The organism is Halorubrum tebenquichense DSM 14210 (assembly GCF_000337415.1).
Classification (GTDB): Archaea; Halobacteriota; Halobacteria; order Halobacteriales; family Haloferacaceae; genus Halorubrum; species Halorubrum tebenquichense.
Map to the genome: position 1 here is coordinate 113,872 of NZ_AOJD01000077.1, position 49,485 is coordinate 163,356.

Below are 49,485 nucleotides of genomic sequence, written 5' to 3' on the forward strand. Positions count from 1 at the left end.
ATGGGTTGGAACGGCGCACTCGACGACTGGTTACGCCCACTCGTTCGGGTCCTTCGCCCGATCCCGCCGCTTGCGTGGATCGTCTTCGCGATTGTCTGGTTCGGCATTCATCACACCGGTGCGGCGTTCATCGTCTTCATCGGGGCGTTCTGGATAAACTTTTACGCCGCCTACGGTGGCGTCGAAGGCGTCGCAGGCGACTTGACCGATGCCGCATCGACGCTCGGCGTGGAACGCGATCTCTCGATGCTGAAACTCGTCGCCCTCCCGAGCGCAGCGCCCCAAGTGTTGACTGGGTTCCGGACGAGCATCGGTCGGTGCTGGATGATCGTCGTCGGTGCCGAGCTGTTCGGCGCGCCCGGCGTCGGGTACGAGATCATCAACGCCTCGAACAACCTCGCGATGGCGACGAGCGTCGCCTACATGTTTCTGATCAGCCTAGCGTTCCTGTGTATGGACATCGGTTTTCGCCTTTTCGAAGGGAGGGTTCTCGCATGGCGCTGAGTTCCGAGTCGCCAGTCAATCGAGAGTCACGCGAGAAGATTACTGTCCAGAACGTCAGCAGGGCGTACGACTCCACCCAAGCGCTCGAGGGTGTCTCGCTCTCGGTCGGGGAGGGTGAGTTCTGCTGTATCGTCGGCCCGTCGGGATGCGGAAAGACGACGCTGTTGCGGGCGATAGCGGGCCTCGATGACCCCGATACCGGGTCGATACTGGTCGGCGGGGACCCGGTTACCGGCCCCGGACTGGACCGGGGGATGGTCTTTCAGGAATACGCGCTGTTCCCGTGGCGAACGGTCCGTGGCAACATCCGGTTCGGCCTCGACCGACCCGCGTGTGGCTGTCCCGACTGCGAGGCGCGGGCTCGAGAGCTGATCGAGTTAGTGGGACTCGACGGATTCGAGGACGCGTATCCCAAAGAGCTGTCCGGCGGGATGAAACAGCGCGTCGGGATCGCTCGCGCGCTCACGCCCGATCCAGAGATACTCTTGATGGACGAGCCGTTCGGCAGCGTCGACGCCCGGACGCGCGACCGACTACACACCGAACTGCTCGATATCTGGGCGCAGACGGAACAGACGGTCGTCTTCGTCACACACGACATCGACGAGGCAGTAAAGCTCGCCGACCGTGTGGTTGTTATGGATGCCGAGCCGGGAATGGTCCAGTCGACCGTCTCGATCGACGTAGAGCGCCCACGCGAACGGACAGCACACGACTTCGTCGAGTACGTTGCACAGATTCGGGCCGAACTCGGGGAGCCTGAGCCGCGTTAGTCGAGGATCTCCCGCTGAGATATAGTTATTAACAATATTTTTTATATCGTTATATCTATTATCTCTGAGTTATTATTTAATATATGCCCATTGTGAGCTCTTCGATGACGGAGCAACTCCGCGAGGACCTCGACAGTTTCGCGGAAGAACATGGCTATAGCGGGCGCAGCGAGGTCATACGCGAAGCGTGTCAGGGACTGCTTGAAGAATATCAAAAGAGCGATTACGAGAACCGACGTGTCTTAGCGACAGTTACTGCCGGATTTGAATATGATGCACCGGATATCGAACACAAAATGATGGATATTCGGCATGAATTTGAATCGCTGATCCGGTCGAATTCGCACAACTGCTTGGAAAGTAATGCCGGATGTGTCGAGACGTTCGTCATCGAAGCGACTGGTGACGATGTGTTGAGATTCATCGGGACCATTCGGGGAACGGACGAGTCGATTTCAGTCGAATACACAGTCATACCCGTCGATGAGTTACACGCGGAACCCAGTGAAGACTGAGTCCGGTATATATCAATAGAAACGAAAGCATCGCTTCTACTTATCAATACTTGAGCCTACTCTGTACTACTATTGTTATTTGGATCTATTTATTGCGACAAGTTTATTATAACAGGTCTTAGAATTGTGAAACAGACATGCCACACATCCACCTTGGAGAAGGTTCGTTCCCCCTCTGGGCGCTAGTGCTTTGGACGCTGATCGGGACCGCGTTGATCAGCACTGTGGTCTACCGGGTCCGGAAAGGCGGTATCAAAACACATCAGATTGCGCTCGCGGGTATTGGAGCGGCCGCGAGTTTCGCAATTTTTCAACTGAATATCCCCGTCTGGGGTGGGATTCATATGAATCTCACCGGTTTAGTGGGTATCATCGCTGGACCGCTACTCGGCGCAATCGTCGCACTTGTCGTTAACGTGTTCTCGGCTGCTCTCGGCCATGGAGCAGTCGGCCTCATCGGAGCAAACACCCTCATCAACGCCAGTGAGGCGATTGTCGCCTACTACGCATTTAAAACTCTGATTGGAATGGACTGGGACGTCTTTCCTGCTGGCGCGAGTGCAACAACACTCGGTCTTTCGGTGGGTTCCTTCCTGATGGCTGCGATCATCGTCATTAGTGGGGTAAACGGAAGCGCGCTACCGCGTGGTGACCTGACAATTGCCGTGGCCGGACTCGCAGGACTCAACCTCGGTGTCGCCGTTGTTGAGGGAATTCTCACCGGTCTCATCGTTCAATTCCTTGCCTCCGTGCGCCCCGATCTTGTTGGGCTCACGGACCGCGACACCCAAGAGGAAGCCACGGGGGTGACGGCCTGATGCAGCGCTGGAAGCAGTACGGCGCGTTGTCTGCTCTCTTCGCAGCCTTTCTTGCTGCTGGATACTGGGGTTTCACTGCGACCGGCGGCGCCCTTCCATGGGCAAAGCGCTCCTCACAGGCGCTTCAGCGCGGTATTCAAGAGGGTGGTGGAGGACTTGTCAATTTGGGACGTGGTATCCTCGTAGCAGGCCCTATCCGAAAAGGAGGAATGATGCTTGAGTTCGCTGGGCTCTTTCTTTTACTGCTGTTCCTCGGTATCGGGATGTACGTTTATGTCGACCGCTACGGCGGCTTTGGGGGCGGGGAACGCGCGTCCCGGTAATCGTGACAACGCTCTCAAATCACGTCCCGGACCCACGACTTATTACTGCGTTCGCCGAGCGGCGGGACGGGCCGCTACACCAGGTTAACCCTTGGACGAAGGTCGGGATTATCGGCGCGCTTGTCCTCGCAGTTACGGTGTTTGACCGGCTCGCACTCCTCGCGGGACTGTACGGGACCGTCCTCATCGTCTACGGTCTTGCTGAGCTACCGTATCGGCGTCTCGTCGGCTGGTACACACTCCCGATGTTATTCATCGTCTCCGTTGCAGGGCCGCTAGCGTTTTTCGAACCGGGTACGCCGATCGGTGGTGCGCTTTCGACGCCACTCGGAAATATCTCGGTCACGTGGGCTGGGCTCGTCCTCTTCTTCGAGCTCAGCTGTCGGTCACTCACTGTCGTCACGTTCGCACTGACGGCATCAATGACGACGAAGTACACCGACGTGGCGTATATGCTTGGACGGTTACTCCCCAGACCGATCGATCAGGTCGCGTTACTCACGTACCGGTTCACCTTTGTCATGCTTGAGACGCTTGAAGACCTCGTGAAAGCCGCACTCTCCCGTGGAGCGAACTTCTCGGAGTTTTGGTCGAACAAGCGGCTGTACGCGAGAATTCTCGGCATGACGATGCTATCAGCGATCGAGCAGTCCGAACGGCTGGTCAAATCGATGGAGGCTCGCGGTTATGACGGAGATATCGTGCTGTACGGGGACGTTTCGCGACCGCCGATCCACGAACTGTTTGTCGTCGCCGGTTCGTACGTCGCCGTTGTGGGGTACGCGCTGATTGCGGTCTACGAGGTGGGGCTATGAGCCAAGACGATTCACCGTTGGTCGAGCTTCAGTGTGAAGCTCACACCTATCCTGACGGGACAGTCGGCATGCATGACGTCGACTTCTCGGTGTACCCCAACGAAGTCGTCGCGCTTGTCGGTGGCAACGGTGCCGGGAAGTCGACGCTGCTCGAACACCTGAACGCGACGCTCGTTCCCGATGTCGGCGAGCTCGTCGTTGACGACACGCCAATCACCGAAGACAACAAGTCATATGCTCGAAAGGAGGTCGGATTCGTCTTTCAGGACGCCGATACGCAACTGGTCGCCCCCACAGTTCTTGACGATGTCATGTTTGGTCTCCAAAACTACGGCGTACCTAGTGACGAAGCGAAAGAACGCGCCCGTGAAGCGCTCGCGACCGTCGACGCGAGCCACCTCGAAGACCGGATTCCCCACTACCTAAGTGGCGGGGAAAAACGTCTCGTCGGTCTCGCCGGTGTGCTGGTACTTGAACCGAGCGTGGTCGTGCTGGACGAACCACTCGCGGGACTCGATCCCGAGCGGTCACAACTCGTGGCCGACCGAATCGAACAGGTCCATCAGGAGGGTATTAGCGTCGTTCTCTCGACGCACGATCTGGACTTTGCTGCTACGGTCGCAGACCGCGTCTGTGTAATGGCCGACGGCAACGTCATCGGAAACGGAACGCCTAGAGAGGTGTTCTACGACGACGCATTATTAGCAGAAGCCAATCTTCATGCTCCGAGTACAGTTCGTATAGCTCGCGATACAGGGCTGGGAGAGAAAGCACAGCCTGTCACAGAATCTGAGCTTGTCAGGCACCTCACAGCGGCAGTTGAGGATGTGAACTCGAATCAAGTCTCATCTGTCGATACCACCCAAACGAATCAGTAGACCAATGCGGACGAGTTTCAATATATCCGATGATCTCCTCGCTGAGTTCGACGAAACGTGGCAGTCGGAGGGATTAGACTCGCGTTCGCGCGGCGTTCGCGAGGCGATGCAAGAGTACATCGAAGACCACGCGAGACTGGAGGATATCGAAGGCGATGTCGTCGTCATCATCTCCTTCGATTACGAACACGAAGCAGTCATCGAAGACATTCATGACGTACAACACCGATTTCAGGACGTTATCACGACGACGAATCATATCCACGAAGGAGAATGGTGTCTCGAGACGCTCTTTTGTAGCGGGGCTGCATCACGCGTCAGAGACCTCACGTATCGCTTGCGTAACTTCGATACGGTAAGTCAAGTCAAACTGATGCTTCTCGCGGAGCAGTAGCGCGTTCACGACTCGATAGCTTGGTTAAGAGGTACATTATTGAGCGAGGTAATCGAGTACTTGACTGTCTGGACATCTGGCACTGCTCGGACCGCGTTGACAAATCCGGACAGTTCCTTTGTGATTCCTTCCAAGACGTACAACTCCATACAGTACTGGTCCTGTACGTGTACGTGGGTAGTCGCAGAGACGATACCGTCGTACTCGTGACGCACACTCGTGAGACGCTGCTGGACCGCGGGCTGACAGTACTCAAAGAACACTGTCACTGTACACATCTGTTTTTGTCCGTCGACACCTTGCCCTTGGAACTCTTCGAGCAGCGTGCGTGTGCCTTCGCGTACGACCTCGCTCCGCCCACTGTACCCGTGTTTGTCGGCGAACTCGTCGATATGTTCGAGTAACACTTCTGGCATCGAAATGCTAACTACGCTCATATACTATACTAAACTAATATTCTAATATATTATTTCCTGTTATTACTTGATGCCTCACAACGTAATAATTAGTATTTTAACCTTCGGCTTTCATAAGACGGATATGCTGTCTAACAACGATCCGATTCCAGTGACGGTCCTCAGCGGAAGCCTCGGCGCGGGAAAGACGACGACCCTCAATCACATTCTTGAGAGCGAGCAGGAACTGAACGCTGCCGTCCTCGTCAACGACATGGGGGAGGTGAACGTCGACGCCGACCTCGTCGAGCGTGAATCGGACCTCACGCAGAACGACGACGAGATCATCGAGATGTCGAACGGGTGTATCTGCTGTCGGCTTCGCGGCGACATGCTCGACGAAGTGGGGCGGCTAGCAGACGAACGCGACTTTGAGTATCTCCTCGTCGAGTCGTCCGGGATCAGCGAGCCGATTCCGGTCGCCCAGACGTTCGCTCGTGGGTTCGAGGACGCTGACTTCGATCCCACGGGAGTGTACGAGCTCGACACAATGGTTAGCGTCGTCGACGCACACAGCTTCTGGAAAGCGTTCGACTCCGGGCAGGCACTCACCGACGACTCGGTCGACCCACAAGGGAATCGCGTTCCGGAAGAAGCGCTCATGGACCAGATCGAGTTCTGTGACATCCTCCTGTTGAACAAGTGCGACCTCGTCCCGGACGACGAACTCGACGAAATCGAGGCGGTGCTGAAGACGCTACAACCGCGGGCAAAGATCATTCGGACCGAACACGGTGCGGTCGCTCCCGAGGAAATCCTCAACACTGGTCGGTTCGACTTCAACCGTGCCAGTCAGTCGGCCGGGTGGAAGCGCGAACTCCAGGAGGGACATCACCACGAGTCGGCCTCCGACGAACACGGCGTCGCGTCGTTCGTCTTCGACGCTGACCGACCGTTCCACCCCGAACGCCTCTCGGAACTGTTTACGGGCCTCCCAGACGGGATCATCCGCGCGAAGGGCTTCTTCTGGTCGGCGGGTCGCGAAGATGTCGCGATGGGGCTGGATAAGTCCGGGCAGTCGGTCCGAGCCGGTCCGAAGGGGACGTGGGTCGCCACGCTCCCGAAGGCACAACAGGAGCGCTACTTCGCCGCGCGTCCCGGGATCAAAGAGAACTGGGACGAACAGTGGGGCGATCGGGGGTCGGAACTCGTGTTCATCGGTCGCGAGTTCGACCAGGAGTCACTTGTCACAGACCTCGAAGACTGTGTCCTCTCAGACGCGGAAATGGACGAGAACTGGAACGAGTACCCGGATCCGTTCGGTCGTGACGAGCAGCGCGAACTCGTGTTAGCCGACGACTAATGGCCGTCGACGAGCAACCTCCCGTAACGATCCTCAGTGGCGGGCTCGGCGCCGGCAAGACGACCCTGCTGAACCACCTGCTTCGGGTCGCTGGCGAGCAGCGCGATATCGCCGTCCTCGTCAACGACGTCGGAGAAATGAACGTCGACGCCGAACTCATCGAGAACGGTTCCGAGCTTTCGATGGAAGACGGCGGCGTTACTGAACTTTCAAACGGGTGTATCTGCTGTGGGCTCCAGAACGAGCTCGATCAGGAGCTACTGCGTCTCGCCTTCGACGAGGAGTTCGATCACCTCGTCATCGAAGCCTCGGGGATCAGCGATCCGGTCCCCATTGCTCAGCGGTTCGTTTCCCCCGCACGTGCCGCCACACTGTACGAACTCGACACGACCGTTACCGTAGTCGACGCCGCACAGTTTCACCGCGTGTTCGTCGACGGTCACCCGGTCAAGTCGACGGACGACGAGGCTCGACCGCTCTCGGACCTCCTTGCCGAACAGGTTGAGTTCTGCGACGTGCTCGTCCTCAACAAGTGCGATCTCGTCTCGGATGAAGAGTGTGAGGCGGTCGAACGCGTGCTTGAAACGCTTCATCCAGGCGTCGACATCGTCCGCACGACTGAGAGCGCCGTCGAACCCAACGACGTTCTCGGAACCGGACGATTCGACAGAGAGCAAGCAAAACAGTCCGCCCGGTGGAAACAGGTACTCTCAACCGACCACGAGGGTGCCACAGAATCGAGTGAACACGGACACGGTGACGATCACGGCCATGAGGACGGGTCCGGACACGACGACGGCTCTGGACGCGTGGACGATCACGATCATGCCCACAACGAAGACGCCGGTGACGACCATGACCACCTCCACCCGCCCGAAGAGTTCGGCGTCGACTCGTTCGTGTACGAGCGCCACCGGCCGTTGCACCCTGAACGATTCAATGAGTGGCTCAGCTCATTCCCTGAGTCCGTTGTGAGAGCGAAAGGGCATCTGTGGGTCGCCGGACGCGAACGATACGCGCTCGACTTGAGCCAAGCGGGCACGCAGACACACGTCGAAGTCAACGGTCGATGGGCGGCCACAGTCCCCGAGTTTCAACAGGACTCCTACCGGGAGTCGCGACCGGACCTCCACTGGGACGAGCAATGGGGGGACCGCGAAGTGAAACTCGTCTTTATCGGCGCCGGAATGGACGAGTCGGCGATTACTGCCGCCCTCGACGACTGTCTCCTCTCGGAGCCGGAGATGGAGGACAACTGGGACGAACTCAAGAATCCGTTTCCGGGGACGAGAGAGTGGTCTAAACCACCGATGGAACAACGTCTCGTGGTCGGTGACGGACCATGACCGAGAGTCACTCGGAACTCCCGTCCCCGGCGGATCGACGGACGACAGACGCTGATGGTCACGACTGTGTCGATCCGCTCGGCGTCGCCGTCGTAACCGTCTCGTCGTCTCGGGGAACCGCTACGGAAGTAGATCCGTCCGATCCCGGTGGTGACGCTGTCGAGACCATTCTCGTCGATGCGGGTCACGTCGTCACGTCACGCCGAACGATTCCCGACGACTACGTCCAGATCAAGACCACCGTGGGCGAGTGCCTCGAACGTCCGAATGTCGACCTCGTCGTGACTACTGGCGGGACAGGGGTCACCGTCGATGACATCACTCCGGACGCAGTGGGCGAACTCTTCGACCGCGAGCTCCCAGGCTTCGGGGAAGCGTTCAGACGGCTCTCGTGGGAGGAGGTCGGAACACGGGTCGTCGCGACCCGCGCGACGGCGGGTATCGCTCGCGACGTCCCGGTGTTCGTGTTACCGGGAAGCGTGAACGCCGTCGAACTCGCCACGGTGGAGATCATCGCCGAAGAAGCCCCGCATCTCGCCGGACTCGCGACGCGACACACAGTCGGTGAGACCGATGCGTGAATACGTGAGCCGAGTTTCGACCCCACGGAGGCGTTAATCATGACGCTCTACGGAATCGGACTGGGACCGGGTGCGACCGACCTGCTTACAGTTCGCGGCAAGCGACGACTCGAATCGGTCGGCGTCGTCTACTCGCCGGGGCGATTGTCGCGGCGCGTCGCGGCCGAGTACGTTCCCGACTCGAAACTGGGCGACCTCGATTTCCCGATGACGACCGATCCCGACGAACTACAGGCGGCGTGGAAGACAGCGGCCGCCGAAGTCGCACCGAACGTGCGAGACGCTGACGCGGCGTTCGTTACGCTCGGCGATCCCTGTATCTATTCGACGTTTGGACACCTACGTCGGACGCTCCGTGACCAGCACCCGGACGTCGACGTCGAGGTCGTCCCGGGAGTCAGTAGTATGACGGCGTTCGCCTCCGTCCTCGGGGTCGATATCGATGCCGGCGCGGAGTTGACGCTCCGCGAGGCGACCGGCGGTACAGCGCCGATCGGACCGGACCGGTTGATCCTGTTCAAAGTGACCGACGCACCGACGACCCACAAAAAACTGGTCGAGGCAGGGTACGACGTGACGTTCGGTCGGCGACTCTTCATGGATACAGAAGAGACACTCGTTTCGAACGACCCCACCGATGTGACCGACCGGGACTACTACACGCTCGCGTACGCTGAGAAACGGAACGCAACCGACCCCGAGTGACGCGAGCCCTATCGGTCGTTCAGACCGGGCCGAGATGGGGAAATCAGGCAGTAACGCCGAGACTCTCTAGTTCCTCGGTGGAGTATTCGGCGCGGAGTTCTTCGGTAGAGTGTTCGTCAACAATTTCCGCTTGCTCTTCGTCGCTCATTTCGGTCAGTTCGCTGAAGCAGTGGCACATTGCGATCGTATCTGAGGCTCATAGATACAAAATGCCTGTTAGCACGCTTCTTACGCTTATGTAATACAGTATCTGGGATAGCAACTATTAGCAATTCTAGGACCCGCATTATTTAGTAAGACTACTGTCTATCTAGTGATTAATTACTAAATATACTATCTCAAATCATAGCATTTATTATTTAGTCTTACAGTATTAGCAATAGATGCCTCAATACACTCGGCGACGCCTCGTCGCAACCGGAATTGGATTCACCGCTATCAGCGCACTCGCTGGCTGTACGTCGAATGACGCCGACAGCGGTGACTCAACTGGAGATGGACCGGGAGCCCAGTCTTCGTTCTTCGTGTTCGGCGACTTCGCCACACACGTCGCGGGCGACGCCGCGACTGCCGAGACGCTCGTGCCGGTCGGCCAACACGGCCACGGCTGGGAGCCCGGTCCAGATATTCAGGGAACCATCCTCGAATCCGATCTGTTCATCTACGGTACCGACGGGTTCCAGCCGTGGGTCGGCGACCTCATTACGAGCCTCCGTGACGACGAAGCAGACGTCGAAATGGTTTCCGTCGGCGAAGGGGTTGACCTCATCGAGGGGGGTCACGATCACGGGGGCGAAGACGAGCACGACCACGAGAAAGAAGGTGAAACTCCATGGGAGCACGCCGGACTGTACCATCTCGAAGCAGGATCGTACAGCTACACGTTTGGGGAAGGGCCGGATCCGGAGATGTCACTCGCGGTGCTCGCAACCGACGAAGGCGGCGATCACGGGATCGAACACGTCGAAGAGACGGCGAAAGAACTCTATACAAGCGATCACGAGGCACATACCACAGTCGAGGGCGGGGATACACTTACGCCCTCGCAGGAGAGCCTCTACGTGCTAGAGTTTACGGACTCGGGCGAGACGAACTTTAGCCTCGACATCGATACGGAGGGTCATTACGTGCTGTTCAGCCAGCACGTTCCGGCCGAGTTCGATGTAGCGCTCACTGATAGCGGTGGGGCTGTTGTCAAGCCCGAGGCGAGTGAGACGGCTGGTGGACACGACCACGAAAGCGAGGACGAACACGACCACGAAAGCGAGGACGAACACGACCACGAAAGCGAGGACGAACANCGACCACGAAAGCGAGGACGAACACGACCACGAAAGCGAGGACGAACACGACCACGAAAGCGAGGACGAACACGACCACGGAGCGATGGACCCGCATTTCTGGCTCGACCCCCAGCGAGCCGCCCAAGCGGTCGGTAAACTTGAGGCGACGTTCGCCGAGATGGACGGCGAAAACGCCGAGGTGTACGCCGACAACGCGGCCGCCTACCGCGACCAGCTCGAGGAACTCGACGGCGAGATCCAGTCGATCGTCGACGACGCGCCGAAGGAGACGCTGTTCGTCGCCGGTCACGACGCGTTCCAGTACCTCGAAGACCGCTACGGCCTGCGTGTCGAGTCGCTGACGGACCTCTCGCCGGACGACCAGCCCACGCCGCGAGACATCGAGCGCGCCCAAGACATCATCGACGAACACGGGCTCGCGCACGTCTGTGCCGATCCGCTGGAAGATCAGACCGCGGCCGAACAGCTCGTCGAGGAAACCGACGCGACTGGGATGCTACCGCTGACGGCGATCCCGGGGCAGACGAGCGAGTGGGCCGACAACGATTGGGGGTACATCGAGATCATGGAGAACATCAACCTCGACACGCTCGAAACCGCGCTCAACGCATGAATAATACGGACCCCGACAGCACGCGTCCGAGCTGGGACGGAACAGAAACGCCCGGTCCGTCTGACCGCCAGCGACCGGAACTCCTCGCGCTCGTCGTCGGGTCCACAGACGAGCCGACGTGTACGATCTACCCGCCGGATGTGGCGGCTCCATACCGGTCGACGACCTGGATCAGCGCGTCCGGTGACGGCTTCGTACGTCTCGAACAGCACCGATGACAACCGAAACAGCAGGGGCTGAATCGCTCCGAAGGCGTTCGGAAGAACTCGTCGTCAGCGTCGATGATGTCAGCTTCGCGTACGGGGACCTCCCCGTGATCGAATCGGTGTCGATCGATGTCGAGCCGGGGGCGTTTCTCGGGCTCGTCGGGCCGAACGGCAGCGGAAAGAGCACGTTGCTGAACCTGATGCTCGGTCTCCAGAAACCGGACACGGGGACGGTTCAGCTGTTCGGTGAGCCCGCAGGCGAGTTCGACGCCGGCGAGCGGATCGGCTACGTCCCACAGAACGCCACGGCCGCCGCCGATCGAATGCCAGTGACCGTTCGCGAACTCGTCACGATGGGGCGATACCCCCGGCGGCTCGTCGGTCGGTTCTCGGATGAAGACCGCCGCGCGATCGACGATGCGCTCCGCGCGGTCGAGATCACGGACCTGGCCGACCGTCGGGTCGGTCAGCTCTCCGGAGGCCAGCGCCAGCGCGTCTTCATCGCGCGTGCGCTCGCCGCCGAAGCCGACCTGCTCGCGCTCGACGAGCCGACGGTCGGCGTCGATGCCGAGTCCAGAGAGGCCTTCTACGAGCTGTTAGCTGACCTCAACGACTCGGGGCTCACTATCCTGTTGATCGAACACGATATCGGTGTCGTCACGACCTACGCCAGCGAGATCGCCTGTCTCAACCGACGACTGTACTTCGACGGCGATCCCGAGGACTTCGTCGCCACTGACGCTCTCGCAGCCGCGTACGGCACCGATCAACACGTGTTAACTCACGATCACTGAGTATGACTTCCCACCACCTCGCGACGATTCTGTTACAGGGATCGACAGATAGCTTTTCACCGATCGAGAGCTTGTGGCGGCTCTTCGAGTGGTTGCTCGTCGACGTGTACGGAACCGGAATGAACCTCCTGTCCGAGCTGTTGGGCGTGCGGATGCTCGGCTATCCGTATATGCAGCGAGCCTATCTCGCGGCGGTCTGTATCGCGGTGATCGGCCCGCTCGTCGGCACGTTTCTCGTCCACCGCGAACTGTCGATGCTCGCCGACACGCTCGCTCACACCGCCTTCGCGGGCGTGGCGGTCGGGCTGTTTCTCAACGCGGCATTATCGCTGTCGCTGTCGCCGCTGTTGACCGCAATGATCGTCGCCGTCGGAACGGCGCTGCTCGTCGAACTGCTGATCGATTACGCGGACGCCTACAGTGACACGTCGCTGGCGATCGTCCTCACGACCGGGTTCGCACTCGGAAGTGTCCTCATCACCGCGACGGACGGTGGGATCGCCGTCGGAATCGACGCGTACCTCTTCGGCAGTCTCTCGACCGTCTCGAAGGACAACGTCGGGTTGCTCGTCGCGATGAGCCTCCTCATCGGCACGCTCGTCACAGTCGCGTACCGCCCGCTGTTGTACGTCACCGTTGACGCAACCGCGGCACGGGCCGCCCGGATCAACGTTCGGCTCTACAAGCGCCTGATGGTCGTGCTTACGGCGCTCGTCGTCGTCAGCGCGATGCAGATCATGGGGGTCATCTTGGTCGCGGCGATGCTCGTCGTGCCGGTCGCCACGGCGGGATTCGTCGCACAGAGTTTCAAACAGTCGATACTGCTGGCGATCCTTGCCGCCGAGTTCGCCGTGCTGTCGGGCGTGACACTCGCGTATGTATATGGAATCGCGGCTGGGGGCTCAATTGTCCTCTCGGCGGCAGCGGTCTACGCGACGGTTCTCGTGGTGACCAAAGTCGACATCCGGTGGGTGCTTCGGCTGCTCCCGACGCGTTCCGGACCCTCAGTCGAGCATGCGGAGCAGGGGCTCGAAGCCGATGGCGGTGAGCGAGAGTGACGACCAACGACGCTCTCGAAGAACACCCGGCCCCCAACCGTCAGCCGTACGAATATGTGATCGTCGGCGGCGGGATCCACGGCACGTGTCTCGCGAACTACCTCCTCACAGAAGGAGAATACACGCACGACGAGATTCGAATACTCGATCCGCGCGAGGAGTTACTCGCGTCGTTCGGCAAAAAGGCTCGTCAGTGTGGGATTGAGACGCTTCGGTCGACGTTCGTCCATCATATCGATACCGAGTCGTTCTCGCTCGAGTCGTTCGCGGAAGGACACCACCGAGCGCACGAGCTCGTGTCGACGGAGAATCACCCCGATCGACCGACGCTTGACCTCTTTCTCGACCACGCGCGCGACATCATCGACCGCCGTGACCTCGATAAGTGTCACTACCGGTCAAGGGTGATAGGAATTTCCCGATCTACGTCTCAGGAGGCCTATGTCGTGGAAACAGACGCGGAGACGATTGAGGCCCACCGCGTCGTCCTGGCCGTCGGACTCGGCGCGACGCCCACGCTCCCGGAGTGGACGACGTCGCTCTCGGAGGACACGCCGCTCGCACACGTGTGGGACGACGAGTTCGATCCGACAACGACGAGCGAATTCGAGGGGCGGACGTTCGTCGTCGGAGGCGGCATCACGGCCGGGCAGCTCGCCTGTCGCCTGGCAGAACAGACTGACGTGACGCTCCTGTCGCGTCACGAACTCGATATCGAGCTGACCGAGGCCGACCCGTACTGGATCAACTGGCGTCACATCGGCAAGGAAATCCACACGCTGCCACCGGGGTCGGAGGCTCGTCTCGATCGGATTCGGGCCGTCAGAAACGACGCCACCATCCCGCCATACGTCGAACAGCGACTGTCCGAAGCGTGTGACGACGGTGCACTCGAACTCCGGCGAGGCGAAATCACGTCTGCGCACGCGACAGACGAGGGGTTGTCCCTCCGCTTCGACGACGGTACGAGGGCGACAGGCGCACGGGTCGTCCTCGCCACCGGACTCGAACCGGTTCCGGAGCGGCCGGTGGTCAAACGCGTCAGCGAGTCGCTGTCGCTCGCACGTGGGGCGGAGGGGTTTCCCGTCCTCGACGATCGAACACTCGCGTGGAGACGGACCGACGGCGACGAGTCCGCGGTGTACGTTTCGGGCGCGCTCGCGGAGCCCAGCGTCGGCCCCTTCGCTCGCAACATCGTCGGCGCTCGACGCGCCGCGGAACGAATCCTCGATCCCCCAGACCAGGCGCGGGCAGAGTCGCTCCCGATGAGCTCTCGAAGCGGGTCCTGACGTGGCTTCGACCGATCTCACGCTGGCCGTCTCGTTGGGCGCACTCGATCGACTCGCACGGCCCGACCGCGCGCTCGAAGACGCCGCAACGTGGGCAAGTCACGTCGGAATCGTCTCCTCGGAGCCGTCATACATCGAACGACGGCGAGTGCGAGAGGCCGGCTATCATCAGGAGTTTCTGTCCGGGCCGCGTTCCGTAGCAGAGGCGCTCTCGGCCGTTCGAAACAACTTCCAGACGGAGCGGTACGTGTTCGTCGGAACCGATGAGACCAGCGGGGCGGTGGAGGCGGTCTCCGGCTGGACATATCAGCCGATTGTGGACGCCGCGACGGCTGCGGACTGGAAACTGTCGACTCCCTCTAGTGTGAACCGCGACTGGCCGTAGCGGCAACCGCTAAACCAGTTCTGTTTAAATAATTATAAACTGATAATAAAGGCGTGGTGAATAGAGAGCGCATAGTTAGCATCTACGGCCTGAACGTGTTCTCTGAAATAATCGCATTTGACGGAGTGTGGACGATGATCACTTCGAGTTCGTCAGCGTCAGGTCCGTTCGGATCCTCACGGAAATCAGCTCCGTCAGTAACCGGTATCCGGAATATAATACTCTGCCCAGCAGTCCAAGTAGAACTGTCGTCAAACAGGACTCCATCAGTCACACCCCTCCCAGAAACTAGATCCTCGTTACCCTCGTAACTCTCATCATCAAACGTCGTATCGCTAGGTGGGAGATTTACCAACCGAACCTGTGTATCATCCATATTATTACCACTCGCACGAACGATTATCTCCATCTCGTCAAGAGGAACGCCTTCTCCGGCTATGTGTGTGATCCGGACAATTTGCTTGTTACCTGCTCTTTCGCCGGGAGGAGTAACGGTAAACTCACCGGTTGTATCAGCAACGTTTGGCGCAGGCTCGTTAATATCATCAGCGACATAAAAAAAGAACACAGAGACTGTCGCAGCTAAAATAATGACAATTGCGACCATGAGAATAGTCGAAACAACAGGTGTGACAGCACGATTCTGCTGATTCATTGCTATGTTTATCCGCTGTTGAGCAATACAATTACCGGACTTGCTACTGTATCCAACCTCTATATTCAGCACGGCTACTGATACTTATTAATAAATGATAATTTCTACAAAGCCGGCGGATGGTAACCGACAGCGTCCAAATAGTTCCTGAATTAGGGGTCGCACTCGTCAGAGAAACCGTTCGTCGGCCTGTTTCGATCGAATCGCCGACGCCGATGCGTCCATCCACCCCGTCTCCGTTTCGGACGGAACGTCGAACTCCGGAACGAACGGCTTGACGTCCAGCAACGGTGTTCCGTCGACGACGTCGATACCGCCTACCGTCAGTTCGCGTCCCTCGACGGACTCGACCGAGACCACGGAGAGCCCGATCGGGTTCGGACGTTGCGGGGCCCGCGTCGAGAAGACACCGCGTTGCTCGTCGTCGAGAAACGGCTCGACGCTCAGCGGAGCGTCGTCACCAGACGCGTGAAAGTGGTACAACAGGATACAGTGCGAAAACCCGTCGAGGTCTGCCAGTCCGTCCGCAAACGGCGGATCGAGTTCGACGGTTCCCGTTACCGAATCTGCGCCGACAGGCTGAATCGGCATCCCCTCGGGCGATTCAAATGGGGTCCGGATCACTCCGATCGATTCTTAACTGAACGTGTCTGTGGGCACGACCGTGTCTCGGCCTGTGAAGGAAAAGTCAGTATCGTAATCGAGGGTGCGGCTGTACCGTACCGGGGAGTGACTGATTAGTGACTCTCGTGGACGTGCTCGCGCAGTGAGTCGGTCCCTTCGAACTCCTCGTCACACACGGCACATCGGTCGTGGTGCAAGGCGACGTGCTGGGTCACACCGGCAGCGCTCTGGAACTGTGCATCGCAGTTGGTGCATGCGTACGACATTACATTAACAATCTAGACCCATATACACAAGAATGTTATTAAGAACTGGTGTACGACAACTGCTTTAGAATATTAATTAGAGCCACGGGCTAACTAATTCCCGTGCGCACAACGAGAACCGACGAACCAGACGAAGCGTTAGCGCAGTTGGTCCGCCCGCTCTCGGAGCGGTGTCGGTAGGCTCGCGTCGTCGGCCAGCGCCGCGAGTTCTGTTGTCGCTCGGCACCGACCGAGCCCGTTCAACGCCTGCCGGCGGAACGACCCGTTAAAACCGTCTGCGACGACGATAACGCGGAGCTGCGTCGTCGCGGCGATCTCGGCGAGTTCATCGATCGCCGTTGTGCGGGTCTCGCGTGGCGCGTTCTTGTCGACGGCCGTCCGGAAGAGGGAGCGTGGCGAGGACATCGTCAGTCTGCGAGGCCGACCTCCTCGGCGCTGTCGTCGGTCGTCTCAGCCGACTCCTCGGTACCCTCGCCAGGTTCGTTATCATCCTCGACATCCCATGTCGGGAACCGGTCCTCGAAGGCGGTCCAGTCGGCGTTCATCTCCTCGTCGGTCAGCTGGGCCGCGTCGAGGTCGCCACGGAGCGCGTCATGGTCCATATCCGTCCCAATAAGCACGAGTTGTGTCCCCCTGTCACCCCACTCGTCGTCCCATATCTCTTCGAGTTCCGGATTGGCCTCGAAGTAGGTCTCGCGCTCTTCTTCCGGGAGCGTCGCGATCCAGTCGCCGGCCGACCCGACTCGGATCGACTGTCCCGCGACGTTCAGCCCGAGTGCCGTCTGCTCGCGACCCGCCACCCAGAAGTGACCCTTCGAGCGGACGACGTTCGCGGGGAACGCGTCGAGTAGATCGGCGAACCGCTCGGGGTGGAACGGACGGCGCGACGTGTAGACAAACGACGTGACACCGTGTTCCTCCTCGGCGGACTCATGCGGCTGCTGGAGTTCTCGTAACCATCCCGCGGACTGACTCGCTTCCTCGAAGTCGAACCGGCCCGTGTCGAGGATCTTGTCGGGATCGACCGCGCCGTGTTCCGTCCGGATGATCTCCGCACGCGGCTGGAGGACCTCAATCATCTCCTCGATCTCGTCGATTGTCGCCTCGTCTACGAGGTCACACTTGTTCAACAGGAGGACGTCACAGAACTCGATCTGCTCGATGAGCAGGCTCCCGAGGTCCTTTTCGGTGTCCCCGTCCATGAGCGACTCTTTTGAATCGAACGCCGTCCAGAACTGGTGGGCGTCGACGACGGTGACCGTCGTGTCAAGCTCGTAGTAGTCCATCACCTCGATGCCGGTCTCCTCGTAGAACTCCGTCGGGTCGAGGTCGCCCTGATCGAACCCCATCGTGAGCGTCTGTGCGACAGGTAACGGTTCAGCGACGCCCGTCGATTCGATGACGAGGTGGTCGAACTCGCGGACCTGAGCGAGCTTCGCAAGCGCGTCCAGCAGATCGCCGCGCAGCTCACAGCAGATGCAGCCGTTCGACAGTTCGATCAGGTCCTCGTCGTCTTCGGAGATGTCCGAGTGCTCGGCGACGCGTTCCGCGTCGACGTTCACCTCGCCCATGTCGTTGACGAGGACCGCGATATCGAGGTCCGTTCGCGTGTTCAGAAGGTTATTCAACACGGTCGTCTTTCCCGCGCCGAGGTTGCCGCTCAATACCGTGACGGGGATCGTCTCTCGACTCATCTGTTATTAATACTATAGCGTATATTATTTATATTTGGCTATTGAGTTCCAGTTGTTGCTAATAATGGCATTGACAAACCTCCGAAAGTGCGAGTCGCTCGACGCGGTGATCGTCGGCGCGGGTGCTGCCGGCGTCGGAACCGGCGTCGTCCTCGAGGACCTCGGTCTAGATTCCTACGCGATTCTCGACCGAGAGGCGGTCGGCGCGTCGTTCAGACAGTGGCCCGACGAGATGCAATTGATCACGCCCTCATTTCCGAGCAACAGCTTCGGCTGTCGAGACTTGAACGCCGTAACTACTGATACGTCGCCGGCATTCACGCTCGATAGCGAGCATCCAAGCGGTGACGAGTACGCCGAATACCTCGAGGGGGTCGCCGAGTTCTACGACCTCCCCGTCCGGACCGGCGTCGACGTGGAGTCGGTACAGCGTCACAACGATGAGTTCATGATTCATACGTCGAGTGGTCCGATCCACAGCCGGTTCGTCGTCTGGGCGACCGGCCAGTTCGGCCGGCCGAACGACGAGCCGTTCCCGGGTGCGAGCCACTGCGTTCACAACACTCGGGTCGGATCGTGGAGCTCGTTTGCCGACGAGTGTGTCGACGACCCGGTCGTAATCGTCGGCGGGTACGAGAGCGGGATCGACGCGGCGCTCACGCTCGCCGACGTGGGGCAAGAGACGATCGTTCTCGACGAGAAAGGGCCGTGGCGGTTCCGCGGGCCCGACCCGAGCGAAGTGCTCTCGCCGTACACGAGCCAACAGTTGCGCGAAGCGTTCGAACGGGACGCGCCGATTACGCTCGAAGACGGCGTCCGCGTCGAACGGGTCGAGCGCGCAGAGAGTGATAATGAGTCGTTCGAGGTCGTCAGCACGGACGGTGAGACGTTTGCGACGCGGAATCAACCTGTGCTGGCAACTGGGTTCCAAAGCGGACTCGGCCTCGCAGACGAGTACTTCGCGTTCGACGACGGCTGGCCGGAACTGACCGAGCGGGACGAGTCGACGACGACTCCCGGGGCGTTTCTGGTCGGCCCACAGGTTTCACACAACGGCCAGCTGTTCTGCTTTATTTACAAGTTCAGACAGCGCTTCGCCGTGGTCGCCGACGAAATCGCCGCGAGACTCGATATCGACCGTACTCCCCTCGAGGAGTACCGTGAGAAGGACATGTTCCTCGAGGACCTGTCCTGCTGTGAGCCTGACATGTGCGACTGCTGATCATGGCACGAGACACATCGAACGAGGACGGCAGCATCGAGCAATCAACTGAGGCGAGTAACGACGATCGACACGTCTGCCGGATGACCGGCCGCAAACAGGGTCTCGTCGGGAAGTACGACATCTGGCTCTGTCGGCAGTCGTTCCGCGAGCTGGCCCCCACGATCGGGTTCGAGAAGTATGACTGAAAGGCGGGAGCGACCGGCCGACACACCGGCTGCGGAGGATGCCGACAGAGAGACTATCGTAGTCGTCGGGAAGGAAAGCGTCGGGAAGTCCGAACTCGTCTCCTCACTCACGGGCGACCGGCCGACTAGCGGAAACTTCCGCGGTACCACTACCCGCAGTGAGCGGTACACGACCGATAGGTACGAGTTCGTCGATACGCCCGGGATCGTCCTCGATGCCGACACCGAGGGAACGCGGGACGCACTGGCGCAGGTCGACGAAGACGAGACAGTGTTGCTCGTCGTTCCGGCGACGGATATCGACGACGACCTCGACGCGCTACTGCCGCTGGTCGAATCCCATCTCGGAGCCGTCGTCGTCACCTTCTGGGACAAAGTCGAGGAGCGAACCGAAACCCGCCGCGCACTCGAGGAACTGAGCGCCGACATCGGCGTTCCGGTCGTCCCCGTCGACGCTCGCACGGTCGAGCGACCGATGGTCGACGGCGGGACACCGGGGGCGAGGGCCGGAACGTCGACCGACGCCTACGGGAAGATCATGGACGCATTGGCTCAGCCGGGGATCTTCCCTGACACTGCGCGCAAGCGGGTCGGTCGACGGATCGAACCGCCGAAAACGGTGTTCGAGTGGCCGATCGCCGGCCCGCTGGTGAGCCTGTTGCTCCTGTTGGTCCCGGCCGGCGCGGCGGTCTGGTTCGCAAACACACTCGCCAGCGAACTCGATCCGATCGTGGGGGCCGCCTTCGAACCGCTGGTCGCGGCCGCCGAGCGGCTTCCGGAGCCGCTAGCAGTACTGTTGACGAACGAGTACGGTCTGCTATCGATGGGACCCTTTCTGTTCGTCTGGGCCGGCCCAACGATGCTCCTCTTTGCGGTGATTCTCGGCGTGTACAAGAACACGGGCGTCGTCACCCGAATGACTGTCGCACTACATCCGACGATGCGACGGATCGGCCTCTCCGGTCGGGACCTCATCCGGGTCGTGATGGGCTTCGGCTGTAACGTCCCCGCGGTGGTCAACACCCGCTCGTGTTCGGACTGTACGCGATGTACGACCATTTCGGCGATCTCGTTCGGCTCAGCGTGTTCGTACCAGTTTCCCGCGACGCTCGCAGTGTTCGCGGCGGTCGGCATGGGCTGGCTCGTCGGGCCCTACCTGCTCGCGTTGGCGGTCACGACGTTCATTTACGTCGGACTGATCGCGCCCGCTGAAGCCCGAGAGTCGACCACCGTGATCGACCGCCGAACGTTCCTCCAGTGGCCAGACCCGAAGGCGGTCGCCCGTGAGGCCTGGAGCGCGCTCAGGGAGTTCTTTATGAAGGCACTCCCTGTCTTTGTCGTCATCACCTTCGTCGCCGCCGCGCTCGACCGTCTCGGCGTGATCGACGCGCTGGGATCGGTGCTTGGACCGGCGATGAGTCTGTTCAATCTCCCGGCAGATGCCGCGCTCACAGTCGTGCTGGCGTCGATCCGGAAGGACGGGATCGCCCTGCTGACTGCTGACGGCGCATCGACGGCGGCCACGCTCTCGCCGGTACAGGTACTCGTAGTCGTCTATCTCGCAGGGGTCTTGCTGCCGTGTCTGGTGACAGCGTTTACCGTTGCCCGCGAGGTCTCACCACAATGGGCTCTGACAATGATGCTTCGGCAGGCGGTTGCTGCGATCGGCTTTGCGGCCGTGATCGCGTGGGGAGGTGTAGTCGTCTTCGGCTGATCTCTGGCAGATCTAGAGAGCAGAATCCTCGGTCAGACTCATTCCCAAAAATTTTGATAGGAAAACATACATCAGTTCTATCCCCCAAATATTGTCTATATAGGGTGCCGAAACACCAACGATGACCAATGAGATAGACATCCCAAGCGAACCACGGGCTGCGGTCGACGCGCTGGCCAACCATCTAACTGCGACCGCAGAGCGCCCAATTCCGCCGGCGACCAACCGCTGGCTCGGTGAAGCCGAGGCTGTCGCCCGCGATGCTACCAGCGACGACCTCGACACCCCAACTAGACGGAAACGTGTTCGACAGGTTGCCACACTGCTTGAGTCGGCTGACAAAACGGACGACGCGGTCGCCGATCGCCACATCGAAGCGGCGATTGAGTGCTGTCAAGTCGCTCTTGCTGACGGGTGATTTAGATCCTAGTTGTACGGAGTCACTCTCGTCACCAATTAAATTCTAATTTGTGAGGAAACCAAATTAAACTACACCAAGTTATTCTCTTTCGTTAAAGAAACCAATATAAGTTACAAAAGAGTGTTCCAGCGCATCACACTTATGTTCGTAGTCTCTGAAGAATAGTTTGATGAGTTCAAAACAAGACGATCTCAAGGAGACGAACACCGAGGCCCGCTTCGAGTTCAAGAAGGAGGAGAAGTCCGCCTTCCAGACCGAGAAGGGCCTCACCGAGGAGACAGTCCGTGTCATCTCCGAGGACAAGGGCGAGCCGGAGTGGATGTTAGAGCGCCGCCTGCGCGCGCTCGAGCAGTTCCAGGAGATGCCGATGCCGACCGACTGGCCCGGCCAGCCGGACCTCAGTGAGGTCGACGTCGACGAGATTGTCCCGTACATCCGGCCGGACGTCGATGTTCGCGCCGGCGTTGACGACTGGACCGAACTTCCGGACGAGATCCAAGACACCTTCGACAAGCTGGGCATCCCAGAGGCCGAAAAGAACGCGCTCTCGGGCGTCGGCGCCCAGTACGAGTCCGAGGTCGTCTACCAGAACATGCAGGAGCGCTGGGAGGAGAAGGGCGTGGTCTTCTGTAACATGGACGAGGCCGTCCAAGAGCACGAAGAGCTCGTCCGCGAGCACTTCATGACGAAGTGCGTCCCGCCGAGCGACAACAAGTTCGCGGCGCTTCACGGCGCCATCTGGTCCGGCGGCTCGTTCGTCTACGTCCCCGAAAACACCACCGTTGACATGCCTATCCAGGCGTACTTCCGGATGAATAGCGAGGGGATGGGCCAGTTCGAGCACACGCTCATCATCGCTGAGGAAGGCGCCGAGGTCCACTACATCGAGGGCTGTTCCGCCCCGAAGTACTCGAAGTTCAATCTCCACTGTGGCGGCGTCGAGGTGTTCGTCGACGAGGACGCACACGTTCAGTACTCGACCGTTCAAAATTGGTCGAAGAACACGTACAACCTGAACACCAAGCGCGCCATTGCGGAGAAGGGCGGGCGCATGGAGTGGATCTCTGGGTCGATGGGATCGAGGGCGACGATGCTGTACCCGTCGACGATCCTGAAAGGCCGGGGTGCCTCCGACAACCACATCACCATCGCGATGGCCGGCGAGGGCCAAGACATCGACACGGGCGCGAAGGTCTACCACAACGCGCCCGAGACCAAGTCGACGGTCGAGTCGAAGTCGATCGCGAAGGACGGCGGCCGCACGAACTACCGCGGTCTCGTCCACATCGCCGACGGCGCCGAGAACTCTTCGACGGCCGTCGAGTGCGACGCGCTGATGTTCGACAACGAGTCGACGTCGGACACGATGCCATACATGGAGATCAACGAATCGAAGGTCGACGTCGCCCACGAGGCGACCGTCGGCAAGATCGGCGACGAGGACATCTTCTACCTCCAGTCGCGCGGTCTCGACGACGACGACGCGAAACAGATGATCGTCTCTGGCTTCATCGAGCCGATCACGGAGGAGCTGCCGATCGAGTACGCCGTCGAGCTGAACCGGCTTGTCGAACTCGAGATGGAGGGCTCGCTCGGGTGATCTGATGCCGGAGTGTGCACATTGCGGGGGACACGTCTCACAGCGATTCGTGACCGTGTTCGGCCTAGACGGTGGTGACGTAGTCGCCTGCCCAGCGTGTTCCAGTCAAGCGAACATCGCGGAGACGGTCTTAGACCGTCGCTGACAGCGAACGATGGAACACTGCTTCGCGTGCGACACCGACTATGGGTACTTTGGGACGACACCGCACGAAGGGTCCTGTCCAGCCTGCGGCTCGTCAGCTGTCACGCCAGCAGGCGAACTCAGCGTCGTCGACACGACAACGTGGGAGAGTGCTACCGGTCTCTCGACGATCCACGTGACGGCGACCGATAGACGAGCGCGTCGCTTCGAGTTTGTCGTTGCGGCACGTCGCGGGCGAGGGGAACTTGTCTGTCTCGCGATCGACGGGACAGAGGTACCTACCGATACGGTGTGGTCGGTTCCGTCCGCCGTCGCTACGAGAGTTACCGCACACGGGATTAGGATCAGTGACTCGACGCCAGCTCAGAGCCGATGATGAACAGTATAGGCTATATACGCAGCCCGTCGCGTCTGTTCTGTCTCGATTACGAGCGGTAGCACCACGTAATATCTGATATGTTTGAGCGTGTCGTTACAAATATCCGAACAGGAGAGCTGCCGAGCGGTTCGAATCGCCCGACCGATGAGTAGCCGCGCGCTAAACGACACCTCACGTCACCGGACAGTCGAAGTATGAACTCGACAACGACGTGTTACGCCGACAGGAAAAGCTGATCAACTCAGCACTTCATCCCGTCATAGGAGCTGAAACATAGAGTAGTTGCGTGGGCTCGGGCAGGCCATCTATCGGTACTCAACAACTCACTCCGAGACGGGAAATACCGTGAGATCGCTCACCATGACAGTAACGGTTACGCGGTCGCCTTCACGGAGTCCGTCGCGATGTTGCTCGACGACTACTGCCTCGCCGGAGTCAACCTCCACACGTACGTCGTAGCGGCGTCCAACGTCACGTACATGTGTCACCGTCCCCTGTATCTCGATCGCTTCCGATCGGTTATCGAGACTCTCCCGATCAGTCGATGCGTCCGGTCGATCCGATGTGTTCTCGCCTTCGCTCGACTGCCCGTCGGACCCCGATGTAAGCCTGACTACCAAGTCGCCCGGTCGAACGTGAACGACCGCGCGGGATGTATCGGTAAACTCTTTCCCAACGGCGTCGGCTGGCAAAGCGACCCCGCCGACCGCCACCATCGACGGCTCACCACCGTCGACCCTCGCCGAAAGTTCGTTCGAGCGTCCGAGGAATGACGCGACGAACCGGGTCGACGGCGATTCGTAGAGTTGTCGGGGGTCTCCTGTCGCGACGGTCGCCCCGTCGCGGAGGATGACGAGCCGGTCCGCGACCGACATCGCGTCCTCCTGATCGTGGGTAACGAACAGCGTCGTCACGCCGGTTTCCTGCTGGATTCGGACGATCTCGTCGCGGAGCCGCGCACGGAGTCCCCTGTCAAGCGCCGACAGCGGCTCGTCGAGCAGGAGAACATCTGGTTCGGGAGCGAGGGCACGAGCGAGTTCGACGCGGCGGGTCTCGCCCCCACTGAGCGATGTCGGCGACGCGTCACGTCGGTCGGTGAGTTCGACTAGTTTGAGATACCGATCGACACGGTCACTCACCTGATCGGGCGTGAGATCACCGGTTTCCAGTCCATACGCGACGTTCTCGGCGACAGTCATGTGTGGGTACAGCGTCGACCGCTGAAAGACGACCCCGACGTTACGATCCTCCGGCGGGATGCCGGTGACGTCGGTCCCGCGGAGCGATATCCTGCCGGCTGTCGGGTTGAGGTGCCCGGCAATCGCTTGAACGACAGTCGTCTTCCCGCAGCCGCTCGGCCCGAGCAGCGCGACGAGTTCTCCATCCTCGAGGGCGAGCGACACGTCATCGAGCGCGCGCTCGCTCCCGTACCGATGGGTCAATCCGTCGAGTTCGAGGGTCATTTCTCCACCGCGGTGGGAACGCCGGCGAACCGCTGGACTGTGGCGACCACGATGAACGTGACAGCCAACAGCGCGAGCGCGAGCGGAACGATCGCGTCAATACCGCCGGCGATGAAGTCGACCCAGATACGCGTCGGGATCGTCCGGGGGTTGTACGCGACCATCATCGTGGCGCCGAACTCGCCGATGGCTCGTGCAAACGTGAGTACGACCCCGGCGACGATCGCCCGGCTCGTGAGCGGAAGCGACACGCGCCTGAACGTGGCTATCGGTCCGTAGCCGAGCGATCGGGACGCCTGTTCGAGACGCTCGTCGACGGCGCCGAACCCAGCGCGAGCGGTGATCACTACGAACGGCGCAGCGACGAACGTCTGCGCGAGAACGATGCCGATGAGGCTGTCCGTCAGCGGGATCCCGAGACGAGCTGCGGCGGCACCGATCGGCGTGAATCGGCCCACCACGCTGAGCAGCATTGCCCCGCCGACGACCGGCGGGACGACGAGCGGGAGCACGACGAGCGCTTCGATGAGCCGCTTTCCCGGGAACGTCTCGCGTGCGAGGACGTACGCGAGCGGCACGCCGAGAACGGTCGCGATCGCGGTGGCAGCCGGCGCGGTGAGAAGCGAGTTCCGGATCGCCGTCCGGCTCGCCACCTGTGAGAGAGCCTCGACGATAGAAACCGATCCGGTCCGGCTGAGAAACACCGCGAAGGGGAGCGCAAAGTAGATGAGCAGGATCCCCCCGAAGAGACCGAAAATCAGCAGCGGCGGTAGTCGCCGAGACTTCGTTGCCGGGCGGGTCGCGTTGATGAGGCTCATCTACCCGTTACCTCGGCGGGAACGTCGCCGTGCGATCTTGGGAACTGCTCCGTCTCGAATCCGTTTTCACGGAGGAGATCGCCGGCGTTCGCGAGGAACCGGACAAACTTGCGTCCAGCGTCTGGCGAGTCAGCACTCTCGAGCACCGTTGCGTTGTACACAATCGGCCCGCCGGTCGCCGTGTATCCCTCGTCCGTCGTGTACGAGACCTCTGCGTAGCGATCGGTGTACTCCGGGTTCGAGAAGTCGTACACCTCGGGGAACGAGTGGAACGGGAGCTCGTGGTCCGCGGCCATGTTCCGGTAGACGACCGCCGCGGCGCGGTTCCCCGTCTCGACGCCAGCGAGCAACTGGGGTTCCTCCGGCTCCCGATAGGCGGCCTCTGTGATGGCTTTGGCGAAGCCGTCGAGTCCGTGTTCCCGCTCGGCCAGTCGGAACGCATGGATAGCACGGTATCCAAGGGGATCAAGGTCAGGGTCACTTATTGCGAGGGTACCGGGCTCAGCCTCGCGTACGACCTCGTACCACGGCTCGTCCCCCTTTAGTCGCTCCCCGATCCGCGTGTTGGGGGCGTAGGCGATCCCAATGGCGTTCGACGCGAACGAGATGTCCCACGCTGCGTGCGCATCGTACAGCTGGTCACGCAACAGCTCTGCATCTGCGCTCACGACAACATCCGGGTATTTCCGGTCATCTCGCACCATCCGCATTACCGCGTTCGTACCATAGTACTCACCCCGACAGGAAATTCCTGTCTCGGACTCAAACTGCTCTCCGAGGTGATCGTCGATGAGGACCGCGAGGCTCCCGGCGGCGAGGACTGAGACCGAATTGTTGTCGCCGAGACAGCCAGCGACTCCAAGTCCACTCCCAGCGGCCACCGCTGTGAGGACCGACCGTCGGGAACGCGATTGCATATCGAAGGGTTCGGCTGTCGAACACATATAACCTACTCTCGTTACTATTCTACGAGAAGTAACCATTTTAGAATACGGTTCCAGCTGAAGTTACGTTACAAGTAGCCGAGTTCGATTATAACGCCAAATTGAGTGGACATCAATCTCGATCCGAGTTCCAAGGTTACGCCGCGTGACTACGGCTCCGGCTTGAGCCTGGCGGTATCCTACGTTGCCGGGGCAATAATTGCGAGAATTCTATGACACGCAGATGTGATCCACTTTATGACACTGTTCAAATACCAATATCTCGCCGGTGATATCATCGGCGAGCACTCAGCAGCCGCGAGCAATGCGCTCAATCGAGCAAATGGCTACTCTTAGTGGTGAATGGCTAAGATATCCTACTCGACAACAAAGCGCTCGATTGGCGATGCCGTGGGAGCGCTGAGCTGGTATCGCCAGTTCCGTGAAATTGTCCTGATGTTTGCCATCAGTAACATAGAACCGCTGTGTTAGCCGTTTTAATTGTGGCTCAACGTCTATTCAACACAGCAGTGATGTGTAATCTCTACTAGAGGATCCAGCCTACCGTAAGGTAGAGAGCAGAATGTATTCTAAACGACTTTCCGACACGACTAATAGAATAAAACCAAGTCTTGAGGTTGTTCTATCGACAGAGATCTTTCGCAGCAGAGCGAATAAGAGGCACCCAACAGAATGATCTACCCTCTATTTTAGTCAGGGTAACCGCCGCAAGTACAGGTGTAAGCAGTCACGACCGGATCAGTTATTGACGACGGACACTTATTGATCATATCACATTTACGATGGCTGACAATACACCTACTCGTCACAGTGTTTAGCCACGACCCTGACCTCCAATGAGGCTTCAACAGCTCTTCAAGAGTCAATCAGAGCTCGATCTAACTGACGGACCGATTCCACGCGCTCTATTTTTTCTCTCGTTTCCGATCGTCATCACCAATCTGCTCCAAGTCGGATACAACCTCGCCGATACCTTCTGGCTGGGACGTTACAGTACTGAGGCACTCGCCGCGATCAGCCTCGGGTTTCCGCTCGTCTATCTGTTCATCTCACTCGGGCTCGGATTGACCGTCGCTGGCAGCGTTCTCGTCGCTCAACACACCGGCGCCGAACAGCCCGCGAAGGCTGAGTATGCTGCTTCTCAAGCCGTCATCTTCACTCTGTTAGCCGGAATCATACTCGGAGCGCTCGGCTACAGTTTCGTCGCCGAACTGCTCGACGTGTTCGATGCCGAGCCGGTCGTTTTGGGACTGGCGACCGAGTACATGGAAATTATTAGCCTCGGACTGCCGTTCCTGTTCGGCTTCACGATTTTCATCGCACTGATGCGAGGCGCCGGAGACACTGTCACACCGATGCTAGTCATGCTCGGGACGGTCATACTCAACGTCGCACTCGATCCGCTGCTCATCTTCGGAGTCGGACCGCTCCCTGAACTCGGCGTTGAGGGCGCTGCCGTTGCGACCGTCTTCGCGAGGGGGTCTGCGATGGTCGTCGGGATCTGGCTCATGCTTCGGGGAGCGCATGGTATCCAGATTCACCTCCGGCAGATGGTTCCAGACCTGAGCTACAGCCGAAAACTGCTCCGGATCGGTGTGCCGGCGTCGATCGAAAATACTGGCCGCGCCATCTCAATCAATGCGGTCTTAGTGATCGTCACACTGTTCTCGACGTCTGTCGTCGCCGCCTTCGGCGTCGGCATTCGGGTCTTCTCGATGATCTTCATGCCCGCGATCGCCATTGACCGTGGTGTCGAGGCGATGACCGGCCAGAATATCGGCGCGGGACGACACGACCGGGTGGTCGCAACCAATCGCTTCGCCGCGAAGGTGTCGTTTCTACTCTTTTCGGCCGTCGGGCTCGCGACCTTCGTGTTCGCTCCCGAGATCATCGGAATCTTCGACGACTCGCCGGCCGTCGTCGCTGAGGGCGCCTCATTCCTGCGGTGGATCGCACTCACATTCGGGTTTGTGGGCGTCATCAGAGCCTACAGCGGTGGTTTCCGTGGTGCCGGCAAAACACTCACCGCTGCTACTATCGCCGTCGTGTTGTTCGGGTTTATCCGACTCCCGATCGCTTACGTGGCGTCGCAAGGACTGGTCCCGATTGACGGGTGGTTCTTTGCGACGCCGTCGCCGACGGGTATTTGGTTCGCCTTCGCGGTCTCAAGTGTAATCGCTGCTGTCGTCGCGGCGGGCTGGTTCGAGAGTGGCGGTTGGCGTGGTGGCGATCTAACTGACGAAGCGATGGAGACGACAAATACGAATACTGCCGGTGAAGACTCATCAACCGATGGTGGGACTGGCGATGAGAGTAATCAAGACGTGATCTCTGGAACTGATTGACGATACTACTGAAATCCTAATTTTAGAGATATTCTTGCCTGAAACAGCTTGCCGATAGGCATTTCAAATTGACCGCTGCGAGTCCTGCTAGTTTGAGATGACGTTCGGAATACTGTGAAAGGTGTAGATCGCGTCGTAAAGCGGTCTAGAGTTTTGTGGTTGGCTGACCCCACTCTATCCGTTACAGACTTAGAACTACGTACACCCGGTGTACGTTGATTTAATACAATAACAGATTTAGGTGGACGCGCGTGCTTGCTCTATTGAGCAAAGTCTAAACGGCTTTGCGACGCGACCAAAATCTTGAGTACCAGTTCCCGTACTATGGAGGGTGTCATAGAACAGTTCACATACCCGCTGTATAGCGATTTATACCAAGAGTAGTTCCGGTTTCCGACGCTATTCTTCGAACTCAACTAGACAAACGCTCTCTCACAGTACCCATGACAACCGTTCTATGACACCCTCGTACTATGGGTTAATTCTCCTCGCGAATGAGCAGGGGATCGTCGAGCGTGCGTACCCGAGAGGGCCACAAACGGACATTGAACGGCTCGTGAACGATGTCGAACGGGTTGCCACGGCACGAAGTGCCGGCCTCTTCGCGTCTGGAAACGTGCCGAAGATCCTCAATAGCAGGGATGCGCCTGAACCCAGTTATTAATTCCTATTGAGTGGTTCTGAATAGAAGACACGCATCAAAATCATCCTCCGAGGTTGTGTCCAATGCTGTGTGGGTCAATTAGCTCTCGATGTCGTAGCCCCATTCACGGAGCATCGATTCGAGCTCCTCAGGATGACTGAGCCCAACAAGCAGGGCGGCTTCCCGGAGATCAGCTTTCTTGACTGTCTCACCTAACCGATCCTCAACAGAGCGTCGTGCGTCACGCTGGACATCGATAGTCGATTGTTGAAGATGGAGTTGAACCGTCTTATCACGGCCATCAGTAATGCTGTTCCGCGTGAGCACCCAGGGAAGGTCGGTCGAGCGCTGTGCCGAAGTTCCACTTGTCTCCACAGACTGTTCAGGGGATTCTACTCCGGTCTCAATGGTCTCGTCAGCCTGCCGGTCGTCCGAGTTATCTTCACTCTGGTCAACTTCGTCGGCATCGGTATCGTACTCGCTGTCGCCCCAGTCGTCGTCCGCTGCGCCGCTTTTGAACCCACCCATTATGCCGTCACCTCGAGTTCATCTTCGTCGATGGCACCGGGTTCAGGCGGGTTTGGTGCTGTGATCCCGCCTTGCTCCTCGACGAAACGGGCTACACGATCCAGCTGAGCGAGCGTTTCGATCTCATAATCCCGACGGCGGTCACGGTGGCTGCGAACATACTCGAACGCAGAGCACTGCTGTCGCCAACATCCTTCCATCAGTGACGTGCGGTCACCGATCACGGCAGGAACCTCATACGGAATCTCCGCAAGCATCTCTTCCTGATCGCGGGTCCCTTTAACGCCGATCGGGACGGCACCAAGTACTCCCACGTCGATATTCAGCTGGTCCGCGAAGTTTGTCGCGAGATCTTCTAACCCTTCAACGGCCGCCTGTCCCTTCGCAGAGGGCTCAACCGGGAGAAGCAGGTTTCGGGTTGCGTAGATCGCATTATACAGATGGGATCCTTCGGTCGCCGGAGGGTCACAGATGACAATATCGTACGTATCCGGGATACCCGCCTCACCAAGGACACGCCGGAGTTGGGCGTGGATGTTGTATGCGTCACCGAAGTCTTCCGCCTTCTGCTGTTCGCGCTCGAGGTGTTGACTGAGATCTGAGAGTGAATTATGTTCTGGGATGACGTCGATACCCTCCACAGTCCGGATCAGATCCTCAAATGGACCACGGGGGCTGCCCACCATGTGACGGACAAGACTGTCCGCGGATGCGTCCGCGCGATCGTCGTCAACGCCGAGGAGCCGACTCAGGTCGCCATCCTGTGGGTCGAGCGGGACCACGAGGACATCGAGCCCGGCTCGGCGGTGCGCCACGGCGAGGTTGGCAGCGAGCGAGGTTTTGCCGACGCCTCCTGCCTCGCTGTATACTGTGTACGCAAGCATATCCGGGAATACGGTGGCTTACCTAATGAATGTACGTCAGACACTAACCTAAGACTCATATCTAAGACAGATATCTTAGACACTTGTCTAGATATTTTATACATGAAAGATAGATGGATAACAGAGATCAGATGCGTGGACAAATTGGATAGAGGGCTGAGGCATCCTAGAAATCGGAACACAGAGCATCGCCCAAAGGAACTAATATTATTAACCATGTACATTAGCGCGTCATGGTATCACAAGACAGGGTTGAAAATCTATACGCCGACATGGTTACGGCACGGTATTACGAGGAACGATTACAGGAAGAGTAACTAGAAGGCAAACAGCCTGCCTTCGACATTTCAGCGGGCCCTATTCCCGGTGAGCTTCATCTCGCAGCTGGACAGGAGGCGGCAGCTGTTGGTGTCTGTCACCATCTTCGGTCAGACGACACGGTAACAGCCCCACATCGTCCGCATCATATCGCTATCGCGAAAGGGGTCGATCTGAAACGGATGACCGCTGAGATATTCGGCCGAGCAACGGGTCTCAGCAAAGGAAAGGGTGGACATATGCATCTGTTCGACCCAGATGTGAATTTCGCGTGTAGTGGCATCATCGCTGAGGGATGTCCACCAGCAGCCGGGGCAGGGCTTGCGGCCAAAAAGCGCAATACTGACGCAGTGGCAGTCGCGTTCCTCGGTGAGGGAGCGATCGATCAGGGTGCGTTCCTCGAGTCGCTGAATTTCGCGAGTGTCCACAACCTACCAGTTGTATTCGTCGTCGAGGATAATGACTGGGCAATCAGCATGCCCAAAGACCGTCTGACATCCTCCCACGGCTAAAGCCGTGGGGTTCCTCCACTGGGGGTTGAGCCCACAGAAATTGAGAGGTTCGCAGGTTCCTCGTCACGTTCGACGATGACCTGCGTTTTGGGCTGTGCCAGTACAGCCCCCGCCTCGGACAGCGGTTTCGAAAACTTGCCCGAGGCTCGTTTTCCGATGTTTAGCGCACCGTTCTTGTCCGCGTTGTCGTCCAATCCGCACTCGGGACACTCGAACCGCCCCTGCGTCTCCCGGACACCCTCACAGGCACAGCGGTTACACGTCTTCGACGTGTCGTATTCCTCGACCAACACCACGTCGATACCCGCGCCGTGTGCTTTGTACTCGATGTAGTTCAACAGGCGAGCGAACGGCATCTTGTGGATCTTGTCGTTAATGTACCGCCCTTTGTCGTTGTCTCTACAAATTCCACCGAGATCACCCACGACGATGACCGTGTTCCGCTCTTCGGCATCCTCTACAATGTGTCGAGCAATCTTGTGGAGACGGTCGTCGACCTTCCGCGCTTCCGCGTCACCGATGCGCTCAACCACCTGCTGTCCCTGTCGAGGTTTGGCCTTCCCGATAGACTTCCGTAGTTGCTTGTAGTGTTCGCGGAGGCGGCGCACTTCTTCGCCGTAGAACGTGGTGTCACGGTCCGAGAGGAACGCGCAGGTAGCGACCCAGCGTGCGCCCATATCGATAGCCAGTACGTCGTCATACTCGTCTGGGATGGTCACAGACCGTTTAACGACGAGATGGACGTACCAGTCACCATCACGGCGCACTAGTTCGCTATCTCGAATGTCACCCTCTTGGACGAGTGTTTCGTCCTTGTGTGGAACGTGGGCGGGACACCAGATAGAGTTCCCCTGTCCCCGTTCAGGGTCGTATACAGGGACTTTCATCCACCACGACGACAGCACCGTGTCCTTGTCGTGAGCGATATCCAGTACGTCGTTGCGGAGAACGACGGGCTGCTCGGTGTCAGGGTTCGGGTCTTTCTGTTGCTGGACTTTCGACGCTTGCTGTTTCGTCGCGGAGTAGAGGTCGGCATCCCCGCCGTGAACCTCGCGTTGGAACGCCTCGTACTCACGGGCCAGCATATCGGATTTTCTGTTGGTCAGCGAGTGGAGCTTGACCCGCACCGTGGTTGAGACGTTCCGTTGCATCGTTATTCACCCGCTTGTGCGTCGATATACTCCTCGATGACCTCGCTGGAGACGTCACCCCCACTGGAGACGAAGTACGAGCGCGTCCACAGCGAGGGCAAGCCAAAGTCGTACTTCTCACGGAGGTGATGCGAGGAGTAGCCCTTGACCTGTTGCATTATTTTGTTCGGAGCGAGCGTCGGATCGCCCGTGATGAACAAGTGAACGTGGTCGGGACGAATCGCTAACTCCAGAATTTCTACGTCGAGTTCGTTAGCTTTGTCCTCGATGAGTTCTTCGAGTCGATGGCGTACCTCGCCTTTGAGTACCGACTTGCGGTACTTCGGACACCAGACGAAGTGGTACTGGAGTTTGTGGATGTTGGTACGTTCTCGGTCGAACCCGCGAGGCATCGTCGGTATATAGAAGTAACTCATCGAAAGATGTTACGCAAATATCAACCCCAAGCCGTGGCTACGAACGTGGATACATTCCCAGTTGTCGGCTTCATCCCACCCGTGAACGGGTGGGCTTTCGCCTTGCTACCGCTGTAACGGACGTAGAAGACGGGTCAGACAGAGCAGCCGGGTTTGATATGCCAGGTGTTCGCGTCGACCGCGACGACGCCGTTGCCATCTACGAAACTGCCGCTGACGCAATCGGCAGAGCCCGGGACAGGAACGGACCCACACTCCTCGAAGTTCAAGTCCACCGACGGATGGGCCACTTCATGGGCGATCCACAGACGTATCGGCCTGATGAGGACGAGGAGGCGGCACTCGCGCGGGATTCGATCGATCGCCTCGAATCGAGATTACACGACCACGGCGTCGACGACGAAGCACTCGCCGAGATCCGTGACGAGGTCGAAGCGCGCGTTGAAGATGCCATCTCGTGGGCAAAAGAACAGCCCCATCCAGACCCCGAAGACGCGTACGACGACGTCTTCGTCAATCCACCGTCGGGTGTGACAACAGAGGAGCCGGAGTTCAACCTCGCGGAGGTGAACAACGATGACTGAAGATAGCGATGTTATCGACCGTCAGTGACCCACGACTGAAGTCGTGGGCTTGTCAGTGGACTCCCCCTCTACCGTCGAATCAACGGAGGCGTGGAACTCGCCGTTCAGGTTCAGCGTCCCTGACTTGAGCGCACACTGACAGGGTGCGCCTCCACTCGAAGACGTTTGCCCCGAGTGGAGACGTTTCAGCAGTTTGCGAGCGATATTCTTGCTCGCGTTGTAGTCCGCGTTCAGTTCGTACTCGCACTTCTGACAGACGAACTGGTGTTTCGACCGCCGATTGCCCTCGTGGGTAAACCCGCACGACGAACACCGCTGGGACGTGTACGCCGGACTCACCCGCGCGACCTCGATACCGTCCATCTCGGCTTTGTACTCGACGTACTCGAACAAGCGGCGGAACGCCCACGCGTGGAATCGTTTTCCGCCTCCCATCCGCGTGCGAATATCAGTCAGGTTCTCGAACGCGATGTGCGTACACCCGTGGTTGCGGGCTTCGTCGAGAATCCGGTTCGATGCGCGGTGGAGTTCGTCCTGTATCCAGCGGTGTTCGCGGTCGTTCATCGACTGAATCGACAGATGCGCCGACCGCGTCCTCGTCTGTTGCATCGACCCGCGCGTCTTCTCGAACTCCCGGCGTCGATGGTTCATCTCGTCGGCGTTCCCGATGAACGCGCCTGTCGAAGTCACTGCGAGCGACCCGTCCACGTTCAAATCGACCCCAAGGACTGTTCTGTGCTTGGCGTCGTCAGAAGTAGTCGTGAACTGGTCTTGCTTGTCCGTTGTTCGGCGCATCCGTGCGTGGAGGTAAAACGATGCTGTACTGCGATCGTACTGTAACGTGGACATTCGAAACTCGTAGTCCTCGTTCAGCAGGTACTCGCCGATCGGTGTGTCTTCGGGATCGTCGGGGAGCACGTAATCGCACTCGACGCGACCGTTCACAGTCGACAGCGACACGTGGTCACGGTGGAACGTCGCAGAGCGTTTGTCATAGACAACGCTCCACGCGTCGAACTGCGGCTGACTCGTCTTCTCGCCCTTTTCGAGGCGGGCAACACCGCTTTTTGTGGCCTCGATAGCGCGTCGAATTCCTTTTTGGACGAGATTCGCAGTCAACTCCGTCTCGTCGCGGAGCCGGTCGTAGAGGGCGTTTTCGGCTTTCTGTTTCGAGGTCACGCAGTAGTCGTTCGGATGCCTCCACGCCCACTCTGAGGTGGTGTTCGCACAGTGGAGGAACTGGTCTTTCGTCTGATGGAGGTCGTCGCACCGCTCTGTGGGAACGTTGAGTTTGACTTTGACCGTGCGAATCGCGTCCTCCATCCGTACTTCACATATCAATAGATCTATTTATATATTTTAGGATTGGGATCGGGGAGTCAGGCGGCCATCGTTCGCGGACTGTATAGCATTTTGTCGGCTTCCTCCCACAACTGAAGTCGTGGGCTTCCGCCTCGTGCCTCTGTGATTCCCGACAGCGGCGATATCGAAGACAGCGTCCGTGAAGTCATGGCGACAGAATGAGCGACCGACAACTCGTTACAGATGGAGGCTCCGGACTCCGGGTCGGGATTCGTGCGACCGGTGAGTGGGAGTCGGACGTCGACGAGACGGAAGGTGTCATGGTAAACTGGTTCGTTCGCGAGGGCCGGACCGTAGAAGCCGGGGACACACTCTGTGAGATACAGGTTGAGAAGGTAAGTATCGACCTACAGGCACCCACCGCGGGAACACTTGAGGAGATTACCGTAGCGGAAGACGACGAGTTTGAGATCGGGGACACGCTAGGGTGGATCAGATCAGAATAAATCCAGGTCTACGGCGGATTTTCTGCGTCGTTGATCCCTTCGAATGTGCTGTTCGTGTGAGCGTATCGCCACCGTTGGAGAATCGCTCGTGTGACCAACGAAGCCTCACGCACAGTGATACAGGATAACTCAACAGGACGACTGGAGGCGTCAGGTGGAGGATGAAAATGCCGTGTCGGTGCATCGGGTTTCGGATGACAGTCGAATCGAAAATTCCGCCCCTGGTTGTCCGTGTAGTGGGCAGCGTAGTTCCCGGCCAAACTCCATCGAATGTCAATCCTCGCTGTTGACGCCGCTCCGACGCCGTCAGCCAGTTCGATCGAAAGTATCTGTGGATTCAGCGGATCATCCAGTGATGCCGTCTCAACCAACGGCTCTTGAGTGACAATCAGATCTCGGATCTCGCGTAACGCCCCGGCATCGATCGGGCCGAACACCCCGGCCTGTTCGCCCGGCTGACTATCCGCAGAGAATGTCTCGTCTTCCGCATCGGTCATACGACAATGGAGGTGTCGCTGTTGCTATCGTCGTCAGTGTCGGTTCCAGTCAGGTGACCAGTACGACTGGCCTCAGCAATCGCGAGCGTCGCTTGTGCGAGTGCGAGGTTGCGGCGAGTCGTTTGCCACTCTCTGAGCAACGTCCCAGACTCGCTGTCGGCGTCTTCAATATCCAGTTCCCGAGCGAGTTCCTCGGGCGAATCAACTCCGTACTCGTCACGCCAGTTCTGAATCTGTGTTTTCAGTTCGGTGATTCCAGAGGCAATCTCTTCAGGAGTACGTTCCGCAAGCAGCGACTGCGCATGCTCAGTGACAATGCCCGTTTCTGACCGGCGGTACAGCGTCGTCTGGCCGTCCTGTGATGTCGTCACTTCGCCTGCATCCACGAGCGATCGCAGGTGCTTTCGCGCCGTCGTAGGCGAGACACGAGCACGGTCGGCAATCTGTGAAGCAGATGTTGGATCGTAGGTACTACGGAGGATTTCGTAGACTCGTTCGAAGGGCGTTGTCTCCTCAATCCAGTCCTCAACGACAACGTCGTTGATATCACGCTGTTCGGCACCGCCATCAGGACATACTTGATTGGGTGGGGGCGTCTTCTCGGACATGATACACTAACCAACGTGAGACAAGTATAATAATTTGTGGGACAGTATATTGGTTTGTGATTCTTCCGAGTGTGGGTCTCGTAGAGATGTGGTCTAAAGCCCATTTACCGGGGCTTTACAGCGGCAACGTGGGGTGAGGATCGTGCCAGTTAGAATGCTAGTTTGAGAAGACGTTTACAGCGGCACTCCGGGGTGATCTATCCACCGCTCGGTTCCTTCTCATCTCAATAACGGGCTGATCACTCCCCGTCGTCAACATCGGGTGTTACTCGCGAGAAGATAGAGACAGAAAACTCCTTGAACTCTGAAAAACGGGGCATCCGAACTGGCAAGAGCATACTGTCACCGATTGGGTGGAACAGCTCAGACGTCCATCGGGAACACGTTGGGACGCGGGTGGTGGAGTTGACAACAATCCTGTCTTCACCCAGTAATTAACCAATAACTACGGTCGATAGATGTCGCATGTTGGTTAAAGCCAGCTCGGGTGGCCTCGAACCCACACCCCTCTATCGATGTGTTCCACAAATGCGCTGGCTGGCGAAGACAGGTTACGAGCCGCAGCCGTCTGGTATGAAATGGAGAAAACGGGAAGTATGTCGTCTGTTACCCATGATATCTCGATGTGAATACCACACAGATTCCCGTTGTCCTTCAAACACCAGAGATCGGTTGGCGCGAACACATCGATAGAGGGGTGTGTCTCGACAACCTCATCGTGGTTACACATCGCACGAAGGCCGTCGAATATTCGACTCGAACACGAAGTCTACTACGGCTGGGTCGCGTTCGTTCCACAGCGCGAGAGCGACTCCGGCGCGTTGTCGAAGTACTTTGGGAGGGTCGCCGATGCCGACGAGTTCAAGCTCAGAGGTATCGAAGCCCGGCAGCGCTCAACCCCGCCGTTCATCGAAGACGTCCAGCAGGAGTGTCTCGAACGGCTCCACGCGACTCGATCGCCGGACGCCGTACTCGACTGTCTTCAAGACACCATCAAGCGCCATTTCGCTGGAACGGTGCCGGTTGAACAACTTGTCGAGCGGAATCGTGTCTCTAAGCCACTCGAAGGGTATACGCAGAACACCCAGAACGTGGCGGGAATAAAACGAGCCCGGGATCTGGACCTCGCTGTTCTTCCAGGACAGGACATTGAATACGTAGTCGTCGATGACGGGAAAACCTCGCGAGAACGGGTCGCCCTTGTTCATGAGGAGATCGAGGCCTACGGCACCTCGTACTATGAGACACAACTTATCAGGGCTGTCGAGAGTGTACTGTGGCCGATGGGCTGTGATCGAACGGAGATTCGTCGAGAACTCACGGAGACACGGGTCCCAAAGTTGACGGCGTACACGAACACGGAAGATTGTTAACCAACAAAGGAGTCATCAGGAGCGGCTCTGTTGGTTAACCACTGCCCCTCACGAGATCGAACCCCCACACCCCGTGTGCGATATGAAATCGGGAAGATGGTGGGAGGGGGTAGCCAACGGGAAAGACCCCGAACCGCCGGAAATTCATGATTTTACGGAGGTAGAGCCTCAGAGACGGCAATATCACGAAAGGCTATATTTCATAGAAACCTTTAGATAGACACTCTGTCAACCATAGCCGCAATAAGGCTCAAGTCAGTCAAAACGAAACAGTATGTTTCGTGATATAATTGGACTCGTCCATAGCTTTGACCCTTCGTGAGATGGACGCCTCCGTTGGTTTGACGCCTTCTCGTGGACTCTCTCGCCATTTTCCAACTCTTCAGATGACTCGTCCTTACCTACCCTATCACCAAATTCATATCGCACACGGGGTGTGGGGGTAACCCACCGACGAGATCAGACTCCACTCGAGATATTCAAGAGATCTTCTCGGCACATCTAGTCGAGAATACGTCTAGTAATTCATTTTGTACACGGGGAGTACCTCTGCCGAACATATCCGTCTCGCCTTGACATCGACAGGTGTTCGATGACCTGATCGATATTTCATATCGCACACGGGGGGTCACTACGTCTAATTGATTTCGCCCGCGGTTACAGTATTACTTCGCCTCCCCTTCGAGTAACCGCCTGTACTGTGAGAATTTAGCAAATTTAATCTCGCACACGGTCCCCATATTTATTTATAGTTTCGCTCCAACTGCGGAAATATGGTTGACGGTGACGATCAACAGTCCCTCTCACAATCTATCAAAGGACGCCTCCAGGAGGGAGTTCAAAACTCGGTTTTCCGAGATAAGGGCCTTCTCGACCCGGATGCCGTCATCGACGAGGACCGAATCGTCGGTCGTGATGACCAGCTTGACGATATCATCACCTACCTACGACCGGCAGTACAGGGAAACCGCCCACCAAATATGCTTCTCTACGGCCCATCCGGGACGGGGAAGTCGCTCATTATCAACGCGGTCTGTCAGCAGGTTCTCGAACTCGCGAACGCCCAAGACGACCGTTTTGGGGTTATTAAAATCAACTGTCAGACAATCAAATCGCACGATAGGGCCGTCTATCGACTTGTGGAAAACGCCGCAACTGAAGCAGACGTTGAAGTTGGAGTTCCACAGAGTGGTGTCTCGACAGACCAGAAACTCAACCGGTTCTATGAGATCCTGAGCAACAACTTCGACTCGGTCATCATCATCCTGGATGAGGTTGACCTCTTGGTAGGGCGACAGCGGGACCCGAACGATGAGCCAGCATACTCCAAGTTGCTCTATCAGCTCTCTCGGGCATCACAGCTCGGCCAGATCGAGGGGCACGTTTCTGTTGCAGCGCTCACAAACGATCCCCGGTTCATGGAGAACCTCGACGGTCGGGCAGAGAGCTCGTTCAATCCGCAGGATGTCGTCTTTTCAGACTATGATGCGGACCAACTACAGTCTATTCTGAAACGACGTCGTGACGCATATCGGGACGGTGTCCTTGAGGACGGGATCATTCCACTTAGCTCCGCATTTGCGGCACAGGACCACGGTGACGCCCGGAAAGCGATCGATCTGTTTCGGAAAGCAGGCGAGATTGCAGACCGTGAAGGCGAAGAGATGGTTCATGAAGGGCACGTTCGTGATGCCCAGAAAGAAGCCGAACGGGATCGAACGCTGACTCAGATGCAAGGGTTGTCGACCCAAAAGAAACTCTCGCTTTACGCTACTGCGATTGTCCCCGTCTACTCACAACGCAATCTGAACGCTGTTCCCAGTACGGTTGCATATCGTGTGTATCAGTACCTTACTGACTTACTTGACGCTGATACAAAATCGCGCGACTCCTACCTCCGGTATATGAGTGAAGCGGAGACATACAACTTTGTCACATCAGAAAAACGTGGACGCGGCTACGGCAGCGGTGTTCACAAGGAGTACACGTTTGTTGATGATCCGGGTGTGGTTGCTGAAACTCTTCGAGCTGACATCCGGATTGAAGAGGCAGACAATGAAGGCGATCTAATCAAATCTGTTGTCAACGCACAAATAGATGATTTCTTCGAAGGAAAGTAGCGTTCAGTGCTGTCGCTTCCATAACTAGATTCATTTCGCACACGGGGTGTGATGTCGTTAGAACATATGTTAATATTGGTAAATATGTCTGACAACCGTATACACGATTTCATTTCGCACACGGGGTGTCTCCGCTTGATTCGTCAACTGATTCATTTCTCATACGGGGTGCGTCCTGAATCAGCGTAAAATCATCTCGCACACGGGGGGTACTATTACAGATTTCATTTCGCACACGGGGTGTGTAGACATCAATATCCGGCTATAAACCTGTTCTACCTGCCAGTATCGACGGTGACCAACATTTGGACTTGACTTAATTTTCCGCTTCGATCTACGGTTCAACTGACCGGAAGGGACACCCCTCTATCGATGTGTTTTGAAAAGCCCGCTTGAATACACCCCTCTATCGAAGTGTTCACAGTAGCAGTCACTGTACACACCCCTCTATCGAAGTGTAGAAGCAGGTGGTGGTTATCCCTAGTATCGACGCCGACTCTCAGTACCTACTCATCCGCGTTGACCGGTCCTTTGTACTTGGACTTCACTGAGTTTCCTTCCCGCCACTGCCAGTAGTAGTAGCGGTTGTCGTTGATTTCCTTGATCGTGATCGTCGCCTTCGCTGGGACATCGTCCGGAAGGTCATCGGGTCGTTCCTCGACGTCGGAATCATCCTGCTCCGCTTCGATATCCGCTTCCAGCTCTTTGTGTTCGGCTAACGCCTCGCCATACCGAGCAACGTCCCGAAGCTGCGCTGGTGTGGCTTCGTTGAGGGCGTCGACGACCTCTGCCGGGAGGGTTGCTGGTGGGATCGGTGGTTCGTCGGACATCGGCTGTTCTCGTATTAACCAACACAGTCTGCTACTCCATAATTTTGTTGGTTAAGATGGTGTTACAGCGAACGAGCCTCCACGTTGACATCGACGAGGAGGACCTCCGAGCGCAGGCAGCGAAGTACGGGATCGACGACGTGATCGACGCGCTACTCCAGTCCCTCGAGACGCACGGGGAGGTCGGGGATGACCGGCTCTCGGAGTGAAACGAGTTCCAGGAGTTTGCGGCTGATTACGAAATTGAATCCTGAACGAGTGCTAATCTGGAACGAATTAAGGGAGTTACGCTTCTTCCGGACGGGGAGCCTTCTCGTACTTGACCATCTTTTCGGGCTTGTCTGAGATGGTGTCGTAGATCTGCTGGAGGGTCTCCTCTGCGGCGAGCAGATTGTGTTCCTCTAGGAATTCCCGCCCCTCCGCCGTGAGGCCGTAGAACTTCCAGGGGTAGCCCTGCCGGCGCTGATCGCCTTCCAGAGCGACTTCTTTGACGATGCCGGCGTTGATGAGCTTCTGGACGTGCTTGTAGACAGTCGCGTCGCTCACGCTGGGATTGAGCTCTTCGAGTTCGTACATCGAGGGTAGCTGCTCGGGATGCTGGAGGATGTTGTTGATCAGCGCGAACCGCGTCTGCTGAGTGACGAAGTGGACGAGTTCGCGGGATTCTATCCCGTCGGCAGTCCCCAGGTCAGTACTCATACGAGACGATACACAGCCTGGCGGCAAGTAGTTTACCCTTGGGTAAACCACTCTGGAGTAAACTACGCTTGGTTAAGTGGGTGATTTACTCCATAAACCATATCGCACAACGCTGAGAGGTGTTGAATATGTCCGACGAGGAGCCGCCTGTCCCTGAAGAGGTCCTTACCAGTGCGAAGGACCAACTCGATGATGAAGAGATCTCGCTGGCCGACAATGAGGAGATCCTCCACGCCCTGAGCGAACTGACTCCCGTCTATGAAAATGAGCGCTCGTACTTCGTGCTGGGGAACTACGACCGGGAGCCGATCCGCCGGCTGAACCTCGTGATCGACCGACTCAACCGCCGGCAGGACGCCTACGCCTTCCGGATGGTCGACATCCGCGGGGAGTGGGACAATAGCATCCAGAAGTTCTGCCTGATCGGTGATCTCGTGACCTACCTCGTCGGTGTCGCCGAGAAGGATCCGAGCGACTTCCTCGTCGAACAGGGGTTGCTCGTCGGCACGACTGAGTTCTTCGCGAAGAGCCACGTCCTCAAACGGGAGTACGAGGACGAGGAGCACCCCTTCGGTTGGATGCAGGACGGTGTTTTTGAGCTGTTCGACCAGGAGGGACGGCTGTATCGCTGGCAGACCGAAGAGGAACTTGTTGATGTGACGGAAGAACTCCCGTAACGGCGGTGGACCACGTCTGCCGGTATCAGTTCGGATCGTAGGGGTTCGTTGCTGATTCAAGCCGATAGACGTCCTCGACAGCGTCGAAGTCGTCATCGAACGCATACAGGTAGCCAAGCCCCTCGGTTTGCATATACGCGACAATACAGGCATCGACGAACGAGAGCGGTTCGTGTTGGCGAAAGAGCGACTTTCCCGTCGCGAGGGCGGTGGTGGTGAGTGAATCGATGTGGAAGTGAGCGTTCTCTTCGAGGCGGTCGAGCAGATCGACCGCTGCGTCGTGGCCGGCGTGGGTCGTGAGGCCGTTTAGCGTTTCGGCGAGAACGTAATCGAGGATGACTCCCTCAGGAAGCGTTCCAGTATCGATGCCGTGGAGCACCGGGAGTGCGGCGTCGTGTGATGTATCTTGCTTGTACGCCGCTGCAAACAGAACCGACGTATCGATGAGTGCGCGAGGCATTTACTCGATGTCGACGCCCCACGCATCGTGATCGCTGGTCACATCGGTGTCTTCCTCACCAGCGTACCCGTCGAAATCGGCGAACGTACCCGTCTGCTGTTGGATGACGTGGACCCGGATACTCCCGTCATCTTCCAGCTGCCAGCGAAGCTGATCACCGTCATCAATATCGAGTTCCCGTCGAATCCGGGCGGGGATGTTTGCCTGGTTTCCAGACACCTTGCTTTCGGCGTCGATTCTGTCGCTGCTCATATCTCCGGGTAAGTGACCAACCCTGAAAAGGCTAGTGTGCCGCCACACTATACAGTAGCAAAAGACCGATTCCGATGAAGAGGACGGTGATTCATTTTGAAACCGTTGGGAGGCGACCGTCTGGTCGGGGCACACGGCCTCGTTTGATCTCGTGATCGACGTGACGCAGGTGCTTACAGCCGCCTTCGGGTGAACGCTGCTGCCAGTCCGGGCAGGTACACGCCTCTTCGGCGACGTCGACTTCGTACCGATTACCGGACGCGGACTGGACCTCGTAGCGACCACCTTTGGAGAGGAGCGAGACGTCCATCGATTCGGTGACGGCGCGCTTCGTGCGAGGCTCAAGTTCGTCCTGTGACTGTGCGGTATCGTCGACGACCAGCCGATCGCGTACGTCGCCCGTTCGGCCACCATCCGGAGCGACAGCTTCCGCAGGGCCACTGAGGCGCTCGTGAAGTAGTTCTTCTACCGGATGCCCTTCTGGCCACAGGTAGTGTACCTCACGGCGCTCACGATGGTCGTAGGAGCCGCACGCGGCTGCGCTCCCTATCCAGACGCGCCAAGCACCCAGCGCAGCCATCACGTCGACGATGATACGGGGAACCGTCTGGTGGTCGTCCGGGAAGAACACCCGGAAACGCGTACACGCCTCTTGGGGCGGGACAGTTTCCCACCAGTCTTCGCTGGAGCCCCAACTGTCGAACATCGCCTCGTCGGTGCCGTAGCCCACCGTGATGCCGTCGATCGGCGTCCAGCCCGTCGGGATGTGGTCTGCCTGCCCCTCGAGTATCCTGAGGACGGCGTAACGAAGGTACTCGTGGGTTTGGTTGTCCGTCGTTCGGGCCACCTTGTCGTGCTGCTCGGCAACGTGCTCGGCTTCCTCGAGGACCGTTGTGAGATAGTCGTCAGTCATGATTCACGGAGGTCAGAATTCGCCTCCGCCCCTCTGCGGGCGCAGAAAACTTAACCAACGAAAGAGGAGAAATCCGGCATCTGTTGGTTAACTGATTTAGCGAGCAAGCCGCTCTTCGAGCACGTCGATGAGCTCCTCTGCCGTCCGACTGATCCGACCGAGCCGCTCGCGAACGACCTCGGGGTCGTCCGACTCCCAGGCTGCGAGGTAGAACGCCGAGCCGCTGGTGTCGAGGCCGCAGTACCGCCCAACGACGTATGCGACGGCTTCGGCCTCGACTTCGCGTTTCGACCGTTCCGTATCGTCGTCGACGTCGAAGTGGAGCAGAGCGTGCGCGTACTCGTGAACCAGTGTCCGAGCGAGATCGGCGTCGTTCTCGCGATCTCGAACCTCAACACGCGGCTGCATGTCGATGAGACTGAGCTGCTCGCAGATTCCTTTCGCCTCGCCGTGCGTCCACTCGTTGGCTGGAATGATCCGGACCGTCACGCCGAGGTCATCAGCGGCGGCAGTCAACTGTTCGACGAGGTCGCCGGCGTCGCCGGTCGCTTCCGTATCCAGATCGGGGAGCGGCTCGCCCTCGGTCTGGGAGATGTCGAACACCGGCGCGGGCTTGAATCCGACGAGCCCCTCCGACCACTCCTCAGGTGGCGTCTCGTCGTACCCACAGTCACTGTCCTCGTGGTAGTTCGGCGAGTTCTCGCATTCCGGGCATTGCTTCGTGATGATCGGTGCCCAGATCCAGATGGCTGACTCGCCCTCTTGGACGTGCGGGTCCGCGCCGACGAGACGGTCGAACACCGTCTTTCCGGTGGCTAACGCGTCATCATGGGTCGATGCCTCTACCAGTGCGGAAATCACCATATGTATCTCGAACACGTCGAAACGCCGACGCACCCGGTGTCGTTGCTCGCTCGCTCCTACTGCGCCGGCACCCATCGCCGGCGCTCGAAAAACCTGCTTTGGGAGATTGCGTTCAGGAGTCGGCCGCACGCTTGACGGTGATGGTCAGATCCCCGGACTCATAGTCCGCTTCGAAGTCGGCGACGTACGCATCTGAATCGTAGGCGACGTGGTAGGCGCGGTGACGCTCGAGGGATCCGGTCGCCTTGTAGTGGAAGAATGCGGCCGCCGTGTAGGGCTTGCTCAGTATCTCTATTTGTGTCTCAACCGATGCCGGAAGCGCGATCTGTGGTGTGTCAGTGTCGATGCTCGCCGCGAACTCTTTGGCCTCCTCGACAGTCGCTTGCGAATGTACAGGTGTTGCGCCAGTGAGCACGTTCACCGGAGTTTCGGTCTTGTCGGTGAACAGGGCGTCTTCGAAGGTATGCGTCCCGAGGATCGCATCGGGAGCTAACTCGCAATCGTCGAAGGGATTGTCAGTTGTTTCATCGGCCATTGAATCACGAGCCTTTGGCGGGGATCACCCATTCCGGCCCCTGAAAAACAGCAGCGGCTTCGACGCAGATTACCGTCCGAGTCGGTATCGAAACCTGTAATTGGTCCCTCTTCGACACTCCGACGCGATGCCGTCCCTCTCTCGCTGCGAATACCTTTTTACACGAATCTTGCGTACCACCGATATGACCCTCCAAGCTCAAGTACCTAAATCAACAGTAGATTACCTCAAATTCCAGGTGCTATCTCGATGGCTGTGATTGAGACAACCGAACTCACCAAGGGGTACAGCGGCGATCCAGCTGTTACAGACCTTGACCTCGAAGTCGAAGACGGTGAAGTGTATGGATTCCTCGGACCGAACGGTGCCGGGAAATCCACGACGATCGATATGCTGATGAACTATACTCGTCCATCAGCAGGAACACTCACCGTTCTTGGACTCGACGCCCAGCAGAACGCAAGTGAGATTCACGCTCGAACTGGTATCCTCCCGGACCAATTCGGCGTTTACAGTACGCTCACGGGACGTGAACACGTCCACTACATCCTCGACGCGAACGACGCGACAGGGGACCCCGAGGAGATTCTCGAGCGTGTTGGTCTCGCTGACGCCGTCGACCAACGTGCCGGCGGGTACTCGAAAGGAATGCAACAACGCCTGGGGCTGGCGATGGCTATCGCCGGCGAACCGGAACTACTCATCCTCGACGAGCCGTTCTCCGGACTTGATCCCTATGGAGTGCGGTTGGTTCGTGACGTTGTTGCTACTGAACGCGACCGTGGAGCGACGGTCTTCTTCTCGAGTCACGTCCTCGACCAAGTCGAACGAGTCTGTGATCGCGTCGGGTTACTCTCTGACGGCCACCTGATTGCTGAAGGAACGCCGAAAGAACTCCGTGATATGGCTGGCGTCCGAACGCAACTCAGCATTGAGACAGACAGCGATGACCCACCGATACAAGCAATCGGTGAGCTCGCCGATGTCCAGAACGTTTTCTCTGAGACTGGCCGGATAGTGGTGACGTGTCCTCGGACAGTCTGTTACAACGTCCTCAAAACACTGGATAGTGCTGGAGTGAACATCCAGTCGTTCGACATCGAGCACGGCACAATTGAGGACGCTTTCGTCGAACTCGCTACCGAAAGTTAACTCAGCTAATCGATGTTTCTCGTTCGATAAACCCAGAGTGCAACTCCTAGTGGAAGAATGAGCCACAGGAGATGTTGTCCGAGTGCGGCTGACGGATGTAGATACCAAGCTGGAACGTCAGTTCCGTAGGCTAATCGTGCAACAACGATATTCGAGAACTGGTTTGGTTGTAGTTCTCGAATCACAGACGAGGCCGGCGCTGCGGAGTTCGGAACGCCGATGATTGTATTCGTCACAACGTTCGGGAGTCGTAGCGGAGGTATCCATCGGAGAAATAAATAAAGCGGGTCACTCGGCGGATTGTGTCCATTTGCGCTCACTCCTGTGATTAAGCTATAGAGAGTGTTTGAAACTGTGAACCAGGCGATTTGAACGCCCACAAAGACGAGAATCGTGAATCCGGCGATGGCTTGGCTTTGGAAAATCGTCGAGATCGAGACGCCCATCCCAGCGATCACGGTCACAAAGAAGACTGCGAACACCAGAAATCCGGCGAGTATACCAAGCGGAACAATGCCATGCTGGGGTACTGCTAGCAGGCATGTCAGGACGATCCCACCGACGATCGGAACGGCGAAGGCACCTGCTCGACCGAGCGTAAACCCGATGAGCGTCCCCATTCGTGAGATAGCAGTGCCTGCGGTGAACCGAATTGCGCCCGTATCACGTTCGTGATTTACCGAACGGAACGTACCGAACAGCACGCCGATACCGCCGATGAACGTGAGCGGTCGTTGTAGGGCAGCAAGCGGCATACGAGACCCGAGTGCGTCCTGTACGTACATTGCTGGTGAGAGACTGAGGATACCAGCGACGAACACGAGCATGCCGACACCCCAGACGAGTGGGGTACGAATGAGCCGCTGGAATTCACGACGGGCGAGCGGTTGCCACGACCCGGGGAGCGCATCAATCAGGCCACCGTTCCCGGTGAGACGGGCAAATAGTCGACTCTCGACTCGAGGAAGTGAGGGAGAAACCCGTTGAAGCGTTCGAAGTATCTTGAGTTGGTTACGGGCCGCGAGATCGCTTCGCTGGAAGATTGTGATACCACCGAGGAGGGAGAGCATCGGCCAGCTGAGCAGGAAGCCGAATCCCCACCACGCTGAGAGTGGTGGCGACGTCGTCGCGAGTTCGCCTGTTTCAGTGAGGGCGTCAGAGATCTGGGCGACGGCATTACCGGGGCCGACTGGAATCCCAAATAGCCAGTTCGTGAGGACTTGAAACGCACTGAGGGGTGACAGCCAGCCTGCAATCTGGAAGGCTGTTGGATGGTTCATCTGCGGTCCCGGTGTTGCGCCTGTGATGAGCTGCCAGAGGACCGCGAGCGTCACATTGTTCCAGAATGCCAATGCGAGTGTCACGATTGAACCAAGAATTACTGCGCGGGTCGTTGATGAGCTCGCTGCGGAGAGACCAACGATGAGCCCCATCCACACATACACGTAGATCGTTGTGAGGGCGAGGAAGCCGAGGAACAACAGTGGTGAGAATTGGCCGTACTGGAAGACGTCGTAGGCGGTGACGAGAAGCGTCCCAGCTACGACTGGGGCAAGCAGAGCTGTTCCGCGTCCGACGGTGTTCAGATAAGGTTTGAAAGTGAGGCGGTGCGTTTTCAAAGCGTTCTATGCCAAAAAACGACCGCCTCAGCGGCTGTTTAGACGAGATCAACTTAGAGTTTGTGGAGCGAGAAGCAACACCGAAGCTGTTGATGAAGCTCAGTNAAAACGACCGCCTCAGCGGCTGTTTAGACGAGATCAACTTAGAGTTTGTGGAGCGAGAAGCAACACCGAAGCTGTTGATGAAGCTCAGTATTCAGCTCCATTTGTCTGGACTATCGCTTTCGAATACTGTTTCGTTTCTTGAGGTATTCGGTGTTGATCGAGTTCGATCGACCGTTCATAACTGGGTTCACAAAGCCGACCTACAGCCGGAATCGGATCGGAACCCGAATCACGTCGCGGTTGATGAGACTGTGATTCAACTCGATACTGAGCAATATTGGCAGTACGCTGCTGTCGATCCCGAACCAAATGATCTGCTACACACACGGCTTGAACCGACGAGAAATAACGCGATCGCAGATCGGTTTTTCGCGGAACTCCGCGAAAAACACGACGTAGAT

Annotated in this window: 50 protein-coding genes and 9 pseudogenes (1 of these 59 only partly in view); 37 read left to right on the top strand and 22 right to left on the bottom strand. The window is 58.1% G+C overall.

The features are described 5' to 3' along the window. From C472_RS14645 to C472_RS14680, 8 genes are all read left to right on the top strand, one after another. Positions 1 to 504: the 3' portion of an ABC transporter permease gene (locus tag C472_RS14645; protein WP_006630630.1), read on the top strand. The gene continues 339 nt to the left of window position 1, outside the view; the window shows 504 of its 843 coding nt (coding positions 340–843); its start codon lies off the left edge, out of view; the stop codon is at positions 502 to 504. Beyond that, complete coding sequence (locus tag C472_RS14650; RefSeq protein ID WP_006630631.1) at positions 495 to 1,277, top strand: ABC transporter ATP-binding protein; 783 nt, start codon at positions 495 to 497, stop codon at positions 1,275 to 1,277. Before C472_RS14645 ends, C472_RS14650 begins: the two co-directional genes overlap by 10 nt. 104 nt (positions 1,278 to 1,381) lie before the next feature. Next, entirely contained in the window at positions 1,382 to 1,792 is a 411-nt protein-coding gene (locus tag C472_RS14655) for a CopG family ribbon-helix-helix protein (protein ID WP_049906734.1), read from the top strand. A gap of 137 nt (positions 1,793 to 1,929) precedes the next feature. Beyond that, positions 1,930 to 2,610, top strand: a complete 681-nt coding sequence (locus C472_RS14660; RefSeq protein ID WP_006630633.1) for an energy-coupling factor ABC transporter permease — start codon at positions 1,930 to 1,932, stop codon at positions 2,608 to 2,610. Beyond that, a complete protein-coding gene (locus C472_RS14665) occupies positions 2,610 to 2,933 on the top strand; it encodes a hypothetical protein (protein ID WP_048075806.1) in 324 nt (107 codons plus the stop codon). Before C472_RS14660 ends, C472_RS14665 begins: the two co-directional genes overlap by 1 nt. 2 nt (positions 2,934 to 2,935) lie before the next feature. Continuing rightward, the gene (locus tag C472_RS14670; RefSeq protein WP_049906736.1) at positions 2,936 to 3,748 is read left to right on the top strand and encodes an energy-coupling factor transporter transmembrane component T family protein; all 813 of its coding nucleotides are present in this window, start codon (positions 2,936 to 2,938) and stop codon (positions 3,746 to 3,748) included. Next, positions 3,745 to 4,626 carry an energy-coupling factor ABC transporter ATP-binding protein gene (locus tag C472_RS14675; protein WP_006630635.1) on the top strand — a complete coding sequence of 294 codons (882 nt, stop codon included), beginning with the start codon at positions 3,745 to 3,747 and terminating at the stop codon, positions 4,624 to 4,626. Before C472_RS14670 ends, C472_RS14675 begins: the two co-directional genes overlap by 4 nt. Before the next feature lie 4 nt (positions 4,627 to 4,630). Further along, positions 4,631 to 5,020 carry a CopG family ribbon-helix-helix protein gene (locus C472_RS14680; protein WP_006630636.1) on the top strand — a complete coding sequence of 130 codons (390 nt, stop codon included), beginning with the start codon at positions 4,631 to 4,633 and terminating at the stop codon, positions 5,018 to 5,020. Positions 5,021 to 5,025: 5 nt separating this feature from the next. Here the strand turns inward: C472_RS14680 and C472_RS14685 are convergent, their stop codons facing one another. Next, positions 5,026 to 5,457 (bottom strand): CopG family ribbon-helix-helix protein, encoded by a 432-nt coding sequence (locus C472_RS14685; RefSeq protein WP_049906738.1) that lies wholly within the window; start codon positions 5,455 to 5,457, stop codon positions 5,026 to 5,028. Between the two features lie 103 nt (positions 5,458 to 5,560). Between C472_RS14685 and C472_RS14690 the strand changes: the two genes are divergently transcribed. The 11 genes and pseudogenes from C472_RS14690 to C472_RS14730 all read left to right on the top strand — a co-directional run bounded on the left by C472_RS14690 (position 5,561) and on the right by C472_RS14730 (position 15,059). Beyond that, on the top strand, positions 5,561 to 6,778 hold the full coding sequence (locus C472_RS14690) for a GTP-binding protein (RefSeq protein WP_049906739.1): 1,218 nt from the start codon (positions 5,561 to 5,563) through the stop codon (positions 6,776 to 6,778). Next, positions 6,778 to 8,124: a GTP-binding protein gene (locus C472_RS14695; RefSeq protein ID WP_006630639.1), complete on the top strand. Its 1,347-nt coding sequence runs from the start codon at positions 6,778 to 6,780 to the stop codon at positions 8,122 to 8,124. Before C472_RS14690 ends, C472_RS14695 begins: the two co-directional genes overlap by 1 nt. Further along, positions 8,121 to 8,705 (top strand): MogA/MoaB family molybdenum cofactor biosynthesis protein, encoded by a 585-nt coding sequence (locus C472_RS14700; protein WP_006630640.1) that lies wholly within the window; start codon positions 8,121 to 8,123, stop codon positions 8,703 to 8,705. The genes C472_RS14695 and C472_RS14700 overlap by 4 nt, the downstream gene beginning before the upstream one ends. A 39-nt stretch (positions 8,706 to 8,744) precedes the next feature. Further along, a pseudogene (locus C472_RS14705) lies at positions 8,745 to 9,386 on the top strand (cobalt-factor II C(20)-methyltransferase); the annotation flags it as partial. A gap of 407 nt (positions 9,387 to 9,793) precedes the next feature. Then, a pseudogene (locus tag C472_RS18195) lies at positions 9,794 to 10,204 on the top strand (metal ABC transporter substrate-binding protein); the annotation flags it as partial. A gap of 427 nt (positions 10,205 to 10,631) precedes the next feature. Beyond that, the gene (locus C472_RS16485) at positions 10,632 to 11,327 is read left to right on the top strand and encodes a metal ABC transporter substrate-binding protein (RefSeq protein WP_241432987.1); all 696 of its coding nucleotides are present in this window, start codon (positions 10,632 to 10,634) and stop codon (positions 11,325 to 11,327) included. After that, complete coding sequence (locus C472_RS18200; protein WP_082238274.1) at positions 11,324 to 11,545, top strand: DUF7511 domain-containing protein; 222 nt, start codon at positions 11,324 to 11,326, stop codon at positions 11,543 to 11,545. The genes C472_RS16485 and C472_RS18200 overlap by 4 nt, the downstream gene beginning before the upstream one ends. Continuing rightward, entirely contained in the window at positions 11,542 to 12,327 is a 786-nt protein-coding gene (locus C472_RS14715; RefSeq protein WP_049906741.1) for a metal ABC transporter ATP-binding protein, read from the top strand. The genes C472_RS18200 and C472_RS14715 overlap by 4 nt, the downstream gene beginning before the upstream one ends. 119 nt (positions 12,328 to 12,446) lie before the next feature. Beyond that, complete coding sequence (locus C472_RS14720; RefSeq protein WP_345782488.1) at positions 12,447 to 13,385, top strand: metal ABC transporter permease; 939 nt, start codon at positions 12,447 to 12,449, stop codon at positions 13,383 to 13,385. Beyond that, a complete protein-coding gene (locus C472_RS14725; protein ID WP_006630645.1) occupies positions 13,382 to 14,674 on the top strand; it encodes an FAD/NAD(P)-binding protein in 1,293 nt (430 codons plus the stop codon). The genes C472_RS14720 and C472_RS14725 overlap by 4 nt, the downstream gene beginning before the upstream one ends. A 1-nt stretch (position 14,675) precedes the next feature. Continuing rightward, on the top strand, positions 14,676 to 15,059 hold the full coding sequence (locus C472_RS14730) for a DUF7124 domain-containing protein (RefSeq protein WP_049906744.1): 384 nt from the start codon (positions 14,676 to 14,678) through the stop codon (positions 15,057 to 15,059). Positions 15,060 to 15,141: 82 nt separating this feature from the next. Here C472_RS14730 and C472_RS16495 read toward each other — a convergent pair whose 3' ends face one another. The 3 genes from C472_RS16495 to C472_RS14745 all read right to left on the bottom strand — a co-directional run bounded on the left by C472_RS16495 (position 15,142) and on the right by C472_RS14745 (position 18,298). Then, entirely contained in the window at positions 15,142 to 15,714 is a 573-nt protein-coding gene (locus C472_RS16495) for a type IV pilin (protein ID WP_006630647.1), read from the bottom strand. A 168-nt stretch (positions 15,715 to 15,882) separates the two neighbouring features. Beyond that, positions 15,883 to 16,344, bottom strand: coding sequence for a tRNA (N6-threonylcarbamoyladenosine(37)-N6)-methyltransferase TrmO (gene tsaA / locus C472_RS14735; RefSeq protein WP_049906746.1), 462 nt, complete (start codon positions 16,342 to 16,344; stop codon positions 15,883 to 15,885). Positions 16,345 to 17,011: 667 nt separating this feature from the next. After that, positions 17,012 to 18,298: a GTP-binding protein gene (locus C472_RS14745; RefSeq protein ID WP_006630650.1), complete on the bottom strand. Its 1,287-nt coding sequence runs from the start codon at positions 18,296 to 18,298 to the stop codon at positions 17,012 to 17,014. Between the two features lie 64 nt (positions 18,299 to 18,362). Here C472_RS14745 and C472_RS14750 point away from each other — a divergent pair, with 64 nt between their 5' ends. From C472_RS14750 to C472_RS18205, 6 genes are all read left to right on the top strand, one after another. Beyond that, positions 18,363 to 19,520, top strand: coding sequence for an NAD(P)/FAD-dependent oxidoreductase (locus C472_RS14750; RefSeq protein ID WP_049906748.1), 1,158 nt, complete (start codon positions 18,363 to 18,365; stop codon positions 19,518 to 19,520). A 2-nt stretch (positions 19,521 to 19,522) separates the two neighbouring features. After that, positions 19,523 to 19,708, top strand: a complete 186-nt coding sequence (locus tag C472_RS14755; RefSeq protein WP_049906774.1) for a 30S ribosomal protein S14 — start codon at positions 19,523 to 19,525, stop codon at positions 19,706 to 19,708. Next, entirely contained in the window at positions 19,701 to 21,422 is a 1,722-nt protein-coding gene (locus C472_RS14760) for a nucleoside recognition domain-containing protein (RefSeq protein ID WP_006630653.1), read from the top strand. The genes C472_RS14755 and C472_RS14760 overlap by 8 nt, the downstream gene beginning before the upstream one ends. A gap of 121 nt (positions 21,423 to 21,543) precedes the next feature. After that, entirely contained in the window at positions 21,544 to 21,840 is a 297-nt protein-coding gene (locus C472_RS16500) for a hypothetical protein (protein ID WP_082238275.1), read from the top strand. Positions 21,841 to 22,012: 172 nt separating this feature from the next. Further along, complete coding sequence (gene sufB / locus C472_RS14765; RefSeq protein WP_006630654.1) at positions 22,013 to 23,443, top strand: Fe-S cluster assembly protein SufB; 1,431 nt, start codon at positions 22,013 to 22,015, stop codon at positions 23,441 to 23,443. A 4-nt stretch (positions 23,444 to 23,447) separates the two neighbouring features. Continuing rightward, positions 23,448 to 23,588, top strand: coding sequence for a DUF7563 family protein (locus tag C472_RS18205; RefSeq protein WP_048075829.1), 141 nt, complete (start codon positions 23,448 to 23,450; stop codon positions 23,586 to 23,588). Between the two features lie 701 nt (positions 23,589 to 24,289). Here C472_RS18205 and C472_RS14770 read toward each other — a convergent pair. From C472_RS14770 to C472_RS14780, 3 genes are read right to left on the bottom strand one after another with little or no spacing between them, the layout of a single operon-like run. Next, positions 24,290 to 25,429: an ABC transporter ATP-binding protein gene (locus C472_RS14770; RefSeq protein WP_006630655.1), complete on the bottom strand. Its 1,140-nt coding sequence runs from the start codon at positions 25,427 to 25,429 to the stop codon at positions 24,290 to 24,292. Next, the gene (locus C472_RS14775; protein WP_006630656.1) at positions 25,426 to 26,247 is read right to left on the bottom strand and encodes an ABC transporter permease; all 822 of its coding nucleotides are present in this window, start codon (positions 26,245 to 26,247) and stop codon (positions 25,426 to 25,428) included. The genes C472_RS14770 and C472_RS14775 overlap by 4 nt, the downstream gene beginning before the upstream one ends. After that, entirely contained in the window at positions 26,244 to 27,164 is a 921-nt protein-coding gene (locus C472_RS14780; protein ID WP_006630657.1) for an extracellular solute-binding protein, read from the bottom strand. The genes C472_RS14775 and C472_RS14780 overlap by 4 nt, the downstream gene beginning before the upstream one ends. A 369-nt stretch (positions 27,165 to 27,533) precedes the next feature. Here C472_RS14780 and C472_RS16510 point away from each other — a divergent pair. The 3 genes and pseudogenes from C472_RS16510 to C472_RS17875 all read left to right on the top strand — a co-directional run. Next, positions 27,534 to 27,662: pseudogene (locus tag C472_RS16510) on the top strand (IS5/IS1182 family transposase); the annotation flags it as partial. Positions 27,663 to 28,027: 365 nt separating this feature from the next. Beyond that, positions 28,028 to 29,536 carry an MATE family efflux transporter gene (locus C472_RS14785; protein ID WP_006630658.1) on the top strand — a complete coding sequence of 503 codons (1,509 nt, stop codon included), beginning with the start codon at positions 28,028 to 28,030 and terminating at the stop codon, positions 29,534 to 29,536. 469 nt (positions 29,537 to 30,005) lie between these two features. Beyond that, positions 30,006 to 30,122: pseudogene (locus C472_RS17875) on the top strand (SCO family protein); the annotation flags it as partial. Between the two features lie 156 nt (positions 30,123 to 30,278). Here C472_RS17875 and C472_RS14790 read toward each other — a convergent pair. Continuing rightward, a complete protein-coding gene (locus C472_RS14790; RefSeq protein ID WP_006630659.1) occupies positions 30,279 to 30,707 on the bottom strand; it encodes a hypothetical protein in 429 nt (142 codons plus the stop codon). Next, complete coding sequence (locus tag C472_RS14795) at positions 30,707 to 31,591, bottom strand: ParA family protein (protein ID WP_006630660.1); 885 nt, start codon at positions 31,589 to 31,591, stop codon at positions 30,707 to 30,709. The genes C472_RS14790 and C472_RS14795 overlap by 1 nt, the downstream gene beginning before the upstream one ends. Before the next feature lie 233 nt (positions 31,592 to 31,824). Here C472_RS14795 and C472_RS16520 point away from each other — a divergent pair. Next, positions 31,825 to 32,406 (top strand): annotated as a pseudogene (locus C472_RS16520) (thiamine pyrophosphate-dependent enzyme); the annotation flags it as partial. An 11-nt stretch (positions 32,407 to 32,417) separates the two neighbouring features. Here C472_RS16520 and C472_RS14805 read toward each other — a convergent pair. Then, entirely contained in the window at positions 32,418 to 33,572 is a 1,155-nt protein-coding gene (locus tag C472_RS14805) for an RNA-guided endonuclease TnpB family protein (protein ID WP_006630662.1), read from the bottom strand. Positions 33,573 to 33,574: 2 nt separating this feature from the next. Then, a complete protein-coding gene (tnpA, locus tag C472_RS14810; protein WP_006630663.1) occupies positions 33,575 to 33,964 on the bottom strand; it encodes an IS200/IS605 family transposase in 390 nt (129 codons plus the stop codon). 137 nt (positions 33,965 to 34,101) lie between these two features. On the opposite strand from tnpA, the pseudogene C472_RS16525 reads away from it, so the two are divergent. Then, positions 34,102 to 34,572, top strand: a pseudogene (locus C472_RS16525) (thiamine pyrophosphate-dependent enzyme); the annotation flags it as partial. Positions 34,573 to 34,593: 21 nt separating this feature from the next. On the opposite strand, the gene C472_RS14820 reads toward C472_RS16525, so the two are convergent. Beyond that, the gene (locus C472_RS14820; RefSeq protein ID WP_006630665.1) at positions 34,594 to 35,895 is read right to left on the bottom strand and encodes an RNA-guided endonuclease InsQ/TnpB family protein; all 1,302 of its coding nucleotides are present in this window, start codon (positions 35,893 to 35,895) and stop codon (positions 34,594 to 34,596) included. Between the two features lie 197 nt (positions 35,896 to 36,092). Between C472_RS14820 and C472_RS14825 the strand changes: the two genes are divergently transcribed. Then, positions 36,093 to 36,380, top strand: a complete 288-nt coding sequence (locus C472_RS14825) for a lipoyl domain-containing protein (protein WP_006630666.1) — start codon at positions 36,093 to 36,095, stop codon at positions 36,378 to 36,380. 8 nt (positions 36,381 to 36,388) lie between these two features. On the opposite strand, the gene C472_RS16530 is transcribed toward C472_RS14825, so the two are convergent. Together C472_RS16530 and C472_RS16535 are read right to left on the bottom strand one after the other, a co-directional pair. Then, positions 36,389 to 36,877, bottom strand: a complete 489-nt coding sequence (locus C472_RS16530) for a hypothetical protein (protein WP_082238277.1) — start codon at positions 36,875 to 36,877, stop codon at positions 36,389 to 36,391. Next, positions 36,874 to 37,422 (bottom strand): winged helix-turn-helix domain-containing protein, encoded by a 549-nt coding sequence (locus C472_RS16535; RefSeq protein WP_082238280.1) that lies wholly within the window; start codon positions 37,420 to 37,422, stop codon positions 36,874 to 36,876. The genes C472_RS16530 and C472_RS16535 overlap by 4 nt, the downstream gene beginning before the upstream one ends. A gap of 812 nt (positions 37,423 to 38,234) precedes the next feature. Between C472_RS16535 and C472_RS16540 the strand changes: the two are divergent. Beyond that, positions 38,235 to 38,858: pseudogene (locus C472_RS16540) on the top strand (DNA polymerase domain-containing protein); the annotation flags it as partial. A 773-nt stretch (positions 38,859 to 39,631) separates the two neighbouring features. Continuing rightward, positions 39,632 to 40,978, top strand: a complete 1,347-nt coding sequence (locus C472_RS14835; protein ID WP_049906754.1) for an orc1/cdc6 family replication initiation protein — start codon at positions 39,632 to 39,634, stop codon at positions 40,976 to 40,978. 506 nt (positions 40,979 to 41,484) lie between these two features. On the opposite strand, the gene C472_RS14840 is transcribed toward C472_RS14835, so the two are convergent. Then, on the bottom strand, positions 41,485 to 41,808 hold the full coding sequence (locus C472_RS14840) for a hypothetical protein (protein WP_006630670.1): 324 nt from the start codon (positions 41,806 to 41,808) through the stop codon (positions 41,485 to 41,487). An 80-nt stretch (positions 41,809 to 41,888) separates the two neighbouring features. On the opposite strand from C472_RS14840, the pseudogene C472_RS17120 reads away from it, so the two are divergent. Further along, a pseudogene (locus C472_RS17120) lies at positions 41,889 to 42,017 on the top strand (transcriptional regulator TrmB); the annotation flags it as partial. Positions 42,018 to 42,093: 76 nt separating this feature from the next. On the opposite strand, the gene C472_RS14845 reads toward C472_RS17120, so the two are convergent. Continuing rightward, positions 42,094 to 42,507 (bottom strand): hypothetical protein, encoded by a 414-nt coding sequence (locus tag C472_RS14845; protein ID WP_006630672.1) that lies wholly within the window; start codon positions 42,505 to 42,507, stop codon positions 42,094 to 42,096. 128 nt (positions 42,508 to 42,635) lie between these two features. Between C472_RS14845 and C472_RS14850 the strand changes: the two genes are divergently transcribed. Beyond that, complete coding sequence (locus C472_RS14850) at positions 42,636 to 43,184, top strand: hypothetical protein (RefSeq protein WP_006630673.1); 549 nt, start codon at positions 42,636 to 42,638, stop codon at positions 43,182 to 43,184. 25 nt (positions 43,185 to 43,209) lie between these two features. Here C472_RS14850 and C472_RS14855 read toward each other — a convergent pair whose 3' ends face one another. The 5 genes from C472_RS14855 to C472_RS14875 all read right to left on the bottom strand — a co-directional run bounded on the left by C472_RS14855 (position 43,210) and on the right by C472_RS14875 (position 46,208). Further along, a complete protein-coding gene (locus C472_RS14855; protein WP_006630674.1) occupies positions 43,210 to 43,644 on the bottom strand; it encodes a PIN domain-containing protein in 435 nt (144 codons plus the stop codon). Then, positions 43,645 to 43,896, bottom strand: coding sequence for an AbrB/MazE/SpoVT family DNA-binding domain-containing protein (locus C472_RS14860; protein ID WP_006630675.1), 252 nt, complete (start codon positions 43,894 to 43,896; stop codon positions 43,645 to 43,647). 91 nt (positions 43,897 to 43,987) lie between these two features. After that, the gene (locus C472_RS14865) at positions 43,988 to 44,809 is read right to left on the bottom strand and encodes a hypothetical protein (protein WP_006630676.1); all 822 of its coding nucleotides are present in this window, start codon (positions 44,807 to 44,809) and stop codon (positions 43,988 to 43,990) included. 96 nt (positions 44,810 to 44,905) lie between these two features. Next, positions 44,906 to 45,688, bottom strand: a complete 783-nt coding sequence (locus C472_RS14870) for an ImmA/IrrE family metallo-endopeptidase (protein WP_241432991.1) — start codon at positions 45,686 to 45,688, stop codon at positions 44,906 to 44,908. Positions 45,689 to 45,785: 97 nt separating this feature from the next. Continuing rightward, a complete protein-coding gene (locus C472_RS14875; RefSeq protein ID WP_006630678.1) occupies positions 45,786 to 46,208 on the bottom strand; it encodes a hypothetical protein in 423 nt (140 codons plus the stop codon). A gap of 249 nt (positions 46,209 to 46,457) precedes the next feature. Between C472_RS14875 and C472_RS14880 the strand changes: the two genes are divergently transcribed. Beyond that, positions 46,458 to 47,360: an ABC transporter ATP-binding protein gene (locus C472_RS14880; RefSeq protein WP_049906755.1), complete on the top strand. Its 903-nt coding sequence runs from the start codon at positions 46,458 to 46,460 to the stop codon at positions 47,358 to 47,360. A 5-nt stretch (positions 47,361 to 47,365) separates the two neighbouring features. Here C472_RS14880 and C472_RS16545 read toward each other — a convergent pair whose 3' ends face one another. Next, positions 47,366 to 48,979: an ABC transporter permease subunit gene (locus C472_RS16545; protein WP_082238278.1), complete on the bottom strand. Its 1,614-nt coding sequence runs from the start codon at positions 48,977 to 48,979 to the stop codon at positions 47,366 to 47,368. A gap of 92 nt (positions 48,980 to 49,071) precedes the next feature. Between C472_RS16545 and C472_RS16550 the strand changes: the two are divergent. Continuing rightward, a pseudogene (locus C472_RS16550) lies at positions 49,072 to 49,485 on the top strand (DDE-type integrase/transposase/recombinase); the annotation flags it as partial.

Coding starts and splice junctions, on each gene's coding strand:
- C472_RS14675 (WP_006630635.1), top strand. CDS start 3,745: ATGAGCCAAGACGATTCACCGTTGGTCGAGCTTCAGTGTGAAGCTCAC.
- C472_RS14795 (WP_006630660.1), bottom strand. CDS start 31,591: ATGCTTGCGTACACAGTATACAGCGAGGCAGGAGGCGTCGGCAAAACC.
- C472_RS14665 (WP_048075806.1), top strand. CDS start 2,610: ATGCAGCGCTGGAAGCAGTACGGCGCGTTGTCTGCTCTCTTCGCAGCC.
- C472_RS14865 (WP_006630676.1), bottom strand. CDS start 44,809: ATGACTGACGACTATCTCACAACGGTCCTCGAGGAAGCCGAGCACGTT.
- C472_RS14715 (WP_049906741.1), top strand. CDS start 11,542: ATGACAACCGAAACAGCAGGGGCTGAATCGCTCCGAAGGCGTTCGGAA.
- C472_RS14855 (WP_006630674.1), bottom strand. CDS start 43,644: ATGCCTCGCGCACTCATCGATACGTCGGTTCTGTTTGCAGCGGCGTAC.
- C472_RS14790 (WP_006630659.1), bottom strand. CDS start 30,707: ATGGGTGGGTTCAAAAGCGGCGCAGCGGACGACGACTGGGGCGACAGC.
- C472_RS14770 (WP_006630655.1), bottom strand. CDS start 25,429: ATGACCCTCGAACTCGACGGATTGACCCATCGGTACGGGAGCGAGCGC.
- C472_RS14750 (WP_049906748.1), top strand. CDS start 18,363: ATGGCATTGACAAACCTCCGAAAGTGCGAGTCGCTCGACGCGGTGATC.
- C472_RS16500 (WP_082238275.1), top strand. CDS start 21,544: ATGACCAATGAGATAGACATCCCAAGCGAACCACGGGCTGCGGTCGAC.
- C472_RS14775 (WP_006630656.1), bottom strand. CDS start 26,247: ATGAGCCTCATCAACGCGACCCGCCCGGCAACGAAGTCTCGGCGACTA.
- C472_RS16530 (WP_082238277.1), bottom strand. CDS start 36,877: ATGACCGATGCGGAAGACGAGACATTCTCTGCGGATAGTCAGCCGGGC.
- C472_RS16495 (WP_006630647.1), bottom strand. CDS start 15,714: ATGAATCAGCAGAATCGTGCTGTCACACCTGTTGTTTCGACTATTCTC.
- C472_RS14650 (WP_006630631.1), top strand. CDS start 495: ATGGCGCTGAGTTCCGAGTCGCCAGTCAATCGAGAGTCACGCGAGAAG.
- C472_RS14755 (WP_049906774.1), top strand. CDS start 19,523: ATGGCACGAGACACATCGAACGAGGACGGCAGCATCGAGCAATCAACT.
- C472_RS18200 (WP_082238274.1), top strand. CDS start 11,324: ATGAATAATACGGACCCCGACAGCACGCGTCCGAGCTGGGACGGAACA.
- C472_RS14655 (WP_049906734.1), top strand. CDS start 1,382: ATGACGGAGCAACTCCGCGAGGACCTCGACAGTTTCGCGGAAGAACAT.
- C472_RS14680 (WP_006630636.1), top strand. CDS start 4,631: ATGCGGACGAGTTTCAATATATCCGATGATCTCCTCGCTGAGTTCGAC.
- C472_RS14785 (WP_006630658.1), top strand. CDS start 28,028: ATGAGGCTTCAACAGCTCTTCAAGAGTCAATCAGAGCTCGATCTAACT.
- sufB (WP_006630654.1), top strand. CDS start 22,013: ATGAGTTCAAAACAAGACGATCTCAAGGAGACGAACACCGAGGCCCGC.
- C472_RS14880 (WP_049906755.1), top strand. CDS start 46,458: ATGGCTGTGATTGAGACAACCGAACTCACCAAGGGGTACAGCGGCGAT.
- C472_RS14845 (WP_006630672.1), bottom strand. CDS start 42,507: ATGAGTACTGACCTGGGGACTGCCGACGGGATAGAATCCCGCGAACTC.
- C472_RS14660 (WP_006630633.1), top strand. CDS start 1,930: ATGCCACACATCCACCTTGGAGAAGGTTCGTTCCCCCTCTGGGCGCTA.
- C472_RS14780 (WP_006630657.1), bottom strand. CDS start 27,164: ATGCAATCGCGTTCCCGACGGTCGGTCCTCACAGCGGTGGCCGCTGGG.
- C472_RS14825 (WP_006630666.1), top strand. CDS start 36,093: ATGAGCGACCGACAACTCGTTACAGATGGAGGCTCCGGACTCCGGGTC.
- C472_RS14690 (WP_049906739.1), top strand. CDS start 5,561: ATGCTGTCTAACAACGATCCGATTCCAGTGACGGTCCTCAGCGGAAGC.
- C472_RS14745 (WP_006630650.1), bottom strand. CDS start 18,298: ATGAGTCGAGAGACGATCCCCGTCACGGTATTGAGCGGCAACCTCGGC.
- C472_RS14860 (WP_006630675.1), bottom strand. CDS start 43,896: ATGAGCAGCGACAGAATCGACGCCGAAAGCAAGGTGTCTGGAAACCAG.
- C472_RS14685 (WP_049906738.1), bottom strand. CDS start 5,457: ATGAGCGTAGTTAGCATTTCGATGCCAGAAGTGTTACTCGAACATATC.
- C472_RS14875 (WP_006630678.1), bottom strand. CDS start 46,208: ATGGCCGATGAAACAACTGACAATCCCTTCGACGATTGCGAGTTAGCT.
- C472_RS14840 (WP_006630670.1), bottom strand. CDS start 41,808: ATGTCCGACGAACCACCGATCCCACCAGCAACCCTCCCGGCAGAGGTC.
- C472_RS14695 (WP_006630639.1), top strand. CDS start 6,778: ATGGCCGTCGACGAGCAACCTCCCGTAACGATCCTCAGTGGCGGGCTC.
- C472_RS14835 (WP_049906754.1), top strand. CDS start 39,632: ATGGTTGACGGTGACGATCAACAGTCCCTCTCACAATCTATCAAAGGA.
- C472_RS14805 (WP_006630662.1), bottom strand. CDS start 33,572: ATGCAACGGAACGTCTCAACCACGGTGCGGGTCAAGCTCCACTCGCTG.
- C472_RS14850 (WP_006630673.1), top strand. CDS start 42,636: ATGTCCGACGAGGAGCCGCCTGTCCCTGAAGAGGTCCTTACCAGTGCG.
- C472_RS14700 (WP_006630640.1), top strand. CDS start 8,121: ATGACCGAGAGTCACTCGGAACTCCCGTCCCCGGCGGATCGACGGACG.
- C472_RS14820 (WP_006630665.1), bottom strand. CDS start 35,895: ATGGAGGACGCGATTCGCACGGTCAAAGTCAAACTCAACGTTCCCACA.
- C472_RS18205 (WP_048075829.1), top strand. CDS start 23,448: ATGCCGGAGTGTGCACATTGCGGGGGACACGTCTCACAGCGATTCGTG.
- C472_RS14760 (WP_006630653.1), top strand. CDS start 19,701: ATGACTGAAAGGCGGGAGCGACCGGCCGACACACCGGCTGCGGAGGAT.
- tnpA (WP_006630663.1), bottom strand. CDS start 33,964: ATGCCTCGCGGGTTCGACCGAGAACGTACCAACATCCACAAACTCCAG.
- C472_RS14720 (WP_345782488.1), top strand. CDS start 12,447: ATGAACCTCCTGTCCGAGCTGTTGGGCGTGCGGATGCTCGGCTATCCG.